Annotated in this window: 45 protein-coding genes and 2 tRNA genes (1 of these 47 cut by a window edge); 22 read left to right on the top strand and 25 right to left on the bottom strand. The window is 68.6% G+C overall.

Translation table 11 applies throughout. The features are described from left to right. Positions 1-60 (top strand) — tRNA-Pro (locus ACJQWM_RS05805) (it extends 17 nt beyond the left edge of the window). A 118-nt stretch (positions 61-178) separates the two neighbouring features. Here the strand turns inward: ACJQWM_RS05805 and dxs are convergent. From dxs to ACJQWM_RS05755, 10 genes are all read right to left on the bottom strand, one after another. Then, a complete protein-coding gene (dxs, locus tag ACJQWM_RS05800) occupies positions 179-2,098 on the bottom strand; it encodes a 1-deoxy-D-xylulose-5-phosphate synthase (protein WP_332703091.1) in 1,920 nt (639 codons plus the stop codon). A 230-nt stretch (positions 2,099-2,328) separates the two neighbouring features. Continuing rightward, a complete protein-coding gene (locus ACJQWM_RS05795; RefSeq protein ID WP_332703089.1) occupies positions 2,329-3,471 on the bottom strand; it encodes a hypothetical protein in 1,143 nt (380 codons plus the stop codon). Between the two features lie 201 nt (positions 3,472-3,672). Then, the gene (locus tag ACJQWM_RS05790; RefSeq protein WP_332703087.1) at positions 3,673-4,374 is read right to left on the bottom strand and encodes an HNH endonuclease; all 702 of its coding nucleotides are present in this window, start codon (positions 4,372-4,374) and stop codon (positions 3,673-3,675) included. A gap of 267 nt (positions 4,375-4,641) precedes the next feature. Beyond that, positions 4,642-6,432: an acyl-CoA dehydrogenase C-terminal domain-containing protein gene (locus tag ACJQWM_RS05785; RefSeq protein ID WP_332703085.1), complete on the bottom strand. Its 1,791-nt coding sequence runs from the start codon at positions 6,430-6,432 to the stop codon at positions 4,642-4,644. A gap of 68 nt (positions 6,433-6,500) precedes the next feature. After that, the gene (locus ACJQWM_RS05780; RefSeq protein ID WP_332703083.1) at positions 6,501-6,998 is read right to left on the bottom strand and encodes an LEA type 2 family protein; all 498 of its coding nucleotides are present in this window, start codon (positions 6,996-6,998) and stop codon (positions 6,501-6,503) included. A 153-nt stretch (positions 6,999-7,151) separates the two neighbouring features. Beyond that, positions 7,152-7,799 carry a response regulator gene (locus tag ACJQWM_RS05775; protein ID WP_332703081.1) on the bottom strand — a complete coding sequence of 216 codons (648 nt, stop codon included), beginning with the start codon at positions 7,797-7,799 and terminating at the stop codon, positions 7,152-7,154. Positions 7,800-7,820: 21 nt separating this feature from the next. Continuing rightward, entirely contained in the window at positions 7,821-8,528 is a 708-nt protein-coding gene (locus tag ACJQWM_RS05770; protein WP_332703079.1) for a sensor histidine kinase, read from the bottom strand. A 32-nt stretch (positions 8,529-8,560) separates the two neighbouring features. After that, entirely contained in the window at positions 8,561-11,992 is a 3,432-nt protein-coding gene (locus ACJQWM_RS05765; protein WP_332703077.1) for a protein kinase domain-containing protein, read from the bottom strand. Further along, entirely contained in the window at positions 11,989-12,957 is a 969-nt protein-coding gene (locus ACJQWM_RS05760) for a GAF domain-containing protein (protein ID WP_411306717.1), read from the bottom strand. Before ACJQWM_RS05760 ends, ACJQWM_RS05765 begins: the two co-directional genes overlap by 4 nt. Positions 12,958-13,081: 124 nt before the next feature. Next, complete coding sequence (locus tag ACJQWM_RS05755) at positions 13,082-13,915, bottom strand: DUF6689 family protein (RefSeq protein WP_332703073.1); 834 nt, start codon at positions 13,913-13,915, stop codon at positions 13,082-13,084. A gap of 293 nt (positions 13,916-14,208) precedes the next feature. Here ACJQWM_RS05755 and ACJQWM_RS05750 point away from each other — a divergent pair, with 293 nt between their 5' ends. Both ACJQWM_RS05750 and ACJQWM_RS05745 read left to right on the top strand, forming a co-directional pair. Continuing rightward, positions 14,209-16,758: a S8 family serine peptidase gene (locus ACJQWM_RS05750; protein ID WP_332703071.1), complete on the top strand. Its 2,550-nt coding sequence runs from the start codon at positions 14,209-14,211 to the stop codon at positions 16,756-16,758. A 233-nt stretch (positions 16,759-16,991) separates the two neighbouring features. Continuing rightward, positions 16,992-17,648: a UdgX family uracil-DNA binding protein gene (locus ACJQWM_RS05745; protein WP_332703069.1), complete on the top strand. Its 657-nt coding sequence runs from the start codon at positions 16,992-16,994 to the stop codon at positions 17,646-17,648. 62 nt (positions 17,649-17,710) lie between these two features. Here the strand turns inward: ACJQWM_RS05745 and ACJQWM_RS05740 are convergent, their stop codons facing one another. From ACJQWM_RS05740 to ACJQWM_RS05725, 4 genes are all read right to left on the bottom strand, one after another. Continuing rightward, entirely contained in the window at positions 17,711-20,902 is a 3,192-nt protein-coding gene (locus ACJQWM_RS05740; RefSeq protein ID WP_332703067.1) for an error-prone DNA polymerase, read from the bottom strand. A gap of 106 nt (positions 20,903-21,008) precedes the next feature. Further along, entirely contained in the window at positions 21,009-22,433 is a 1,425-nt protein-coding gene (locus ACJQWM_RS05735) for a Y-family DNA polymerase (protein ID WP_332703065.1), read from the bottom strand. An 11-nt stretch (positions 22,434-22,444) separates the two neighbouring features. After that, positions 22,445-23,071: a translesion DNA synthesis-associated protein ImuA gene (gene imuA / locus ACJQWM_RS05730; protein ID WP_332703063.1), complete on the bottom strand. Its 627-nt coding sequence runs from the start codon at positions 23,069-23,071 to the stop codon at positions 22,445-22,447. Between the two features lie 443 nt (positions 23,072-23,514). Then, positions 23,515-23,590 (bottom strand) — tRNA-Phe (locus tag ACJQWM_RS05725). 167 nt (positions 23,591-23,757) lie between these two features. On the opposite strand from ACJQWM_RS05725, the gene ACJQWM_RS05720 reads away from it, so the two are divergent. Beyond that, the gene (locus ACJQWM_RS05720) at positions 23,758-24,228 is read left to right on the top strand and encodes a DUF6491 family protein (RefSeq protein ID WP_332703061.1); all 471 of its coding nucleotides are present in this window, start codon (positions 23,758-23,760) and stop codon (positions 24,226-24,228) included. Here ACJQWM_RS05720 and ACJQWM_RS05715 read toward each other — a convergent pair. From ACJQWM_RS05715 to ftsY, 4 genes are all read right to left on the bottom strand, one after another. Further along, on the bottom strand, positions 24,204-24,479 hold the full coding sequence (locus tag ACJQWM_RS05715) for an oxidative damage protection protein (RefSeq protein ID WP_332703059.1): 276 nt from the start codon (positions 24,477-24,479) through the stop codon (positions 24,204-24,206). The two genes, ACJQWM_RS05720 and ACJQWM_RS05715, sit on opposite strands and share 25 nt — an antisense overlap. A gap of 34 nt (positions 24,480-24,513) precedes the next feature. Further along, positions 24,514-25,599: an A/G-specific adenine glycosylase gene (gene mutY, locus ACJQWM_RS05710; protein WP_332703057.1), complete on the bottom strand. Its 1,086-nt coding sequence runs from the start codon at positions 25,597-25,599 to the stop codon at positions 24,514-24,516. Positions 25,600-25,852: 253 nt separating this feature from the next. After that, positions 25,853-27,136 (bottom strand): AsmA family protein, encoded by a 1,284-nt coding sequence (locus ACJQWM_RS05705; protein WP_332703055.1) that lies wholly within the window; start codon positions 27,134-27,136, stop codon positions 25,853-25,855. A gap of 79 nt (positions 27,137-27,215) precedes the next feature. Beyond that, positions 27,216-28,589 (bottom strand): signal recognition particle-docking protein FtsY, encoded by a 1,374-nt coding sequence (ftsY, locus tag ACJQWM_RS05700; RefSeq protein ID WP_411306716.1) that lies wholly within the window; start codon positions 28,587-28,589, stop codon positions 27,216-27,218. 77 nt (positions 28,590-28,666) lie between these two features. Between ftsY and rsmD the strand changes: the two genes are divergently transcribed. The 7 genes from rsmD to ACJQWM_RS05665 all read left to right on the top strand — a co-directional run bounded on the left by rsmD (position 28,667) and on the right by ACJQWM_RS05665 (position 34,667). Then, a complete protein-coding gene (gene rsmD, locus ACJQWM_RS05695; RefSeq protein WP_332707179.1) occupies positions 28,667-29,308 on the top strand; it encodes a 16S rRNA (guanine(966)-N(2))-methyltransferase RsmD in 642 nt (213 codons plus the stop codon). 107 nt (positions 29,309-29,415) lie between these two features. Next, positions 29,416-29,919, top strand: a complete 504-nt coding sequence (gene coaD / locus ACJQWM_RS05690) for a pantetheine-phosphate adenylyltransferase (RefSeq protein ID WP_332707176.1) — start codon at positions 29,416-29,418, stop codon at positions 29,917-29,919. An 18-nt stretch (positions 29,920-29,937) separates the two neighbouring features. Then, positions 29,938-30,459, top strand: coding sequence for a hypothetical protein (locus tag ACJQWM_RS05685; RefSeq protein WP_332707173.1), 522 nt, complete (start codon positions 29,938-29,940; stop codon positions 30,457-30,459). Positions 30,460-30,662: 203 nt separating this feature from the next. Then, positions 30,663-30,917, top strand: a complete 255-nt coding sequence (locus ACJQWM_RS05680) for a YfhL family 4Fe-4S dicluster ferredoxin (protein ID WP_332707170.1) — start codon at positions 30,663-30,665, stop codon at positions 30,915-30,917. Between the two features lie 65 nt (positions 30,918-30,982). Then, complete coding sequence (gene ggt / locus ACJQWM_RS05675) at positions 30,983-32,731, top strand: gamma-glutamyltransferase (RefSeq protein WP_411306731.1); 1,749 nt, start codon at positions 30,983-30,985, stop codon at positions 32,729-32,731. 308 nt (positions 32,732-33,039) lie between these two features. Then, positions 33,040-33,930: an MBL fold metallo-hydrolase gene (locus tag ACJQWM_RS05670; protein WP_332707164.1), complete on the top strand. Its 891-nt coding sequence runs from the start codon at positions 33,040-33,042 to the stop codon at positions 33,928-33,930. Further along, positions 33,927-34,667 carry a TMEM43 family protein gene (locus tag ACJQWM_RS05665; protein WP_332707162.1) on the top strand — a complete coding sequence of 247 codons (741 nt, stop codon included), beginning with the start codon at positions 33,927-33,929 and terminating at the stop codon, positions 34,665-34,667. Before ACJQWM_RS05670 ends, ACJQWM_RS05665 begins: the two co-directional genes overlap by 4 nt. 253 nt (positions 34,668-34,920) lie before the next feature. Here ACJQWM_RS05665 and upp read toward each other — a convergent pair whose 3' ends face one another. Further along, positions 34,921-35,553, bottom strand: a complete 633-nt coding sequence (upp, locus tag ACJQWM_RS05660) for a uracil phosphoribosyltransferase (protein ID WP_332707159.1) — start codon at positions 35,551-35,553, stop codon at positions 34,921-34,923. 359 nt (positions 35,554-35,912) lie between these two features. Continuing rightward, positions 35,913-37,421 (bottom strand): aminotransferase class III-fold pyridoxal phosphate-dependent enzyme, encoded by a 1,509-nt coding sequence (locus ACJQWM_RS05655; protein ID WP_332707156.1) that lies wholly within the window; start codon positions 37,419-37,421, stop codon positions 35,913-35,915. A gap of 292 nt (positions 37,422-37,713) precedes the next feature. Between ACJQWM_RS05655 and queA the strand changes: the two genes are divergently transcribed. The 5 genes from queA (at position 37,714) to secF (ending at position 43,527) form a co-directional block, all read left to right on the top strand. Then, a complete protein-coding gene (gene queA, locus ACJQWM_RS05650; protein WP_332707153.1) occupies positions 37,714-38,778 on the top strand; it encodes a tRNA preQ1(34) S-adenosylmethionine ribosyltransferase-isomerase QueA in 1,065 nt (354 codons plus the stop codon). A 133-nt stretch (positions 38,779-38,911) separates the two neighbouring features. After that, a complete protein-coding gene (tgt, locus tag ACJQWM_RS05645; RefSeq protein ID WP_332707150.1) occupies positions 38,912-40,018 on the top strand; it encodes a tRNA guanosine(34) transglycosylase Tgt in 1,107 nt (368 codons plus the stop codon). Between the two features lie 207 nt (positions 40,019-40,225). Further along, the gene (gene yajC / locus ACJQWM_RS05640; protein ID WP_330970112.1) at positions 40,226-40,570 is read left to right on the top strand and encodes a preprotein translocase subunit YajC; all 345 of its coding nucleotides are present in this window, start codon (positions 40,226-40,228) and stop codon (positions 40,568-40,570) included. Between the two features lie 73 nt (positions 40,571-40,643). Continuing rightward, positions 40,644-42,509, top strand: coding sequence for a protein translocase subunit SecD (secD, locus tag ACJQWM_RS05635; protein ID WP_332707145.1), 1,866 nt, complete (start codon positions 40,644-40,646; stop codon positions 42,507-42,509). Between the two features lie 10 nt (positions 42,510-42,519). After that, entirely contained in the window at positions 42,520-43,527 is a 1,008-nt protein-coding gene (secF, locus tag ACJQWM_RS05630) for a protein translocase subunit SecF (RefSeq protein WP_332707182.1), read from the top strand. Positions 43,528-43,814: 287 nt separating this feature from the next. On the opposite strand, the gene ACJQWM_RS05625 is transcribed toward secF, so the two are convergent. Then, positions 43,815-44,642: an inositol monophosphatase family protein gene (locus ACJQWM_RS05625; RefSeq protein WP_332707142.1), complete on the bottom strand. Its 828-nt coding sequence runs from the start codon at positions 44,640-44,642 to the stop codon at positions 43,815-43,817. 140 nt (positions 44,643-44,782) lie between these two features. Here ACJQWM_RS05625 and ACJQWM_RS05620 point away from each other — a divergent pair, with 140 nt between their 5' ends. The 3 genes from ACJQWM_RS05620 (at position 44,783) to ACJQWM_RS05610 (ending at position 48,751) form a co-directional block, all read left to right on the top strand. Then, complete coding sequence (locus ACJQWM_RS05620) at positions 44,783-45,535, top strand: RNA methyltransferase (RefSeq protein WP_411306730.1); 753 nt, start codon at positions 44,783-44,785, stop codon at positions 45,533-45,535. Positions 45,536-45,662: 127 nt separating this feature from the next. After that, positions 45,663-46,607 (top strand): phosphate/phosphite/phosphonate ABC transporter substrate-binding protein, encoded by a 945-nt coding sequence (locus tag ACJQWM_RS05615; protein ID WP_411306729.1) that lies wholly within the window; start codon positions 45,663-45,665, stop codon positions 46,605-46,607. Then, positions 46,604-48,751 carry a putative bifunctional diguanylate cyclase/phosphodiesterase gene (locus ACJQWM_RS05610; RefSeq protein ID WP_332707583.1) on the top strand — a complete coding sequence of 716 codons (2,148 nt, stop codon included), beginning with the start codon at positions 46,604-46,606 and terminating at the stop codon, positions 48,749-48,751. Before ACJQWM_RS05615 ends, ACJQWM_RS05610 begins: the two co-directional genes overlap by 4 nt. Before the next feature lie 284 nt (positions 48,752-49,035). Here the strand turns inward: ACJQWM_RS05610 and ACJQWM_RS05605 are convergent, their stop codons facing one another. The 3 genes from ACJQWM_RS05605 to ACJQWM_RS05595 form a co-directional block, all read right to left on the bottom strand. After that, positions 49,036-49,668, bottom strand: coding sequence for an exopolysaccharide biosynthesis protein (locus ACJQWM_RS05605; protein WP_332707580.1), 633 nt, complete (start codon positions 49,666-49,668; stop codon positions 49,036-49,038). Continuing rightward, positions 49,652-50,983 (bottom strand): hemolysin family protein, encoded by a 1,332-nt coding sequence (locus tag ACJQWM_RS05600; protein ID WP_332707577.1) that lies wholly within the window; start codon positions 50,981-50,983, stop codon positions 49,652-49,654. Before ACJQWM_RS05600 ends, ACJQWM_RS05605 begins: the two co-directional genes overlap by 17 nt. 318 nt (positions 50,984-51,301) lie before the next feature. Then, positions 51,302-51,712 carry a hypothetical protein gene (locus ACJQWM_RS05595; protein WP_332707574.1) on the bottom strand — a complete coding sequence of 137 codons (411 nt, stop codon included), beginning with the start codon at positions 51,710-51,712 and terminating at the stop codon, positions 51,302-51,304. A 39-nt stretch (positions 51,713-51,751) separates the two neighbouring features. Here ACJQWM_RS05595 and ACJQWM_RS05590 point away from each other — a divergent pair, with 39 nt between their 5' ends. Then, positions 51,752-52,111, top strand: a complete 360-nt coding sequence (locus ACJQWM_RS05590) for an MGMT family protein (RefSeq protein ID WP_332707571.1) — start codon at positions 51,752-51,754, stop codon at positions 52,109-52,111. A 77-nt stretch (positions 52,112-52,188) separates the two neighbouring features. Beyond that, on the top strand, positions 52,189-52,845 hold the full coding sequence (locus ACJQWM_RS05585; protein ID WP_332707568.1) for a rhomboid family intramembrane serine protease: 657 nt from the start codon (positions 52,189-52,191) through the stop codon (positions 52,843-52,845). 368 nt (positions 52,846-53,213) lie between these two features. On the opposite strand, the gene ACJQWM_RS05580 is transcribed toward ACJQWM_RS05585, so the two are convergent. Beyond that, positions 53,214-55,256: a M13 family metallopeptidase gene (locus ACJQWM_RS05580; protein ID WP_332707588.1), complete on the bottom strand. Its 2,043-nt coding sequence runs from the start codon at positions 55,254-55,256 to the stop codon at positions 53,214-53,216. A gap of 707 nt (positions 55,257-55,963) precedes the next feature. On the opposite strand from ACJQWM_RS05580, the gene ACJQWM_RS05575 reads away from it, so the two are divergent. Continuing rightward, positions 55,964-57,223, top strand: a 1,260-nt coding sequence (locus ACJQWM_RS05575; protein WP_411306715.1) for a DEAD/DEAH box helicase, incomplete at its 3' end; no start/stop codon positions are given.

Raw genomic sequence — 57,223 nt, 5'->3', positions numbered from 1 at the left:
TGGTAGCGCATCTGCCTGGGGGGCAGAGGGTCGTCGGTTCAAATCCGGCCGTCCCGACCATTTGCGATTGTGCAGACAAGCGCCCGGCATTGCCGGGCGTTTTGCGTTGGTGACGAGGTGAGAGTCGCGACTGCTGGGCTTGTCAGCACAGCTTACGAGCCAGGCGCCCGGAGACCGATCACCTGGCGGCAGTGCGCGGCTGCGGCGCGGCGAGGTCTGGCCAGCGACGCAACAACGATGCGCGGATGCCGGCGGCGTCCAGGCCGGCTTCGCTGAGCAGGTCCTCACGGCTGGCGTGGTGCTGGAATGCATCGGGCAGCCCGAGATGCAGGATCGGCAGCGTGATGCCTTCGGCGGCGAGCAGTTCGGCCACGCCCGAGCCGGCGCCGCCGGCGACGACGTTGTCCTCCAGCGTGACCAGGCCGTCGTGGGCTGCGGCCAGTTCCAGGACGAGCGCGCGGTCGAGCGGCTTGACGAAGCGCATGTTGACCACCGTTAGGTCCAGCGCCGCACCGACCTGCTCGGCCGCCGGTACGGTCGCGCCGAACGCGAGCAGCGCGATCCGGGTACCACGGCGGCGCACCTGTGCCTTGCCGATCGGCAGCGATTCCAGCGACGGCTGAACCGCGACGCCGGGACCGCTGCCACGTGGATAGCGCACCGCGGCCGGGCCTTCCAAGCGGTATCCGGTCGAGAGCATCTGCCTGCATTCGTTCTCGTCGGCCGGTGCCATCACCACCATGTTCGGCACGCAGCGCAGGTAGGACAGGTCCAGGTTGCCGGCGTGGGTGGCGCCGTCCGGCCCGACCACGCCGCCGCGGTCGATCGCGAACAGCACGTCCAGCCGCTGGATCGCGACATCGTGCACGAGCTGGTCGTAGCCGCGCTGCAGGAACGTGGAGTAGATCGCGACCACCGGCTTGGCGCCTTGGCAGGCCATGCCCGCAGCCAGCGTCACCGCATGCTGCTCGGCAATCGCCACGTCGAAATAGCGTTGCGGGTATTGCCTGCTGAACCCCACCAGCCCCGAGCCCTCGCGCATCGCCGGGGTGATGCCGAGCAGCCTGGGCTCCACCGCGGCCATGTCGCAGATCCACTCGCCGAACACGTCGGTGTAGGTCGGCTTCCTGGCCCCGGGCTTGCTGATCAGGCCCGTGCTCGGATCAAACGGGCCGACCGCGTGATAGCCGATCTGGTCGCCCTCGGCCAGCTCGTAGCCCTTGCCCTTGGTCGTGATCACGTGCAGCAGTTGAGGGCCCTTGAGAGTCTTGAGCGTTTTCATCGCGGCCAGCAAGGCCGGCAGGTCGTGGCCGTCGATCGGGCCGGTGTAGTGGAAGCCCATTTCCTCGAACAGCGTGGACGGCACGAACATGCCTTTCCAGTGCTCCTCCCAGCGACGCACGAATTTCGCCGCCGGCTTGTTCTTGTCGCCAAGCAGCTTCTTGCCGCCCTCGCGTAGCGCGTTCAGCGTGCGGCTGCCGGTCAGCCGCCCGAGCATCTGGGTCAGCCCGCCGACGTTCTCCGAGATCGACATCTGGTTGTCGTTGAGCACCACCAGCAGGTCCGGCTCGGGGTCCATGCCGCCGGCATGGTTGAGGGCCTCGAACGCCATGCCGGCGGTCATCGCGCCGTCGCCGATCACCGCAACTACTTTCGGCACCTCGGTGTCGCCGGTGTTGCCGGCCCGCTGCAGCGCGATCGCCATGCCGAGCGCGGCCGAGATCGAGGTCGAGCTGTGGCCGACGCCGAAGGTGTCGTACGGCGACTCCTCGCGTTTGGGAAACGGCGCCAGGCCATCCTTCTGCTTGACCGTGTGGATCTGGTCGCGGCGGCCGGTGAGGATCTTGTGCGGGTAGCACTGGTGGCCGACGTCCCAGACCAGGCGATCGACCGGGGTCTGGTACAGCCAGTGCAGCGCCACCGTCAGTTCGATCACGCCCAGGCCCGCGCCGAAATGGCCGCCGGACTGGGCGACCTGCTCGATCAGGTAGGCGCGCAACTCGTCGGCGATCGCCGGCAACTCGTCTTCCGCAAACTGGCGCAGGTCAGCGGGGACGGCAATGCGGGACAAGCGTGGATAGCGTTGCGGATCGATCATCAATACGGCGTCGGACGGCAGTTCGCTATTGTCCCGCCGGCATCGGGACGGAGCAAGGCCGCGAGCACGGCGAACGGTGAACGGTGAACCGGTTAGCAGTAAGCAGGCTAACGGCGAATGGAACAGGCCTCGCTCTTGCTGTTTCCGTTTACAGGTCGCGTAGCGGCCGACTTACAGTGAGCGCAGCGAACGACTCACAGGCGGCGCAGCCGCCGACTGCGCTGCCTGCCTCACCGCCCGCGCAAGCGGCCGAACAGGCCGCTGGGCTTGCTCGGTTCGACCTCGGGCTCCGGCTCGTGGAAGGCGTCGGCGAAGCCGGTCGCCAGGTTGGCGTTGACGAAGTCGGCGACGTCCGGTGCCGGCACGCCACTGGCCTGCGCGATCTCGTCGATGGTCGCCGGGCCTTTCATCATCGCCGTGGCAACCCGGAAGTGCTTCGGGTATTCGCGCTCGGTCTGCGGCCACTTGAGCATGTGATAGCGGCCCTCCGGGTCGAACCCGGCGACCAGCTGGCCGCCGCCGGCGAGCAGCGCACCGAACCAGATCAGGCGCTGCAGCGGCTGGGGCGCGCCGATCTCGGCGGTCTCGCGGCTCCAGTCGGCCTCCTCGACCGGTTCGAAGTCCGACTCGGCCACGCTGCCCTGGAACAGCGGCGCCAGCGGCTTGAGCGTGGTGGCGCCGGCGAAGTACTGGCGCGCTTTGGTGTCCAGCAGCACCGCGGCGCCGTCGCGCCGGTAGCGCAGACGGCCGCCGAGCTTGCCCGAGGATATCCACTCGGCCAGCGTACTGGGCTGCGCGTCGGCGCTGACCGTCCCGGTGGCGACCGCTTCGGCCGATTCCCCCGACGCGCTGGCGGGTGCGCTGATGTTGGCTGCCGGCGGCATGGCCGACGGATTCTCCGGCATCGCCAGATCCGGCAACAGCGACCCGGCTGCGGCCGAGCCGGGCTCCACCGGCGCGTCGTCTTCTTCGACCAAGGCATGGGGCAGCTCTTCGGGCAGTTCGTCCTGCGGCTGCGGCGCCGGCGTCATCCCGGCCGGCGGAGCTGCGTGGCCGAGCTCTTCGCCCGCATGGCTGGCCATCGCCTGCAGCAGCTCACCCATGCTGTCGCTGTCGAACGGCTGCGCCAGCCGGAAATCGGCCTGGGTGCGCGGCGCATCGGTCAGGCCGATCACCTGTTTGCCGGCGGCATGCAGGCGCAACCAACTCATCGGCCCGTACATGCTGTCCATGTCGACGATGACGTAGTCGGCCTGGCTGTCGGGTAACAATTGCCAGCGGCTGCCCAGGCGCGCGTTGGCGTCGGTGAAAGCGCTCTGGAGTTCGGACTCGGTGGCCGGGTCCATGCCCGTCAGGCCAAGGGATAGGGGCATTGTGGGATCCGTGTATCGCAGTGGTGCCGAGTGTTGCGGAGGCCGGGGCGTGCGTCAACGCATGCGCGACATCGGATCGCAGATTTGCGGCCGCGCCGTCGCGAAACCGCCGGCGGGCGGACGCCAGGCGCCGGGAAGTGACGTGGCTGGGTGGATATCGACCGTACCCCCGGGCAGCGCGGCAGCCCGGGCGGGCGGAACTCAGGCGTGCGAACGCGCGTTCCTGGGCAGCTGCGTGCGCAGGAATGCCATCTGGTCGGCCAGGATGTTGCGGTTGGACAGGATCAGGTGCTCGATCCAGCTCGGCCGGTACGGCACTGCCAGCAGCGGCATCCCGGCCTGCTGCGGGGTGCGGTTGCCCTTGTGCGAGTTGCAGCCGAAGCACGAGGCGACCACGTTCTCCCAGATGTCGCGGCCACCCTTGGAGACCGGCTTGACATGGTCGCGGGTGAGCTGCGGGCGATGGAACGAATGGCCGCAGTACAGGCACAGGTAACTGTCGCGCGCGAACAATGCGGCGTTGGTCAGCGATGGAGTCGGGTCGAGCGCGCGTGCCCGCGCATGGCCGCGTGCGGCGACGATCGGGTGCAGCTCGATGATGCTCTGCTCGCCGGTGACGCGGTTGCTGCCGCCGTGGACCTGCAGGCACGGATCACCGAGGGTCCAGGACACCGCGCCGCGGGCGTACAGGCAGGCCGCGTCCTGCCAGTTGATCCAGTCGAGCACGCGGCCGTGGGCGTCCAGCGACAGCAGGCGCACCGAATTCAGGCGTTCGAGAGGATGGCTGGGAACCGGCTGCGCGGGACAATCCGCAGCCAACCGGAGAGCAGCCGACCCGCGCCGCAGGGTGTCGGCGAGGCTGACGCCCTGGACCAGGCGCCGCGTGGCTCGGTCGGTCTCCATTGGAAGCCGAGCTTATACGCTTTTCGTTGACGTTTGGGTAGCGCGGAGCGGGTGCGGTCATCGGGCCCGCTCTTTGTGCCCACTGCGGCGATCCCGCGATCTCACCTCGTCCTGGCAGGATCAATTTTCTGACGCGGATTTACGCGGATCAAACACGGATAGAGCAAAGCCATGCCGATTGTGCTTCTGCCTTATCCGTTTTGATCCGAGTTGATCCGTGTCAAAAAGCTCTTCACCCAGCGCCCGAAACATCCCGGGCGCGACCGGTCACGGCGAGAAGGCGTCGGCATCGAGGGCGAGCAGGGTGGAGGCACCGCCCGCGACAGCGGCGGCGTGGCCCAGCGTGCGTGGCAGCAGGCGGGCGAAATAGAAGCGCGCGGTCTCGCGCTTGCCGGCCTTGAGCCGTGCCGACTGTTCGGAGGCTTCGCTGGCGGCGACGCTGCGCGCCCACCAGTAGGCCAGCGCGACATAACCCGAATACATCAGGTAGTCGTAGGCGGCGGCGCCGATCTCGTCGGGATCGGCCGCCGCGCGCCGGCCGACCTGCTCGGTCAACTGCTGCCATTCGACGGCCTTGGCCCGCAGCGGACCAATAAACTCCGCGACCGCGGCATTGCCCTGGTGCTCGTTGCAGAACGTCTCGATCATGCCGAGCAATACCCGCAGGCCCGTGCCCTGCTGCTGCACGACCTTGCGGCCGAGCAGGTCCAGCGCCTGGATGCCAGTGGTGCCTTCGTACAGGGTGGTGATGCGGGCGTCGCGCGCGAGTTGCTCCATTCCGTGCTCGGCGATGTAGCCGTGGCCGCCGAAGCACTGCAGCGCGTGGTAGGTGCATTCCACGCTCCATTCGGTCAGGCAGGCCTTGACGATCGGCGTCATGAAACCCAGCAGCGCATCGGCCTGCTCGCGCTCGAGGGCATCCGGCGCATGGCGGGCGATGTCGACCAGCAGCGCGCCGTGGTAGCCCATCACCCGGCCGCCCTCGACCAGCGCCTTGCAGGTCAGCAGCATGCGGCGCACGTCGGGGTGGACGATGATCGGATCGGCCGGTTTGTCGGGGCACTTCGCACCCGACAGCGCTCGCATCTGCAGACGCTCGCGCGAGTACGTCAGCGCGTTCTGGTAGGCGCGGTCCGACAGCCCGAGCCCCTGCAGCCCGACTGCCAGCCGCGCTGTGTTCATCATGGTGAACATGCCCATCAGGCCCTTGTGCGGCTGGCCGACGAGGTAGCCCTGCGCACCGTCGAAATTCATCACGCAGGTGGCCGAGCCGTGGATGCCCATCTTGTGTTCGATGCTGCCGCAGCGGACCGCGTTGGCCGCGCCCAGCGAACCGTCCTGGCCGACCCGCACCTTCGGCACGATGAACAGCGAGATCCCCTTGCTGCCGGTCGGGGCGTCGGGCAGGCGCGCCAGCACCAGGTGCAGGATGTTGTCGGTGAAATCGTGCTCGCCCGCGGTGATGAAGATCTTGGTGCCGGTGACAGCATAGCTGCCGTCGGCCTGCGGTTCGGCGCGGGTCCTCAGCAGGCCCAGGTCGGTGCCGCAATGCGGTTCGGTCAGGCACATGGTGCCGGTCCAGCGGCCCTCGACCAGTGGCTTCAGGAACATCTCGCGCTGCCACGCATCGCCGTGTTGCTGCAGCGCCTCGGTCGCGCCGTGCGAGAGCAGCGGGAAGTTGCCCCAGGCCAGGTTGGCCGCATCGATCATTTCCTTGAGCGGCACCCCCGCAGCCAACGGCAGGCCTTGCCCGCCGAACTCGACCGGCGATGTCAGCCCGGCCCAGCCGCCTTCCACGTACTGCGCATACGCTTGCTTGAAGCCCGGTGGCGTGGTGACAGCGCCGGTGGCCTGGGCGTGGCTGCAACCGACCTGGTCGCCGATCGCATTGAGCGGCGCCAGCACCGTCTCGTTGAAGCGCGCGCCCTCCTGGAGCACCGCATCGAGCACGTCCCGCGTGGCCTCGGCGAACCCCAGGCGCTGGAACGTGGCCTCCGCCTGGAGCACGTCGAACAGGGCGAAGCGCATGTCGGTCAGCGGGGCTTTGTAGTGGCTCATGGGGCGCGTCAGCGAAGGGAACCGGAACAGGGGAGACGGAAAGCGAAACCGAAAACTGAAAACCTGCTCTACCGCAGCACGCCGGGTAACCCGGGGGTGGGGCTCAATGCACTGCGGCGTTCGATGTCGAAGTTACGCAAGCGGCTCTCTTCGGGCCTCGCGCCGATGCTGCCTTCCAGCGAGTAGGTCACGCTGCGGCCGGCAGCCAGCGCATCGGCAATGGCGAGCTTGCCCGCGAGATCCGGGGTGACCGTGAGATCGACCACGTCGGCCGACTCCGGCCCGATCGTCAGGGCGGGTTGCAGCTGCAGCGTGGCGACCGGGCCGCCGTCGAACTCGAGCGCAAGGTCCACCGACTCGAAACGCATCGGGATGCTGCTGAAATTCTCGATCCGCAGATCCACCGACCAGCTACCGTCGGCCTGCACGGTGAGCTGCTGGATGCGCGCGGACGGTTCGGAGACGCGGCGCACCGGACCGCTGGCGCAGGCGGCGAGCAATGCCAGACAGACGAGCGCGGCAGTTGCGTATGACGACCCACGTATCCAATGCGCCCGAACCCTCATGCTGCCGCTCCGCTGTCATGGAACGGCGAGGATACTACGGCGCATGGAACCCGCCCCACGAGAGCGCAGCGGATTTTCTAGGAGCGCCCCATGGGCGCGAGCATGCGGCGTCGTGACTTCCGGTCGCGGGCATGGCCCGCTCCTACAAGGGGGCTAGTCCAGCAGCCCGCGGCGCAGGGCGTAGCGCACCAGCTCGGCGGTGTTGCGCACGTCGAGCTTGGCGAGCACTCGGGTGCGGTGGTTCTCGGCGGTCTTGACGCTGATGTCGAGCCGGCGCGCGATCTCCTTGGTGGTCAGGCCCTCGACGATCAGGTGGAACACCTCGCGCTCGCGCGGGGTCAGCCGACCGTAGGGGTCCTCGACCACGCGTTCGGGGTGCTGCATCTGCTCGGCCAGTGCCTTCGACGCCTGCGGGCCGAAATAGCCGCGCCCGGCCTGCAGGCTGCGCACCGCGGCGAGCAGCTCGGATGCCGCGCTGTCCTTGACCAGGTAACCCGAGGCGCCGGCGCGCACCGCCTGCAGTACGTATTCGTCTTCCTGGTGCATGGTCAGCACCAGTACGCGCGTGCCGGGCAGCGATTCGCACAGGCGGCGCACGACCTCGATGCCGTTGAGGCCTGGCATGGAGATGTCGGTGACCACCACGTCGGGCCGGCTGGCGGCAGCCTTCTCCAGCGTCTCCAGACCATCGGCGGCTTGCGCCACCACCTGCACGTCGCCGTCGTGCTGCAGCAGGCCGACCAGGCTTTCACGGACCAGCGTGTGGTCGTCGGCGATCAGTACCCGGATCTGGTTCCCCATGCGCCTAACGTGAGCGTGGACTCAGCAGCCGTCAAGCGGCACCACCGCGCGGATGCGTGCGCCGTTGCCGGGCGAGGAGTGCAGTTCGAGCCGGCCGTCGTGCAGGCGCAGCCGCTCACGCATGCCGCCCAGTCCGCTGCCGCCGCTGCGCAGCGCCTGTGCCGGATCGCAGCCGCGGCCATCGTCGGCCACCTGCAACTGCAGCGATCCACCGCGCGCGACCAGGCGCAGCAGCACGTTGCTCGCGCCGGCGTGCTTGGCGACGTTGTTGAGCGCTTCCTGGGCGATGCGGAACAGCAGCGTGCGCAGGTCGCCGTCGAGCGGCGGCAGCGGTTCGATCTCCACCGCAATCGATAGCCCACTGGCGTCGCCCTGGCTGCGCGCCAGCCATTGCAGCGCCGGCTCCAGGCCAAGATCGTCGAGGATTGGAGGTCGCAGCAGCCGCGACATCTCGCGGGTGTCGTCGAGGGTGTCGCCGCACAGCGCGATGGCGGCGTCGAGCTGGTCGCGCAACGCGGCCTGCGCCGGTGTCAGGCCGGTCCCGATCTGGGTCAGGCGATGCTTCAGGGCGGTCAGGTTCTGGCCGATGCCGTCGTGCAGGTCGCGCGCCAGCCGCCGACGCTCGTCCTCCTGCACGCGCCAGACCGAGCGCGCCAGCCGCCGGAACTCGCGCTCGTTGGCTTCCAGCCGCCCGAGCAGCCGCTGGTACTGCTCGCGGATCGCGGGCAATGATGTATCGGCGGGCGCTGGCGCCTTGTCGGTCATTGCGGCGCGCTTGCACCTGCGGCCGCGGCGGCGGGGATGTCCTGGGCGCGGTCGAACTGCGGCCGCAGGGACTCTGGCAAGGCCTCGCGGAAGCGCGCCTGCGCCTCGCGCGCCAGCGAGTCGGCGCGTTGCGCGGCGGCCGCGTCACCTTGCGCGCGGCGGGCGCGCGCGCCGAGCCGATGCAGTTCCGCGGCGCGCTGGAAGTCGCCGTTGCGCAGTAGCGAGGAGGCCTCGCGATAGGCGCTCAGCGCGGCTGCGGCGTCATCGCGTGCCAGTGCGCGCTGCATCGCCAGTTCCAGCCAGCCCAGGCGCAGTGCGGCGTGGCCGAGCGAAGCGGTCGCGGTGTCGAGGGCGGCGAGGTCGCCGGCGCTGCCTGCCTGCGCCTGGCGCAGGGCGATCTGCAATTGCAGGTGGCGCACGCCGGAGGCGGCCGCCCATTGGCGCGCCTGCCGCAGCGCATCTGCCGCCTGCGTGGAGCGCCCGGCCCGCGCGGCCAGTTCGGCCTGCAGCAGCTGCGCGATCGCGCGCTGCTCGATCGCCGCCTGCGGCAGGATCGGCTGCAGGGCTTCGAGCACTTCGCGGGCTTCGGCATCCGCATGCGCCGCCAGGAACGCCCGCGCGCGCAGCAGCGAGGTGTCGACGATGCCACGCTGGTCCTCGCGCTGGCGGAATAGCGCCTCGGCGCGCTCGGCCTGCGCCAGCGTCGCGGCGACATCGCCCCGCAGCAGTTCCATCTCGGCCAGGTTGCGCCGGCTGACCGCCGCCTCCTCGGGCATCTGCTGCTGCTCGGCGCGCGCCAGTGACTGCTCCAGGCGGCGCCGGGCCTCGTCCCACTGCCCACGCGCGCTGGCCAGCAGGCCGAGGTTCTGCTCGGTGCGGATCTGCCCGGTCTGCGATCCGAGTTCCTGGTAGGCGTCGGCGGCCTGCTGCCAGTACACCTGCGCATCGTTGTAGGCACCCAGTTGGTAATGCGCGAAGCCGATGTTGTTGAGCGCCTGCGCGGCGTCGTGCGCATCGCCGGCCTGCCGCCAGATCTGCAGTGCGCGGCGGAATGCCTCCAGCGCGCCGGGGTAGTCGCCGCGCTCCTCGGCGAGCAGGCCGATCTCGTTCTCGATCGCGGCCAGTCCCTCGCGGTCGCCAAGTTCGGTGTACAGCACGCGCGCCTGCTCGAGATTCTCGGCGGCCTGGTCGAAACGCCCGGTCAGCGATTGCACGCTGGCCAGGTTGCGCAGGCTGGTCGCGACCCCGCGCCGGTTGCCGACCGCGCGCCGCAGCTCGACCGCTTTGCGGTACTGCTCGGCCGCGTCGGAGGTCTGGCCCAGGCGGCCGTAGCCGATGCCGAGCGCGTTGACTGTCTCGGCCTCGCCGAAGGTGCTGCGGCTGCGCTTGTACAGCACCAGCGCGCGCACGAGGTAGTCGTCCACAGCGCGCTGCGCGTCGCCGCTGAGCAGGGTGAACTTGCCGAGTTCGAACCACGCGCGTGGGTCGTTGGCATCTCGCTGGGTCAGGGTCTCCAGTCCCTGGACTGCGGCGGTGAAGTCGCCAGCGGCGCCCTGTGCCCGGGCCAGCTGCAGCTCGGCCAGGGTGTCGTCGGGCGTGGTCGCCAGCAACGCACGCCACTGCGCGGCCGCGGCGGACGGATCGCCATCGAGCAGGGCACGCTGGGCCGCAAAGCGGCGGCGCAGGCGAGCCGGCGCGTCGGCAGCGGCGCGTTGGCCGCGGTCGATGGCATCGAACGCGGTGTCCAGCTCGCCGATCGCCAGTGCAGTGTCGGCCTGGGTCAGCCATGCGTCGGCGTAGGCCGGGGCTGCGTCGGTGGCGGCGCGGAAACGCGCGAGCGCGGCGGCCAGCTCGCCGCGTTGCAGCAACAGCAGGCCGGCGCCGTAGGAGCCCAGCGCTTCGCTCGAAGCCGGAAGGCCGAGCTCGAGTGCGGCGTCCTCCAGACCAAGCGCACGTGCCGTCCCGGGCTGCCGGATCCACCCGGCCAGTGCCGCTGCCGGATCCGGCGCGGGCGGCCCATCGATGATCTGCGCCGGCGCGTCGGCAGCGTGCAGGCGGGCGTGGATGCGCCAGTCGCCGTTCTCCGACTGCAGCTGCGGCTGCAGCACGCGCTGCGCCGCGGCCACGCTGCGCAGGTTGGCGACATCGGGCCGGCCGGCGCCGGTCGGATCCAGTTGGCGCAGCGCTTGCTGGGTACGTTCGCGGTCGACCACGGCAAAGCCGGGCACCGCCGCCAGCGCACTGCGCAGGTGCTGGCCCAGCCCGGCCAGCTGCGGGGCCAATTCGGCGGAAGCGGGCGGGTCAGCATGTTCGATCGGCAGCACCAGCAGCCGTTGCAGCGGCGGCGATGCGGCGACGAGCGGCGCTGGGCCGCGTTGCAGCCACCAGCTGCCGATACCCACGGCCAGCACCAGCGTGGCGGCCAGGCCCCACCAGGCCCGGCGTGAGGGACGCAGGTCGCGCGGCACCTCGCGCTTGTCGATCGCGCTGACGACATCGCGCGCGTGCTGAAAGCGATGCGCCGGCTGCGGCCGCAGCAGCCGGTCGAGCAGCCGCGCGACCCATACCGGCACGTCCGGGCGGTGCCGGGTCACCGGTGGCGGTGTCTGCAGCATGCGCTGCGCCAGTACCTCGGTCATCGTGCCACCGGCGAACGGCGGCTTGCCGACCAGCATCTCGTAGAGGATCAGGCCGAGCGCGTACAGATCGCTGCGTGCGTCCACGCTGTCGCCGCGCGCCTGCTCCGGCGACAGGTAGTCGGGCGTACCGATCACGACGCCGGACTGGGTCAAGCCGCTGCTGGCGAGTGAACGGGCCACGCCGAAATCGCTGATGTAACCGTTGCCTTCCCCGTCCAGCAGCACATTGGCCGGCTTGAGGTCGCGGTGCACCACGCCCTTCGCGTGGGCGGCGGCCAGGCCCTCGGCGAGCTGGCGGGTCAGCTTCAGCGCGTCCTCGATCGCGAAGGCGCCCTCGCGATCGAGCCGATGATCCAGCGAGGTGCCGTCCACGAAGTCCATGCTGATCAGCCAGCGTGGCGGCGCAGGATCCATGGCGTGCTGCTGGTGGTCCGCGCGGCTCTGGCCGGCTTGGCTCTGGCCGGGCACGCTGTCGCTGTGCTGGATCAGGTCGTGGATGCGGACCACGTGCGGGCTGGACACCTGCCGCGCCAGCAGCAATTCGTCGCGAAAACGCTCGAAGGCGCCGGCGCGCTGCGCCAGCTCCGGTCGCAGCAGCTTCAGCGCGACCGGGATGCCAAGGGTGAGGTCGGTGGCGCGGTAGACCACGCCCATGCCGCCGATACCGAGCATCGACTCGATCCGGAAACGTCCGGCGAGCACGGCGCCGGGGGGGAGGTCGATCTGCGCGTAGAGGCCGGTTGCGGTGGCATCGCCGCGCGGCGGAGCCGGCCCAGCTGCGCCGGTCATTCGATCTCCCCGGTATGGGCGGCGACGATGCGTCGCCAGTCGCGCTCGTCCGCCAATTGCTGCTCGTCCGGTGGGGCATCGGCACGCTGCGCATCCAGCAGTTCGCTGGCGCGGCGCGCGGCGATCCAGACCGCGGCGTTCTCGGCGAATGCTTCCAGCAGCTCCAAGTCGAGCGTGCTGATCGCCGGGCCATCGCCCACGCGGTCGGCGTAGATAGCACCGAGTACGCGCTCGCCATCCAGCAGCGGCAGGCACACCAGCGAACTCAGGCCGGCCGAGACTACCGAATCGCGTGCCGCCAGCCAGGCCTCGCTGCGAACCTCGTTGGCGACCACCGGCGCACGCTGCCGCAACGCACGCCGCACTGCACCGACGCTGCCGGAAAAGGCGCGGGTGACCAGCGCGAGCGGCTCCAGCGACAGGCTGGCGCGCACGACCAGGCCTTCGCCCTGGTCGATCAATACGAAACCGCGTTCGCACTGGGTCAGCTCCAGCACCGCGCGCAGGCTGGCGTCGAGCAGATCGCCCAGCTTGGTCATCTGCTCGATGCGCATGGTGTGCGCGGTGGCCATGGCGCGACGGTCATCCCGATCGCGCGAGCTGGCTTCGGCCTCGGCTTCGCTGAGCGGGGTGAACTCGCAGTAGACATCGCCGAAGCGCAACCAGCACGCCTGCTGCAGCCTGGCGTCGCTGACCGCGATGCCGTCGACGTAGCTGCCGTTCTTGCTGCCGCAGTCGAGCAGCCGCCAGCCGCTGCCTTCGGCGTGCAACTCGGCGTGCCTGCGCGATACCGAAGGATGGTCCAGGACGAGCTGATCGACCCCGCGCAGAGCCGGTGTGGCGGCAGCGCCCAGCTCAATGAGAGAACCGCGGGAAGGCTCTTCGGAAAGGCCCCCAGGCTCGCCGTGATCGGCATCGCCACCACGCGCACGGCCGATGTGCAGCGTGCCATCGGGTTGGATCAACCGGATGGCCGCTGCACTATCGGGTGGATAGGCGATTAGTCGCGCCTGCATCCCCGCATCTTAGCGCGGCTGCGTTCGGGTGCGGTCACGTAGGCTGGTGGGGACACCCGCCGATGGCGTCGGCTTAGCGCCCGTAGTCGCGCAGGTAGGCGATGCTGAACTTGAGCGTGGCCGCGCCGGCCATGATTCCGCCGGCATGGTTGTGGGTCTCGCCAGAGGCGCTCCATTGCTGGCTCAGGCTCTCGCCGGCCTGTGCCGAAGCCTCTGCGCCGATGGTGTCGAGCGCGGCGATGGCGTTGGCGTAGTTGCCGCTGGCCACGGCGGCCTCGGCCGCATCGATCGAGTCGGAAAAAGCGGCTGCCTGCTCCGCCGGCAACTTAGCGACATGCGCACGCAGCCAGTCGAACTTCTGCGCGATCACCGTATCGGAAGCACGCACGTCGGCCAGCACCAGGAACTCGGAGAACCCGTCGGTGGTGCCGCGGGAGCGCACGCTGCCAGGTGCGATCTCGTCGGTGATGTCGCGGAATGGTCCGCCGAGCTGCGCCTTGAACAGGCGGTACGAGCTGCCGGCGGTGTAGGTCAGCGCGTGGGTGTGCACCTCGACCCGCACGGTGCGGTTGAAGCTCAGGCCGTCCGTCGCCGGCGGCTCGACCGTGATCAACAGCGGCAGGGCCGAGTCGAGCTGGGCCAGCTCGGGCAGGCGCGAGAGCAGGACGGGATCGCTGAGATCGACCAGTTGCGCGCTGGCGCCCAGGCTCGCCGGGCTCAGGCCGCTCGCATCGTCGAAGGTCAGGGTCACGTCGGCCAAAGAGAGGTTCGGCGCGCCGACGCGTAGCGTGGCCGTGTTGCCGCTGGCCTCGACCTGCACTGGCAGCGATTGGGCAGCGACACTGCCCGCGGCGAACAGCAGAACAGCGGCGACCAGCAGTTTCGACGTCAAAAGGAGCTTTTTCATCTTTCCTCCGGTGGCGACGCCGCGGCGCTCGACACGAGGCCGACGGAACGATCGCAAGGTTGCACAGCGCAGCCTAGCCAACCAGGCCTGCCGCGTCTGTAGGGGTTTCACTCATGGGTCACGTGCCAGTAAGGCGGACCCGATGTGACGCCCGCGTCACGATCGCGAGGCTGTGTGGGCTTCTGGGGGGTTTCCCCCATCCGGGGTGAAGGCATTCCCCGATGTGGAAGCGTGCCGCTTGCTGCGACAACAGTGAACACGCCCCAGTCCTGCGGCGCATTCACGGAGCCCCCATGCCCACGTCCCCATCATTCAGATCTTCCCGCACGCCTGCCTGCAGGTCCGCCGTCCACCGCAGGACGTTCCGCGTCTGCGCGCTCGCCGCCGGCCTGCTCGCCAGCGGAGTGGCCCTGGCCGACGCGCAGCTCGATCCGCAGCTGCTGTCGCGCATGAGCGCCGCATCGCCGACCGACGAGCTGCACGTGGTGGTCAGCTACGCCCAGTCCGAGCCAGTCAGCGCCGGCCAGGTGGCCGAGCTGAATGCGCTGGGCATCGACAAGGGCGTGGTGATGCGCACGCTGCCGATCGCCGGCGCCATCGCCACGCCGGACGAAATCCGGGCGTTGGCGGCGCGGGACGGCGTGGCGTCGATCTACTACAACGCGCCGCTGCGCTACTTCAACAAGGAGCAGCGCGAGATCTCCGGCGCCGCGCGCACCGTGGCCAACCCGGGCGACTTCAACCGCGCGATCCCGTTCAGCGGTGCCGGCGTGTCGGTGATGGTCAACGACTCGGGCATCGACGCCAGCCACGAAGACCTGAAGTTCGGCGAACACGTGGTGCAGAACGTGCTGGCGCCGCAGAACATCCTGGCCGAGATCGCCAACGACATCGCCGGCGCTAATATCGTGCCGATCACCTATCTGGAGGACCAGATCAACACCGACCTGGGCTCCGGCCACGGCACCCATTGCGCCGGCACCGTCGGCGGCACCGGCGAGCGATCCAACGGCCTGTACCGCGGCGTCGCGCCGGGCGCGGACCTGGTCGGGTATGGCTCCGGTGCGGTGCTGTTCATCCTCGATGCGGTGGGCGGGCTGGACTACGCCGCGACCAACCAGTTCAGTTTCGACAGTCCGATCCGCGTGACCAGCAATTCGTGGGGCACCTCGGGGTCATTCGACCCACTCAATCCGGTCAACATCGCCAGCTACGAGCTGTACAAGCGCGGCATCGTCAGCGTGTTCGCCGCCGGCAATTCCGGCCCGGGCGAGGACACCCACAACCCATACGCGCAGGCCCCTTGGGTGATTTCGGTCGGCGCCGGCGAGAAGGATGGCGTGCTGACCGGCTTCTCATCGCGCGGAAATCGCGGCGAAACCGGCAGCTTCACCATGCCGGACGGGCGCGAGTGGACCTACATCAACGAGCCGACCGTGGTCGCCACCGGTGTCGACATCGTCTCCACCCGCACCGTGACGGGCGCGCTGCCGCCGCTGTCGGCCGAGCAGGACGAAGCCAACCTGGATCCGGCGCACCTGCCGTTCTACACCCACTCCAGCGGCACCTCGATGGCGACGCCGCACGTGGCAGGCGTGGTCGCGCTGATGCTGGAGGCCAACCCCAACCTCAATGCCGCCCAGGTCAAGGACATCATCGAGCGCACCGCGACCAACATGACCGGCCGCCTGCCGTGGGAGGCCGGCGTCGGCCATCTCAACGCCTACGCGGCGGTGGCCGAAGCGGCCGACCTGCGCAGCGATTTCGGCGCGACGGTCAACGCATTGCGCGAGTTCAACGCCAACGCGGTGCTGGCACCGGGCGGGGACCCGGTACCGTTCTCGATCGACTTCGCACCGGTCGGCACGGTCGAGGAGCAGGCGTTCGAGGTCGGTCCGGAAGTTGCCTTCGTCAGCGCGCGCGCGCGCATCGGCGACAACACGCTGGCGCTGGTGCTGACCGACCCGGACGGGGTGCGCTACGGCTCGGCGATCTCGCTGCCGCTGCTCGGCAGCACCGTCACCACCGGCGCGCCGGGCAAGGCCGGCACCTGGCGGATCACCGTGCGCGGCATCGGCTCGGTATCGGGCACCGCGGTGGACCCGTTGGATGTCACCAACGGTTACGGACTGCCGGGCACGGTCGAGGGCGAGGTCGGCTTCATCAACAGCGGCGGCTACACCGGCATGAACGATGTCGCCGATCATCCGGCGCGCCAGGCGATCGAATACGCCGTGGCCAACCGTCTGGTCGATGGCCACTCCGACCGTCAGTTCCGTCCCGACGCCAAGCTCAAGCGCAGTGAACTCGCGCAGTATCTGGTGATGGGCGCCAGCGTCCGCCAGCACCTGCCGCTGGACCGGCAGCCGAGCTTCACCGACCTGGACACCGGCGATGCAGCGTATCCGTTTGCCGAATCGGCGGTCGCCACCGGCGGCGCGCTGCGCGACCTGAGCCAGTCGCAGGCTGGCGTGATGGGGCTGTCCAATGGTGCGTTCCGTCCCAACGACAGCGTCAGCCGGCTCAGCCTGGCCTATTCGCTGGTGCAGAGCCTGGCGCTGCAGGACGAGGCGCTGGCGTTCGACGGCGAACTCACCGCGTTCTACATGGGCCAGCGCATCCCGGTCGAGGATGCATCGTCGATCCCTGCCAGCCTGCGCGGCTACGTGCAGCTGGCGCTCGACCTGGGCCTGATCAACGCCCGTTTCGCGCTGACCCAGGGGCCGTTCGACCTGGAGCCGACGCTGCAGGCCTACTTCGACCCGGCCAAGAGCGTGACCCGCGCGGCATATGCGGTCGCCGCCGGCCGCTACATGACGCACTACCAGAGCGCGGAAGACTGACGGCAAGCAAGTCCCTGCTGTTTCATCCCTGTGGCCCGGGTTATCCCGGGCCTTTTTTGGTCCTGTTGGTTGTAGGAGCGGCTTCAGCCGCGATCCCGAGTTGTCGGGCGACCCAATTGGCGATCGCGGCTGAAGCCGCTCCTACAAAATCGAATGGCGATCCGCCGCCGCCTTTGCCGGCACATTCACCGCTTCTAGCTTCGGCTCCAGGTTCGTTGCCGTCGTGATGCCTGATGCCGTCCGCCAATGCCGAAAACCCGCAGATCCCGCTAGCCAAGCCGGTCGATCAGATCCCCGCCGGCACGGTGCGCACGCTGCGGCGCAAGGCGCGCGAGTGTCGCGCCTGTCCGCTGTGGCGCCATGGCTCTCAGACCGTGTTCGGGGTCGGTCCGGAGGATGCGCCGGTGATGCTGGTGGGTGAGCAGCCCGGGTTGCAGGAGGACCTCCAGGGCCTGCCGTTCGTCGGCCCTTCCGGCGGGCTGCTGGACCGCGCGCTGGAGGAAGCCGGCCTGCCGCGGTCGGCGCTGTATGTCACCAACACCGTCAAGCATTTCAAGTACGAGCTGCGTGGCGAGGCCAAACTGCACAAGCGCGCCAACGCCGCCGAGCAGGCCGCGTGCCGGATGTGGTTGGCCGCCGAGCTGCTGCGCGTGCATCCGCGCGTGGTGGTCGGCCTGGGTGCGATGGCCGCCCAGACGATGTTCGGCAACGCCTTCCGCATCACCCGCGAGCGCGGGCAGTGGCGCGAACTTGGGCAGGCCACCCGCGGCATCGCAAGCTGGCACCCCTCGGCGGTGCTGCGGATGCCGGAGAAGCGGCGCCGCGAGCAGGCGTATGGGGAACTCGTCAGAGACCTGCGTGCGGTGGCGGGGTTTGTAGAAGCGACGTAATTCGCGATTCGTACCTCCATGGAGCGCCAGATCGCGACTCACGTCGCTCCTGCACGAGCTGCTCAATGAAAATCCCGCGACCGCGTCTCCAGCGTCCCGAGCAGCGGCGTGAGGTTGTCCAGGCGCTTCGCAATCAGATGCATTACTCCGTGCTGGCACTCCAGCCGGCCCTCGACCGCCAGCAGGCGCGACTCCAGCAGCACCCGGCGCTGACGCTCGGCCAGATCGCGCCAGATCACCACGTTGGTCATGCCGTCCTCGTCCTCCAGGGTCAGGAAGATCACCCCGCTCGCGGTCTGCGGCTTCTGCCGCAGCGTCACGAGACCGGCCACGCGCACATGGCGGCCGTGCGGCAGCGCGGCCAGTTCGGCCGAGCGCCGGTAGCGGCGCGCGCTGAGCGCCTTGCGCAGGAACGACAACGGATGCCGGCCCAGCGTGGTGCCGGTCATCGCGTAGTCCGCGCGCATGTCCTCGTCCGCACTCGGCAGCGGCAGCACGATGTTTTCGGTCTCCTTCGCCGCCGGTGCAGTAGCAAATAGCGGCAGTTGCGGCTCGACGCCGGTGATCGCCCAGCGCGCGCGATGCCGGTGCCCGACCAGACCGCGCAAGGCGCCGGCATCGGCCAGCACCGACTGCGCGCGGCGATCCAGATCGGCGCGTGCGCACAGGCCGGCGACATCCTCGAACGGCCGCTGCGCGCGCGCGCGCTCGATACGCCGCGCGGCATCCTCGGGCAGGCCACGGATCAAACGCAGGCCGAGGCGGATGGCCGGTTGTGGACGCAGGGAATTCTCCCGTGCCGTTTCCTGTAGGAGCGGCTTCAGCCGCGATGGAGAGTCGGTTCGCATGCGCCGATTTCCGATTGTGGCTGAAGCCGCTCCTAAAGGATGTTGATCTTCTTCAAGACTGCAATCCCACCCGCTGTAACGCACATCCAGCGGCAAGGTACGAACGCCATGCCGGCGCGCATCCTGCAGCAACTGGTCGGGCGAATAGAACCCCATCGGCCACGAGTTGATAAGCGCACACGCGAACGCTGCCGGCTCGTGGCATTTCAACCACGAACTCGTATATGCGATCAACGCGAAGCTGGCCGCGTGCGACTCGGGAAATCCGTAGCTGCCGAAGCCCTTGATCTGCTCGAAGATGCGCTCGGCGTACTCGCGGCTGTAGCCGTTGCGTAGCATGCCGTCCAACAGCCTCTGGCGATGCGGCTCCAGCCCGCCGTGGCGCTTCCAGGCCGCCATCGAACGCCGCAACTGGTCGGCTTCGCCCGCGGTGAAGTCGGCCGCGACCATCGCGATCTGCATCACCTGTTCCTGGAACAGCGGGATGCCGAGGGTGCGCTGCAATACCGATTTGAGTTTGTCCGATGGATAGTGGACCGGCTCCAGCCCGTTCCGGCGCTGCAGGTAGGGATGCACCATGTCGCCCTGGATCGGTCCGGGCCGCACGATCGCGACCTGGATCACCAGGTCGTAGAAGGTTTTCGGCCGCATCCGCGGCAGCATCGCCATCTGCGCCCGCGACTCGATCTGGAATACGCCGACGGTGTCGGCGCGGCTGATCATCCCGTAGGTCTGCCGATCCTCGGCGGGGATATCGCCGAGCGACATGTCGCGACGGCCTGAATCGCGCAGCAGGTCCAGCGTCTTGCGTACCGCGGTCAGCATGCCCAGCGCGAGGCAGTCGACCTTGAGCAGGCCGAGCACGTCGAGGTCGTCCTTGTCCCACTGGATCACGGTACGGTCGTCCATCGCCGCGTTTTCCACCGGCACCAAGGTGTGCAGCGGATGCTCGGAGATCACGAATCCGCCGGGATGCTGCGAGAGATGACGCGGGAAACCGATCAGCTGCGCTGCCAGCGTGATCACCTGGCGCAGCAGTGGCGAGCCCGGATCGTAGCCGCGCTCGCGCAGGTGTTCGCCGATCAACGTATCGCCGCTCCAGCGGTCCAGCGTGCTGGACAACTCGCCGATCATGTCCTGCGGCAGACCCAGCGCGCGGCCGACATCGCGCACGGCGCCGCGCCCGCGATACACGGGCGCGACCGCGGTCAGTGCCGCGCGTTCGCGACCGTAGCGATTGAACACGTACTGCAGTACTTCCTCGCGGCGCTCGTGCTCGAAGTCGATGTCGATGTCAGGCGGCTCGTCGCGTTCCTTCGAGATGAACCGCTCAAACAGCATGTTCATGCGCACCGGGTCGATCTCGGTGACGCCAAGTACGTAGCAGATGACCGAATTGGCAGCCGAGCCGCGGCCTTGGCAGAGGATGTTCTGGGAGCGTGCAAAACGCACGATGTCATGCACGGTCAGGAAGTAGGACTCGTACCTCTTGTGGGCGACCAGGGCCAGCTCGTGCTCGATCAGCTCATGGGCTCTCTGCCCGATGCCCGCAGGCCAGCGCCAGCGTGCGCCTTGCTCGACCAACTGCCGCAGCCAACTGGCTGGATCGTGGCCGGCCGGCACCAGTTCGTGCGGGTACTCGTATTGCAGCTGGTCGAGCTTGAACGTGCAGCGCTCGGCGATGCGCACCGTTTCGGCGAGCAGGTCGGCGGGATAGATCGCGGCGAGCGCGCGGCGTGCGCGCAGGTGGCGCTCGCCGTTCGGGAACAGGCGATGGCCGGCCCGCGCGACCGTGGTCTTGTGGCGGATCGCTGTCATGGTGTCCTGCAAGGCGCGGCGCCCGCGCACGTGCATGTGCACGTCGCCGGCGGCGACCAGCGGCAGTTGCAGGCGCGCACCGATCCCGCGCAGTTGCGCGATGCGGGCTTCGTCGTCCGGCCCGCGGTGCAGCTCGACCGCCAGCCACGTGCGTTGCGGAAAAGCCGTCCTGGTCCACGTTGCTTCGGCTTCGTCGGGCATCAAGCCGGGAACCCACAGCGCGAGCAGCCCGTCCGTGCCGGCGAAGTCCTCGCGCAGCAGGCGGTACTGGCCTTTCGGCGCGCGCCGGCGCGCGCGCGTCAGCAGCTGGCACAGCGTGGTGTAACCGGGCCGGGTTTCGGCCAGCAGCACCAGCTTCGGCCCGTCGAAGATCTGCACCTCGCTGCCGACGATCAGCTTCAGGTCGAACTTTCGCGACGCTTCCAGCGCACGCACGATGCCGGCCAGTGACCCTTCATCGGTGATCGCGAGCGCGCTGTAGCCGAGTTGTTTTGCGCGCTCGAACAACTCCGGCGCGATCGAAGCCCCGCGTTGGAAACTGAAGGCCGACAGGCAGTGCAGCTCGGCGTAGACGGGCAGGTCACTCATGGCGATCCCGCGACCGCACGTAGGGTGGGCACGTTTTGTGTGCCCACCGGCACCGGCACCGGCGGTGGTGGGCACCAAAAGCGTGCCCACCCTACGGAAGCAGCGCTCATGCGAACCACCCATGCAGCATGAAACCGCCAGCCGCATCGGCACGATCGCCGGCCGGCCGGAACGCCCACGCGCGCTGACCGAGGCTGGTTTCGACCAGGTAATAATCGCGACGCACCTCAAGGTCCCACCAGCCGGTCTCGATGCGCTCCGGCCCGGTTAGCACGCGCAGGCGGTGGTCGCGCAGCGGCACCGGTTTTGGCAGCAGCCAGCCGGGGCGGGGCAGGGGCGGCGGTTGGACCGGATGACGCGATTCACTGGCGGTCTGCCAGGCACGTTCGGGCCGATGGTCGGCACGCACCGCCAGGCCGTGCACCGCGTCGTCGCCGAGCCGCGCGCGCAGGCGCTCACGTAATTGCTCCCATGGCACCGCTTGCTGCGGGCGCGCGTCGAACAGGTCGCGACCGGCCGGCACGAACGCCGGCAACTCGTGCGCGATCAGTTGCACCCCGCGCACCGGCGCCGGCACGCGCGCCTGTTCGAGTCGGCCGCGGGCGAGTTCGAACAACATCGAAGGATCGCGCTCGGGCGCGAGCAGGCCGATCGTGACTTCGGTATCGGCGCAGCGCTCGTGCTCCAGCACCAGCGTGAAGCGCTGCACGCCGCCATCGCGGCCGGCCAGGAACGCGGCCAGATCGCCGGTCAGGCGCCGCAGCGGGAACAGCAGCGCCTGGCTGGATTCGACATCGAAATTGAGCTCGATGCGCGACTGGAACGAATCGGGCGGCTGGTAATACTGCAGCGGCGTCGACAGCTCGCCACGCAGCCGGTCTAGATGTTTGAGCGCCTCCACGCCCACGCGCCTGGTCAGCGCCGCGCGCGGCAATGCGAATACCTGGCGCAACTTGCGCAGCCCCATGCGGCGCAGGCTTGTCGCGACCTCCGGCGCCAGCCCGCTGCGTTCGACCGGCAGATGGCCGAGCGCATGCTGCATCGGGGCCGGGTCGGTGACCGCCAGCCCATCGTGCGCATTGGCCAGCACCCGCGCCGCGTAGGGATTGGGCGCCAACACGATGCGATGGCGGAAGCCGAGCTCGGCAAGTTCGGCGCGCAGTTGCGCTTCCAGCCGCGGCCATGGCCCGAACAGCTTGAAACTCGCGCCGACCTCCAGCACCAGCGTCGACGGCATCGTGCGGCTGACCAGCGAGCTGTAGCGATACGCCCAGGCGGCGAGGAAGTCGTGCCAGCGTTCGACCTCGGCCGGGTCGTATTCGACCGCCGCAAACCGGCTGCACAGCGCCTGCGCCGCACCCAGCGACTGGCCCGCACGCAAGCCGGCGGCCTTGGCCGCGGCGGTGACCGCGCGCAGCACGCGCCGCTGCGCCGGTCCGGTCACCAGCGCCAATGGCGCGTCGGGATCGGGGTGGCGACGCAACGCGCCATCGAGCGCGAGTTGTGGCAACAGGATGCAGGCCCAGAGCATCGCGGTCGGCCTCAGGGCCCAAGCAGGGAGGGGGCGAACGCAATGGGCCGCGATGGCGGATTGCCGCCGCGACACTTGAGCACGCGCAACTGCGCCGGCTCGGCATCGATCGCGATGCGCAGCGCCGCCGGCGACGGATTGGCCGCGGCCTTCAACGGCCGCAGCGCGAAGCCCAGGCATTGCCCGGTTTCCGCGGCGACCTGCAGCCGCCGCAGGCTGCGGTCGTTGGCCTGTTGCGGCCAGCACAGCACCGCCCCGCACACCGCCGAACGCAGGCATTGCTCGGCCGCCCACAAGGCATCACGCGCGTCGGCTCGCACGACCTGCAGGCGATCCATGCGCAGCCCCGCCTGCGCCCAGGCCGCGGCATACGGCAGGTACGGCGGCGCGATCAGCGCGACCACGCCGTCGGCTTGCGACAACCGCGCCAGCGTCGGCCACAGCAACCGCAACTCGCCCACGCCATCGGCCGGCAACAACAACTCGGTCAACGCCGCCTCCGGCCAGCCGCCGCTGGGCAGCGCCGCATCCAGTGCCGCAAGCCCGGTCGACTGCTTCGAAGGCGCACGCGCAGCCGGCTGCCCACGCCAGATCCGGCGTGCATCGAGCAGGCTGTCGAGGGCGACGACATTTCCCATCAGCCGGGCCTTCCCGTCGTGCCGATCCACGCCATGGCAGGGCCGAGGCGGCGGGCTGGAGCAGGTCCGTCCCCCCGGAACGGGAGGCAGGCACGACGGGCACGTTGCGGGAACATGTTGGTAATTTTACTAACGAATTCGCCGCATAAAATTGAGCCATCACTATCAACGGCTTGGCGGAGGAAGTTCATGCAGGTCGGGAGCCGGAGGCGGTCACCGCACTTTGGCGGGCCCGCGTCTCATGCATAGCGACCAGGCCGCCAGTGCAACGTAGGTTTGGACTGCCAAGCCCAGCGCTATGGCACTATCGACGCGACCGACAGAAGCTGGACTTTTGTCAGCCCAGCCTACGGTTCTAAGGGGTTGCTGGGCAGCATTGAGTTCAATGGCGCATACGAAAAACCCCGCAAAGACTGGAGCTTTGCGGGGCTTGCGTTTGATCATGGTGGCCGGGGAGGGAATCGAACCCCCGACACGGGGATTTTCAATCCCCTGCTCTACCAACTGAGCTACCCGGCCACGACACGGCGAGGCCGTGCGAGGAGCGGGATGATACGGGCGGGGCCCGGAACTGGCAAGCCGCATGCGCGCTGAATGAGGCAGGATTGCGGTCACCTGGCGCAGGCGTGCGTGAGTGCAAGATGCAGGCGATCCATCGTGCCCCTGGCCGGGGCAAGGAGTTCCCAATGAGAATCCCGGTACCTACGCTGCTTCTGACCATCGCGATGTCGCTTGGGCTGGCGGCCTGCGCCAACGGGCCGGATTTGCGCGATGCGCAGCGGCTTGCGCTTTACGAGGCCAACGCCGGCGCGCCGGTGGAGAGCTTCCACTATTTCGGCGGGATCAACGGCTGGACGCCTCTGGGCGATAGTGCGCTGGCGGTGTGGACGCGGCCCAACCAAGGCTACCTGCTGGACCTGCTCGGCAGTTGCCCGGACCTGGAGTACGCGCGCGCGATTTCGGTGAGCAACCAATTCGGCCGCGTACACGCGCGTTTCGACAGCGTCGATGTGCTTGATCGCGATTCGTTCGGCATCCCGTGCCGGATCGAGCAGATCCGCCCGATCGATGCGGCGGCGCTGAAGCAGGCCGAGCGTGAGATGCGCGAGTCGGTGGAGATGGCCGAGCGGACTCAGGACGCCGGCGGCGGCACGTAACCGGCGGGCTTTTCGGCGTCGCCGCCGAACAGGAACTTTTGCATCTCGGCTTCCAGGAACTTGCGGTGTTCGGGGTTCATCGGCGACAGCCGATTCTCGTTGATCAGCATGGTCTGGTGGGCGAGCCACGCGGCCCAGGCCTGCTTGCCGATGCCGGCGAACACGCGCTTGCCGAGCTCGCCCGGCCAGGGCACGAAATCGAGGCCTTCGGTCTGGCGGTTCTCGTATTGGCAATGGACGGTGCGCGGCATCGGTGTGGCCTTTGGTCAGGGGCGGCGGTGGCGATCAGCTTGGGGTCAACTGTTCGATCAATTTGCGGATGGGCGCCGGGATGCCCAGGCTCGCGAGCTGGTCGCGGGCCACCCAGCGCAGATCGTCATTGTCGCGCACGTGCTCGCGCAGGGCGATGCCGCGCCAATGCAGCGGCTGCAGCTGGAGCTTGTAGTGGCTGAAGGCGTGGGCGATCGGCGGTAGCGACCGGCCGGCATCGAAATCGGCGGCGGACTGCGCTTCGAACCAGCTTCTTGCGCCCTCCAGGTCGTCGGCTTGCGGCAGCGTCCACAACGAAGCCCAGATACCGGCTGGGGGGCGGCGCTGCAGCAGCACGCGGCCGCCGGCATCCTCCAGCCACAGCACTTGCGCATGGCGTTGCGGGATCGTCTTGCCGGGCTTGGGTGTGGGCAGTCCGGCGATGCGACCTTCGATGCGCGCGATGCATTCGTCCTGCAGCGGGCACAGCACGCAGGCCGGGTCGGCGCGTGTGCACAGCGTCGCGCCCAGGTCCATCTGCGCCTGGGTGTAATCGGCCATGCGCGTGGGCGGCAGGTGCGGACTCTGCACGTGGGCCTCGGCGAGTGCCCAGAGCTGTTTTTCCACCGCCGGCAGTCCCGGCCAGCCTTCGATGCCGTGGTAGCGCGCGAGCACCCGCTTGACGTTGCCGTCGAGGATCGCGAAGCGCTCGCCCCAGGCCTGCGACAGGATCGCCGCGGCGGTGCTGCGGCCGATGCCGGGCAGGGCGACCAGCGCATCGGGATCGCGCGGCAGCTCACTGCCGTGCAGCTCCAGGCAGCGCTTGGCCGCGGCGTGCAGGTTTCGGGCGCGGGCGTAGTAGCCCAGGCCGGACCACAGCGCGAGCACGTCATCGAGCGGCGCGGCGGCGAGGGCCTGCAGCGTCGGCAGCGCCGCAACGAAGCGCTCGAAGTAGGGAGCGGCGGTCCTGACCTGGGTCTGCTGCAGCATGATTTCCGACAGCCATACGCGGTAGGGCGTCCGCGGGTGCTGCCAGGGCAGGTCGTGGCGGCCGCTGGTGTCGAACCAGCTGAGCAGGTGCGGGGCGAAGCTGTTGGTGGGGCTGGCGGTGTCCGGCATCATTGGGCCACCGGCCGCAAGCAAGAGCAAATCCTCCCCGGCCCTCCTTTTTCAAAGGAGGGAGTTTCAGCGCCGGTCGACCACTGTAGGAGCGGCTTCAGCCGCGAGCTTTTGGTTCGGTCGCGAAAGAGCCTTTTCCATTGTAGGAGCGACGTGAGTCGCGACCGGCCGATCGCGGCGAAGTACAGGTCGCGACTCACGTCGCTCCTGCGAAAAGCGGAAGCTTGGGTGCGGATGCATGAAGCGGCGCGGGAGGTCATGGCGCGGCAGGGCCGTCGTCGAACTCGACCTCCACGCCTTCCAGCACCGCGCCGGCGATCTCCAGCCGCGGCGTGCTCAACGTGCCGTCCAGCGGTGGCAGCGGCGTGCCCATGGTCGCGTCCATCCATTCGAGCACCTCGGGCAGGTGGAAGCGGCCGTCGAAGCGGGTGGCCTCGCGTTGCAGGTGCAGGGAGGTGGTGCCCGACAGATCGCTGTCGCCCCGGTAGCCCAGCTCGAACGGCAAGGGTGCGGCGGACTGTCCGAGTGGTGGCGGCAGGGTCGGCCACGCCTCGGGCCAGCGGGCGAGGGTGCCGCCCAGCTGCAGGGTCATCGCATCGGCGAGCGCGAAGCGGCCGCGGGCGTCCAGCCGTGGCACCAGCCCTTGCCCGCGCAGGTCCAGCGCCAGCGGCTCCAGCGCCAGTCGGCCGCCGCGGTAGCCGAGGTCGCCGGCCAGGCCGAAGGCGAACGGCAGCTCGACTTCGCCGCCGACATACCGCGCCCGCGCGCCGAACTCGAAGCGCTCCAGCCTGAAACCCGCTTCGCTGCGGTACACGCGCCCGGACAATCGGGCCTGCATCGGCAAGCGCCAGCCCGGCGTCTCCACCGTCAGCGCGCCGACCGCGCCGACCGCGCCGAGACCCGCGGCGTTCGCGGGTGCCGTTAGCGCGGCATGCAGGTCGAACGGCACGCGGATGTGGCCCTCGTCCCCGCGCACGTACCGCCCGGCGAGATGCGCAGCGACCGGGCGTTGCGGATGCAGCGAAGGCAGCTGCAGGTCCAGGGCCTCGATCGACCAGCCCGGGCCAATGACCCGGCCGCGCAGCACCTGCAGGCCGTCGGTCAGGGTCGGCACGCGCGCCTCCGAGGGTGGGCGCGTGGCCTGCCATGCCTGTAGCGCGGGCAGGTCGAGCTGCGGCGCGTCGAGTTCGATCCGGGTGATAGTCAGGTCGGCGCCGCGTGCGCGGATGGTCGACCACGGCAGCGACAGGTAGGCGCGTTGAGCGGTGAGCAGCGGCTTTGTAGCACCGGGCTGGCGCACGACCAGGTCGCGCACCACCAGCATCGGGGCGCCGCGCAGCCGGTATTGACTGGTGCCGCTGGCGGTGATTTCCAGGCCGAGCGCCTGGCCGAGCTGATCGAGCGTGAGGCGGGCGACCTGGTCCGGCCGCGATACCCAGCGCAGCGACAGCAGCACGGCAAGCGCCAGCACCAGCAATGCGATCAATACGTTGCGCCTGCGATTCGATCGCGGTCGCTGGGCCTGTTGCGGTTCGGTCATCCGGGCAGGCTACCGCTTGGAATCGTCACGCGTGCGCGCCGCATCGCGACTCACGCGGGCAAGCATTTCAAAGCGGCGCTCATGCGCTCAGGGTCTCCGGCAGCAGCGCATCGACGAAGGCTTCGGCGTCGAACACGCGCAGGTCTTCCGGGCGCTCGCCGATGCCGGCATAGCGAATCGGGATGCCGAACTCGCGCGCCAGCGCGAACACCACGCCGCCCTTGGCGGTGCCGTCCAGCTTGGTCACCACCAGCCCGGTCACGCCGACCGCGGCATGGAACTGGCGCAACTGCGACAGCGCGTTCTGCCCGGTGGTGCCGTCGATCACCATCAGCACCTCGTGCGGGGCGGCGGGGTCGAGCTTGGCCAGCACGCGCTTGATCTTGCCCAGTTCGGCCATCAGCCCGACCTGGGTGTGCAGGCGCCCGGCGGTGTCGGCGATCAATACCTGGGTGCCACGCGCCTTGGCCGCCTGCAGCGCATCGAACGCGACCGAGGCCGCATCGCCGCCCTTGCCTTGCGTGTTCTGCCCCTGCGCCACCACCGGCACGTCGTTGCGATCGCCCCAGGCCTGCAGCTGCGCGACCGCGGCGGCCCGGAAGGTGTCGCCGGCGGCGAGCATCAGCGTGCGGTTCTCGTCCTTGAAGCGCCGCGCGAGCTTGCCGATGGTGGTGGTCTTGCCGACCCCGTTGACGCCGATGGTCAACAGCACGAAGGGTTTTGCGGTGGCGTCGATCTGCAGCGGCACCGCGACCGGCCTGAGCAGCGCCAGCAGCTGGTCGCGCAAAGCCCGCAGCAGCGCGTTGGCATCGGCGAATTCGCGCGATTTCATGCGTTTGCGCAGGCTCTCGACCAGTTCGGTGGTCGCCGCGACGCCGACATCGGCGGTGATCAGCGCAATTTCGACCTGGTCGAGCAGGTCGTCGTCGAGCTTGGGATTGCCATAGAACAGGCCGCCGAAGCTGCGGGCGAAGGCACTGGTCCGCATGCGTTCGCGCCAGCCGGGCTTGCCGGGCGTGGCGGCGGGCGGGGCGGCAGGTTCGGTGGTCGTGGGTTCGGGTGCCGGGGGCGGCGGCTCCGCGGGTGCGGCGGGTTCGGCCGGGGCTGCCTCCGGTTCGGCGGGCGGTGGCGGCGCCGGGGCGACGGGGGGCGGTGGCATCGCCACGGGCGGTGCGGGCGGCTGTGGAGGTGCGGCAACCGGTTGGGTCTCCAGCGCGGCGGCGATCACCTCGGCCGGGACCGGCTCCCGCGCGGTGGACTCGTCGGCCGCGCGGTGCGCCTGCTCCTCGCGCGGCGGCGCCATGGGTTCGGTTTGTTCCGGCTTCCGCTCTGGCTCCGGCGTCGGCGCCGGCGGCTCGTCGCGGCGCGCGGTCGGGAACGCCGCGGCCAGCTCCTCGATGTTGTAGCGCGAGGTGGGTTTTTCGGGCTTCTTTTTGCGGAAAAAACTGGCCATCGAGGGGGTGTCTGTGATCGCGGGAGGGGGATGCGCGAGAATGCACACATGCTAGCACCGGCCCTCCCGAGCCTCCGATGAAAAAGCCCGCGTCAAGCCGCTCGCCAGGGCGCGTCGTCGCACCCGCTGGCAGCGGCCGCATACGCCTGATCGGTGGCCGCTGGCGCGGTACCCGGCTGGACGTGCCGGCTGCGCCCGGCCTGCGGCCCACCGCCGACCGCGTGCGCGAGACCTTGTTCAACTGGCTGATGCCGATGCTGCCGGGCGCGCGCGTGCTGGACCTGTTCGCCGGCAGTGGAGCGCTGGGGCTGGAGGCGCTTTCTCGCGGGGCCGCGAGCGCGGTGCTGCTCGAACGCGATCGCACCCTGGCGACGGCCTTGCGCGCGCTGGCTGCGCGGCTTCCCGGCGGCGAGGCGGCCCACATCGTCCAGGCCGATGCGCTGGCGTGGCTGCCCTCGCAGCCCGATGCCGGGTTCGACCTCGCGTTCCTCGACCCGCCGTTCGCCGATGGCCTGTGGAATGCGGCGCTGGCGGGGGTGCTGCCTAAACTCGCACGCGAGGCCTGGTTGTACATCGAGGCGCCGCCCGAGCTGGTGCCGGTACTGCCGGCCGATTGGACGCTGCACCGGGAGGGGCGCACCCGCCAGGTGCGCTATGCCCTCTATCGGCGATGCCGCGGCCCCGCTGATACACTGGCGCCGCATGCTTCTGGCGGGTGATGCCACCGCCGCGGGCAGCCGTCCCGGCCTGGGCTTCGTCCAGAAACCGCATCCTGAAGCTTCCGCGTCGGAATCCATCCATCCGCCAGCGAGCGAATGACTCCCGAATGACCGTGGCCCGTTCCCGCATCGCCGTTTATCCCGGCACCTTCGACCCGATCACCAACGGCCATATCGACCTGGTCGATCGCGCCGCACCGCTGTTCGAGCGGCTGATCATCGGGGTGGCGGAAAGCCCCGGTAAAAGCCCGGCGCTGCCGCTGGACGTGCGGGTCGAACTGGCCCGCAGCGCCGTCGCGCACCACCCGCACGTGGAGGTGCGCGGGTTCGATCGGCTGCTCGCGCATTTTGTCGCCGAGCTCGGTGCCGGGGTGCTGTTGCGCGGCCTGCGCGCGGTGTCGGATTTCGAGTACGAATTCCAGCTGGCCAGCATGAACCGTCACCTGATTCCGGAGGTCGAGACCCTGTTCCTGACCCCGGCCGAGCAATACGGCTTCATCTCTTCCTCGCTGGTGCGCGAGATCGCCCGCCTGGGCGGCGATATTTCCGGTTTCGTGCCGCCGGCGGTGACCGAGGCATTGCAGGCACAATGGCAACGCACCCGCGCATGACACCCACCGCACCCGCACATGAATGACACCACCAAGGGGAAACCGATGAAGACCACCACCCGCATGCTGCTGATCGCCTGCCTCTCGCTGCCCGTGCTGGCCGCGTGCCAGAACGGTGCCGACGAGGACAACGTCGAAGTCGTGCAGGCGCCGATGGCCGCACCGACCGGCACCGACCAGGACCAATGGAACGCCTACCTGACCGATGTGGTCACCCGCAACATCGGCGAGTCCAGCAGCACCTACGTCTACACGCTGCCGCCGGTGGACTCGGAAGGGTTCGAGGGCGCGTACGGCCGCCAGCTCGACAAGGCCCGTACCGATGTCAGCCGCGGCGTGAACGCCGGCACGCTGCTGGCGTTCGGCTCGTCCTCCTCGCAGCACAGTGCCGACCTCACCGTGTCCGCGTTCGAGCAGGCCACCCCGGGCACCCTCGAAGGCGTCCGCGTGCTGTTTATCGGTGCGGCGAACGACAGCGAGCGCGTGCAGACGGCGGTCGAGCCCTCGGGCGCGGAGTACGTGTTCATCGAAGCCAAATGACGCACCGGCCCCCGCCCGCGCTCGCGCGCGGGCGGCTTTGCCGATGCGTCATCCCGTGCATGCGGGAATCCGGCGAGTTTTGCCGATGCGTCATCCGGCGCAGAATGCCCGTTTTCCGCTTTTTTGCATGAGAAGCCCACAGGCTCGGCGCCCATCGCGCGCAACGACAGGAAAGAAACCGGCGGCTTCCACCGCCCAGTCGAATGTCCCTCAAGATCAACGAACTCTGCGTCAACTGTGACGTCTGCGAGCCGGCCTGTCCCAACCAGGCGATCACGCAGGGCGAGACGATCTACGTGATCGACCCGGCCCGATGCACCGAATGCGTCGGCCATTTCGACGAGCCGCAATGCGTGGTGGTGTGCCCGGTCGAGTGCATCGACCCCGATGCAGCCCATCCCGAGTCCCACGAAGCACTGCTGGCCAAACTGGCGCGGCTGCAACAGGAGTCCACGTGAAAACATCCTGCGTAGAGCGGAGCCTGCTCCGCTGCAGCCGACTGGCAAGCCGGGCAGGCTCGGTTCTGCGGAATGGCTCCGGCCTGCTGCTGCTCGTCCTGCTGTTGTGCGCCAATAGCGCAAGCGCAAGCGCAGCCGAAGCCACCCCGACATTGGTGGCGGCGAAGCAACCACCCGGTACCGCGATCGCCAGCGCCCATGCACTGGCGACGGAGGCTGGCTTCGAAACCATCCGCGCCGGCGGCAATGCCTTCGACGCGGCGGTCGCGGTGTCGGCGGCGTTGTCGGTGGTCGAGCCGATCAGCTCCGGGCTCGGTGGCGGCGGGTTTTTCCTGCTGCATGACGCGCGCAACCAGCGCGACGTATTCGTCGACGCACGCGAGACCGCACCGATCGCGGCAACCCCCGAGGCGTATCTGGACGAGGACGGCGAACTCGACCGTGACCTGGCTACCAACGGCCCGTGGGCGGCCGGCATCCCCGGATTGCCCGCGGGCCTGGACCACATTGCGTCGCGCTATGGCCGGTTGCCGCTCGAGACTTCGCTGGCACCGGCCATCCGGCTCGCGCGTGAGGGTTTCCCGGTCTACGCGCGCCTGGAGCGGGGCTACGCCCGGCGCCGCGAGGTGATGGAGCGCTACCCGGGCACCCGCGCGGTGTTCCTGGCCGACGGCGATCCACCCACCGAAGGCGAGATCCTGCGCCAGCCCGACCTGGCTCGCACCCTGGAGCGGCTGGCCGAGCACGGTGCCGATGGCTTCTACCGCGGCGAAGTCGCGGAAAAGCTGCGCGCCGGCGTGGCCGCCGAGGGCGGACGCTGGACCGCCGAGGAGCTGGCTGCCTATCGCGTGCGCGAACGCGAGCCGCTGCGGTTCGGCTACCACGACTGGGAAATCGTGACCGCGCCGCCGCCGTCCTCCGGCGGGGTGGCGCTGGCGCAGATGCTGCAGATCCTGGAAGCGTGGGACCTGTCGACGCTGGATGCCGCCTCGCGCATCCACCTGACCGTCGAGGCGATGCGCCGCGCGTTCCGCGACCGGACGTTCTACCTGGGTGATCCGGACTTTGTCGAGGTACCGGTCGAGCTGCTGACCCACCCGGCCTACGCGGCCGGGCTGCGCGCCACGATTCATCCCGAGCGGGCAACGCCAAGCCAATTGTTATCCGGCGAGCCGACCCCGCTGGAGGACGAGCACACCACCCATTTCTCGATCATCGACAGCGAAGGCAACCGCGCCTCGGTCACCCAGACGGTCAACCTGACCTTCGGCTCGGGCCTGGTCCCGCCCGGTACCGGCGTGCTGCTCAACAACGAGATGGACGACTTTGCGCTCAAGCCCGGCACGCCCAACGCGTTCGGTGTCATGGGTTATGCGGCCAACGCGCCGGAGCCTGGCAAGCGCATGCTCAGCTCGATGACGCCGACCTTCATGGTGTCCGATGACCGCGTCGCGGTGCTCGGCACGCCGGGTGGCAGCCGCATCATCACGATGGTGCTGCTTGGGATCCTCGGCTTTGATGAGGACCTCGATCCGCAACAGGTCGCCGCGTTGCCGCGCTTTCACCACCAGTGGATGCCCGATGCGATCTCGGCCGAGTCCAATGCGATCGACGCCGATGTCGCGGCCAAGCTGGAAACAATGGGACACACCGTCAAGCGGCCACCGGACACGGTCAGCGGCAGCGGCTCCAGCCACACCTGGGGCAACCTGCAGACGGTGCAGTGGGACCGGGTCGGGAACACGCTGAGCGGGGCATCCGACCCGCGCAGCCCGGTGGGTGAGGCCGATGTGGAGCTGTCGGCGGATCGATAACGCTGACGGTAGGGCAACAGCAAATCCTCCCCAGCCCGCCCGGCCCCCAGGCACAGCCTGCGGGCGTTCATCGGCGCGCGAACCTGTGGTTCGCAAACGCGCCGCTTCACCCTTTTCCAAAGGAGGGAGCCAAGCAACAACAAATCCCTCTGAACGGCTTGAACCTCCCCCTTTGAAAAAGGGGGTTGAGGGGGATTTGCTGTTGTCCCTGCCTCTGCTTCGCCCTGCTTTGTCCGCAGCTTTCATTGCCCCCGGCGATGCCCGATCATGGCAGCGACGGCGCCTGCCGCCGACAGATGGAGTCGACGATGAAACTCTGGTCGCTGATCGGTAACAGCCAGAAGCTCGACGGCGGCGCCATGTTCGGCAACGCCCCGCGCGCGATGTGGAGCAAGTGGTCGCCGCCCGACGAGCACAACCGTATCGAGCTGGCCTGCCGTGCGCTGCTCGCCAGTCCGCTCAACGGCAAGACCGTGCTGTTCGAGACCGGCATCGGCGCGTTCTTCGAGCCCAGGTTGCGCGAACGCTACGGCGTGGTCGAGGACCGCCACGTGCTGCTCGACTCGCTGGCCGCAGCGGGCTTCGCCCCCGGGGACATCGACGTGGTCGTGCTCTCGCACCTGCATTTCGACCATGCCGGCGGATTGCTCGCGCCTTGGGCCGAGGGTGAGCCGCCGCGGTTGCTGTTTTCCAACGCGAGCTTTGTGGTCGGCCGGGAGCACTGGCAGCGCGCGACCGGCCCCCACCCGCGCGACCGCGCCAGCTTCATCCCGGAACTGCCGGGGCTGCTCGAATCCAGCGGGCGGCTCGAACTGGTCGATGGCGCGCATTCGCAGGCGCTCGGTGACAGCGTGCGTTTCCATTACAGCCACGGCCATACGCCGGGCCTGATGCTGGCCGAGATTGCCGGTCCGGAGCGGGTCGGCAATCAGTCGCACGGCGGGGTGGTGTTCTGCGCCGACCTGATCCCGGGCCGGCCCTGGGTGCACGTGCCGATCACGATGGGGTACGACCGCAATGCCGAGCTGCTGATCGACGAGAAGAAGGCATTCCTGGCCGACAAGCTCGCACGCAAGGTGCACCTGTTCTTCACCCACGATCCCGGCTGCGCACTGGCGCAGGTGACGCAGGACGAGAAAGGCCGCTTCGGCACCACCCATGAGGTTGCCGAGCTGCACGCAAGAGCCTTGCTTGCGTGAGCAGAACCGGTGCCGCGCTGGCGCTGTGGTGGTTGCTGGCGGTCCCGGCGTGGGCGCAGGAGCCGGCCGCGGTCGCATCGCCCCGATTGCAGGCGCTGCCGCAGGGCGAGCCGGACCCCGGGCCGCCGCTGCGCGATCCCGATTTTGGCGTGCGCACGCGCGCGTTCGGCCTGGACCGCCAGGTCGAGATGTACCAGTGGCGCGTCACCGGGGAGGGTTACCGGCGGGTGTGGAACGGGGCCAGGATCGATTCGAGCGGCTTCGCCCCCGGCCACGACAACCCGGCATTGCCCATCGGCGGCCAACGCTGGTGGTCGCAGGACGCGACGCTCGACGGCCGGCCGATCGACCAGCGGGTGCTGCGGGCGACCGGCGAGTGGCATCCGTTCCGGCCGAGCTTTTCAAGGCTGCCGCTCAACATGGCCGCGACTTTCCAGCCCGAAGGCGACGGGCTTGGCAGCGCCGAGAACCCGCTGGATCCGCAGGTGGGTGACCTGCGGATCACCTGGCGCGAGCTGAGGCTGCCGCCGTTGCCCGGCCGAGTCGAACTGCGCGACGGCGCCTGGCACCTGTCGCCCCGGACCGCGGCCGCGGCACTGAACGCGGCGCCGCTGCCGCCGGTGGCCGATCGGCCCGAGGACGAATGGGCGTGGGTGCACTGGTGGCCCTGGCTGCTGGGAGGCACGGCGGCGCTGGTGGTTGTGATTGCGATACGACGGCGGCGGGGTGGTTCATAAGCCGACACGGCCACTGCTCGCTGCCTCGCGCAGCCTCGTAGGGTGGGCACGCTCCTGTGCCCGCCCTACGGCCGCCGCGGCGAGCCGGCGGCGGGCGCATAATGCGTGCCCACTCTACGGTTGGGGCAAGCTCTCACCAGGATGCTGAGATTCGATCGCTCGTGAGCCCGGATGCGGCGGTCGGGACTCGCGTCGTTCCTGCGTTGACGTTCGCGGCTGAAGCCGCTCCTACGGGACCCGTGGAGCTCGCGTTTTACTCGTGCTTCGTCCCGAATATCTTGTCGCCGGCATCGCCCAGGCCCGGCAGGATGTAGCCGATTTCGTTGAGCCGCTCATCGATCGAGGCGACATACACCTCCACGTCCGGATGCCTGGCCTCCAGCGCGCGCAGCCCCTCGGGTGCGGCCACCAGAAACAGCCCCTTGATGCGGCGGCAACCGGCCGCCTTGAGCAGGTCGATGGTGGCGATCAGGCTGCCGCCGGTTGCGAGCATCGGGTCGAGGATGATCGCGGTGCGTTCGTCCATGCGGCCGCTGAGCTTTTCGTAGTAGCCGACCGGCCGCAGGGTGGCCTCGTCGCGCTGCAGGCCGACCACGCCGACCTTGGCCGCCGGGATCAGCTCCAGCACCCCCGGCAGCATGCCAAGCCCCGCCCGCAGGATCGGCACAAGGGTGACCTTGGCGCCCTTGATCCTGCGCGTGGCGACCGGTCCGGCCCAGCCGTCGACTGTCGCGTCCTCGGTTTCCAGGTCCGAGGTGGCCTCGTAGGTCAGCAGCATCGCGACCTCCGATGCCAGTTCGCGAAAACTCTTGGTGCTGTTGTCGGCGCGCCGCATCAGCCCGAGCTTGTGCTGCACCAGTGGATGGCGGACTTCAACGATCTTCATGGGCGCCAGCGTAGTCGATGGCTGGCCGGGAAAGTAGGTTGGATGCGATGTGACAGTGAGACGGGTGGTACACCATCTACCGTCGCCGGTAGGAGCGGCTTCAGCCGCGATCGGGTTGAAGATCAGAAAATTCTTTTGACACGGATCAGAGCGAAAAAGGGCGGATAAAAGCAAAGGCTTTTCTGAGCAAGAAGCTCTATTCGCCTTGATCCGCTTCTTTTTGCTCTGATCCGTGTCCAATGCCTTTGCCGTTGATTGAAAGCTCGCGGCTGAAGCCGCTCCTACAGGGGAGCGATATCGAATGGGCATGAAAAAGGCCGGGTTGCCCCGGCCTTGTTCAATTTGCGATGGCGCGGTAGTTACGCCGCGGCGGCTTGCTCCTTGCGCGGGCCTTCCTTCAGCGCACGGCCGACCATCGAGACCAGCAGGTCCACTTCCTCGCTGGTGATGGTGAAGGTGGGGGTGAAGCGCAGCGAGTTCACCCCGCCGTGGATCACGCCGATGCCGCGCTCGCGCAGCCATTCCTCGGTGGAGTTGGCGCCGAAGCACTTGAACTGCGCGTCGAGTTCGCACGAGAACAGCAGGCCGGTGCCCTGGACCTTGGTGATCAGCCCGCCAAGCTCGCCCTTGAGCTTCTCCAGCTTCTCCAATGCCTCCGCGCCGCGCGCGCGGATGTTCTCGCGCAGTGCCGGGCTGACCTGCGACAGCACGGCGCAGCCGACGTCGAGTGCACGCGGGTTGGCCGTCATGGTGTTGCCGTACAGGCCCTTCTTGTAAAGCTCGGCGGCGTGCGGGTTCACGGCCAGCACCGACAGCGGGTACTGCCCGGCATTGAGCGCCTTGGAGTAGGTCTCCATGTCCGGCGCGTCGAGCTCCTCGAAACCGGGATAGTCCACGATCGACAGCACGCCGTGCGCGCGCAGGCCGGCCTGAATCGAGTCGACCAGCAGCAGCGAACCATGCTCGCGGGTGAGCTGGCGCGCGGCGGCGTAGAACTCCGGCGGCACGCCGCGGCCGGGATCGCCTTCGCCCATCACCGGCTCCAGGAACATCGCCTCGATGAACCAGCCGTTGCTGTCTGCCTCGGCGAAGACCTGCTTCAGCGCGTCCAGATCGTAAGGCTCGATCGCGATCACCGAGTTCTCGCCGCGGTAGCTGGCCAGGTGCTGCGCGTAGGTCTTGCGGGTGGAGTCGGAATACAGCGCCGGCCGATCGGTGCGGCCATGGAAGCCGCCCTTGACCACCACACGCTTGACCGTGCGGCCGGCATGGCGGGCGCCCTCGTCGGTCATGAGCTTGGCGTTGGCATCGGCGATACGCGCGGCCAGGCCGACCGCCTCGGAGCCGGAGTTGAGGCACATGAACTTGCTGTAGGGACAATCGCGGCCCAGCCCGATCGCCTCGCGCAGCAGTTGGTCGAAGCGCAGCTGCGACAGGTTCGGGGTCATGATGTTGGCCAGGGCCTGCGGCTTGGCCATCGCGTCTATGACGGTCTGCGGCGCATGGCCGAAACCGAGCATGCCGTAGCCGCCCGAGTCGTGCAGCACTGCACCCTTGAGGGTGACGATCCACGGCCCGCGCGCGGTCAGCGCGACATAGGGGTTGACCCCGTCCTCGGGATAGAAATTGATGAAGCCCGCCTGCACCGACGCGACCTGCGCGTCCTCGTCCTGGTCGAGCAGCTTGGCGAAGTCGCCCTTGGCGTCGCCGTCCAAAAGCCGCGCGTATTCAGCGGCAGCGGCATCCACCGCCTCGCCCAGTTCCGGATGGGTCGCGGCGAAGCGCTCCAGGGTGGCGTCGTCCAGGCCGGGCGTGCGGCGCGTGCCCGCGTGCGCGCGCAGCGGCTTGAGGGTATCGAGCAGGTTCATGGCGTCCTCCCGGAACCGGTGTTGCGGTCGTGAAACAAAAAACGCGAGGTGGCCCCCGCGCTTCGGCTGTAGTGCTAATGGAAACAATAACTTGGCGGCAATTTTAGCACCGCGCCCAGATCCGCGTAACCCCCGCCTGCCGGGATCCGGCGCACGCGGCGGTTGACTGTCCGGGTGCCGAAGCAAGAACGGAACGAAGCGACGGAGCCTTCATTTGGCGTCTTCGAGCGCGCCGCCCGATAATGCCCACCCGCGCGGATGCGCCGTCTGGCGCTGCGTCGCCGCCAAGTCCTTGAAAAAATCCGATTTCCACTACGAGCTCCCACCCGGGCTGATCGCCCAGGCGCCGCTGCCCGAGCGTTCGGCCAGCCGGCTGCTGCTGGTGCCGCCGGGCGAGGCGGCGTTCGAGGATCGCGTGTTCGCCGAGTTGCCCGAGCTGCTCGCGCCCGGCGACCTGCTGGTGTTCAACGACACCCGGGTGATCCCGGCGCGGCTGTTCGGGCACAAGAGCACCGGCGGCCGCGTGGAAATCCTGATCGAGCGCCTGCTCGGCGGCGATGAGGCGCGCGTGCAGCTCGGCGTCAGCAAGTCGCCCCAGCCCGGCGCGCGGATCGCGCTGGACGCCGGCGGCGAGGCCGAAGTGCTCGGCCGCGAGGGCGAGTTCTACCGGCTGCGTTTCCATGTCTCCGATGCGCTGGAAAACTGGCTGCTGCATGCCGGCCAATTGCCGCTGCCGCCCTACATCCAGCGCGAGCCTGGCGCGGACGATACCGAGCGCTACCAGACCGTGTTCGCGCGCGAGGTCGGCGCGGTCGCCGCGCCCACCGCCGGGCTGCATTTCGACCAGCCGTTGCTGGACGCATTGCAGCAGCGCGGCGTGCAGTTCGGCCATGTCACGCTGCACGTAGGCGCCGGCACCTTCCAGCCGGTGCGCGCGGAAAGCCTCGATCAGCACGTGATGCACAGTGAGTGGCTCAACGTCGGCGCCGCGCTGGTCGAGAAGATCCACCGCACCCGCGAAGCCGGCGGCCGGGTGGTCGCGGTCGGCACCACGGTGGTGCGTGCGCTGGAATCGGCAACACGCATGGATCAGGCCGGTGACCGCCGGCTGCAGCCGTTTGCCGGCGAGACGCGGTTGTTCATCCTGCCGGGCTACCGCATCGCTTCGGTCGATGCGCTGATCACCAACTTCCACCTGCCCGAGAGCACCTTGCTGATGATGATCTCCGCTTTCGCCGGCAAGTCGCGGGTATTTGCCGCGTATGCGCACGCGATACGCGAGCGCTACCGGTTTTTCTCCTATGGGGATGCGATGTTGTTGTGGCCGGAGCAGGTGCGGCTGGAGCAGGCGCGATGATCGTTCTTGCTCGTCATTCCCGCGAACGCGGGAACCCAGCGGCTTCCGCGAAAAGCGCCCGTGTTGCGAAGAGGTTGGCGCCTCGTTCAACGACACTGGGTTCCCGCGTTCGCGGGAATGACGGGAGCGCGCCATGAGCCGCATGTCCTTCGAACTGCTCGCCACCGATGGCGCCGCCCGTCGCGGACGCCTGAGGTTCCCGCGCGGCATAGTCGACACGCCGGCGTTCATGCCGGTCGGTACCTACGGCTCGGTCAAGGCGGTGATGCCGGAGCAGGTCGGTGCGCTCGGCGCCCAGATCATCCTGGGCAACACCTTCCATCTGTATCTGCGCCCGGGGCTGGAGGTGATCGCCGATCACGGCGGTCTGCACGGCTTCGCGCGCTGGAGCGGGCCGATCCTGACCGACTCGGGCGGGTTCCAGGTGTTCTCGCTCGCGCACAAGCGCAAGATCACCGAGGCCGGCGTGACCTTCGCCGCACCCACCGATGGCAGCAAGGTGTTCCTCGGGCCCGAGGAGAGCATGCGCATCCAGAAGGTGCTCGACTCGGACATCGTGATGATCTTCGATGAGTGCACACCCTATCCGGCGACCGAGGAGGTCGCATGCGCGTCGATGGAGCTGAGCCTGCGCTGGGCCGAGCGCAGCAGGCGGGCGCACGAGGGCAATGACGCGGCATTGTTCGGCATCGTCCAGGGCGGCGTGCACCACGATCTGCGCACGCGCTCGGCGGCCGGCCTGAAGGACATCGGCTTTGACGGCTATGCGATCGGTGGCCTGGCGGTCGGCGAGCCCGAGGACGAGCGCAACGCGATGCTCGAGCACACCGCGCCGCAACTGCCCGCGGATCGTCCGCGCTACCTGATGGGGGTGGGCCGGCCGGAGGACCTGGTGGAGTCGGTCGCGCGCGGGGTCGACATGTTCGACTGCGTGATGCCGACCCGCAATGCGCGCAATGGCCATTTTTTCACCTCCTCCGGCACGGTGCGCATCCGCAACTCGAAATACGAGCGCGACCTGCGTCCGATCGAGGAGGGCTGCGATTGTTACGCCTGCGCGAGCGGCTTCAGCCGGTCCTACCTGCGCCACCTGGACCGCTGCAACGAGATGCTCGGCCCGATGCTCGGCACGCTGCACAACCTGCGCTACTACCAGCGGTTGATGGCGCAGATGCGCGAGGCGATCGGACAGGGAACCTTTCAGGCGTTCCGGGAGTCTTTCCACTCGGCCCGTCGCTGATTGCTGCGACCCCGCCCTTTGTAGGAGCGGCTTCAGCCGCGATCGGCTGTCTGCTCGCCCGCGGCCGGCTCCAGATCGCGGCTGAAGCCGCTCCTACAAGGGCGCCAGCAAGTCAAATCCCCAACCCTCTCCGGGGGCGAGAGGCTCGAAACCGCGGCCATGCCATAATCCCCGGCTATTTTTCGTGAAACCAACCGGATGTCCGACATGAACCTTCTCGACCTAGTGATCGCCCCCGCCTACGCCCAGGCCGCCGCGCAGCCGGCCGCGCAGGGTTTCAGCGGTATGTCGCTGCTGTTCCCGATCCTGCTGATCGGCATCATGTATTTCCTGATGATCCGTCCGCAGATGAAGCGCGCCAAGGAGCACAAGGCGATGCTGGAGAAGCTGTCCAAGGGTGACGAAGTGCTGACCAACGGTGGCATCGCCGGCACCGTGACCGAGCTGGGCGACAACTTCGTCACCGTGGAAATCGCCGACAACGTGCGCATCCGCGTGCAGAAGGGCGCGATCGGCAACGTGCTGCCCAAGGGCACCTTGAAGTCGGCCTGAGCCGCGGCCATTCCCGGCTGATGCCATCACCTGTCCAATCGGGCGGCCCCGCGGCCGCCGCGGGATCCAATCGATGCTGACCTACGCACGCTGGCAATACTTCGTCATCCTGATCGTCCTGCTGTTCAGCGCGCTTTATGCGCTGCCCAACGCCTTTCCGCAGGATCCGGCGGTGCAGGTCACCGCCAATCGCGGCGGCACCGTCGACGAGGCGCTGCTGGCGCGCGTCGAGTCGCTCCTGCAGGAGGCGGATATCGACACCAAGGCGGTGGAGCTGGACGAGGGCAACCTGCTGGTGCGCCTGTCCGATCCTGCCAGCCAGGTGGTGGCGGCCGACGCACTGCGTCCGGCCCTGGGCAACGACTACGTGGTCGCGTTGAACCTGGCCTCGACCGTGCCGGACTGGCTGAGTGCGCTCGGGGCGACCTCGATGCCGCTCGGCCTGGACCTGCGCGGTGGCGTGCACTTCACCATGCAGGTCGATCAGGACGCCACGCTCGACAAGCGCCTGGACGTCACCGCCGAGGACCTGCGCGTGCTGCTGCGCGAGAATCGCGTGCGTTACCAGTCGGTCGAGCGCCGTCCGGACAACACGGTCATCGCCACCCTCGCCGATGCCGGCCAGGTCGACCAGGCGCGCGATCTGATCGCGACCAGCGAGCCGACCCTGCAGCTGTCGACCCAGGGCAACACCGTGACCGCGCGCGTGTCCGACGCCGAGCTGCAGCAGATGGCCGCCGATGCGCTCGAGCAGAACGTGGGCACGCTGCGCAACCGCATCAACGCGCTGGGCGTGGCCGAGCCGGTGATCACGCGCCAGGGCGACGATCGCATCGTCGTGCAGTTGCCCGGCGTGCAGGACACCGCACAGGCCAAACGCATCATCGGCGCCACCGCGACGCTGGAGTACCGCGCGGTGGTCGAGGGCAATCCCTACGACGCGGTGACCAGCGGCGTGGTGCCGCCGCAGGCGGAGATCTATTACCGCACCGAAGTCGGTCCCGATGGAAATCCGATCCCGGTGCTGCTCAACAAGCGCGTGATCGCCACCGGCGACCAACTGGTCGGGGCGACCTCAGGGATCGATCCACAGACCAGTTCGCCGGCGGTGTCGGTGCGGCTGAACAATGCCGGCGGGCAACGCATGTTCGACTTCACCAGCCAGAACGTCGGCAAGCCGATGGCGGTGGTGTTCATCGAGCGCGTGCCCGAGGTGCGCATGGTCGGTGGCGAGGAGGTCCGTACGGTACGGGTCGACCGGGAGGTCATCTCGGTGGCCAACATCAATGGCGTGTTCGGCAAGGATTTCCAGACAACCGGGCTGGAGAGCATGCAGTTCGCGGCCGACCTCGCCTTGCAGCTGCGCTCGGGCTCGCTGGCCGCGCCGATGGACTTTGTCGAGGAGCGCGTGGTCGGCCCCAGCCTGGGCGCGGAAAATGTCGAGCGCGGCATGAAGGCGGTGTTCTATTCGTTCGTGTTCACCCTGCTGTTCTTCCTGGTCTACTACCGCGTGTTCGGCCTGATCACCTGCATCGCGTTGCTGCTCAACCTGCTGGCGGTGGTAGCGGTGATGTCGATGTTCGGCGCCACCCTGACCCTGCCGGGGTTGGCCGGTATCGCCTTGACGGTCGCGCTGTCGGTCGATGCCAACGTGCTGATCAACGAGCGTATCCGCGAGGAGTTGCGCGCCGGCCTGCCGCCGCGCGCGGCGATCGCGGCCGGCTACGAGAAGGCGGTCGGCACCATCGTCGATGCCAACCTCACCGCGATCCTGGCGGGCCTGGCGCTGTTCGCCTTCGGTACCGGCCCGGTCAAGGGTTTCGCGGTCGCGCTGATCGTGGGCATCACCACCTCGATGTACACCGCGGTGTCGGCTTCGCGGGGCATCGCGACGCTGATCTACGGCGGCCGTCGCAAACTCAAGTCGCTTGCGATCTGACCGGGAGCTCATCCAGATGAAACCATTGAACGTGTTCCCGTACGACGCCAACTTCAACTTCATGCGCCTGCGCTGGGTGTCGCTGTCGATCGCGCTGGTGATGATGCTGGTCGCGATCGGCGCGATCGCCGGCAAGGGCTTCAATTTCGCCCTCGACTTCACCGGCGGCACGGTGACCGAACTGCGCTTCGAGCGCCCGGTGGTGGTCGATGACGTCCGCGACCGGCTCGAACAGGCCGGTTACGGCGGCGCCCAGGTGCAGACCTTCGGCTCCGGCACCGACCTGCTGGTGCGCCTGCGGCCGGCGACGGTCGAGGACGGCGCTGCGTCCGCCGCCATCGACGCTGCGCAAGCGGGCGAGACCGGTGGTATCGGAGATGACACCGCCGCGGATATCCAGCGCGCGCTGGTGATCGATGGCAATCCGGTCACGGTGCTGCGCAGCGAGTACGTCGGGCCGCAGATCGGCGAGGAGCTCGCGATCAACGGGATCTGGGCACTGATCTTTGTGGTGGTCGGATTCCTGATCTACATCTCGCTGCGCTTCGAGAAGAAGTTCGCCATTGCCGCGGTCCTGACCACATTGTTCGACGTCATGGTGGTCAGCGGCTGGTTTGCGCTCAGTGGGCATGAGTTCGACCTGACGGTGCTGGCCGGCGTGCTGTCGGTGATGGGCTTCTCGATCAACGACACCATCGTGGTGTTCGATCGCATACGCGAGAACTTCCGCGCGCTGCGCACCGATCCGTTGACGGTGCTGAACCGGTCGATCAACCAGACCCTGTCGCGCACGGTGATCACCTCCTTCGTCGCGCTGCTGACGATGCTGGCGCTGTATTTCTACGGCGGCGGGTCGCTCACCGGCATGGCCGAGGCGATGCTGATCGGCGTGATGATCGGTACCCTGTCCTCGATCTTCGTGGCCGCGCCGCTGCTGACCATTGGACCGCTGAGCGTCACCAAGCAGGACCTGATGCCCAAGGCGCGCGACGAGGCCGAGCTGGCGCGCCGGCCGTAACGGTCGCGTCAGCCGGCAACAAGAGGCCGCGGAATTCCGCGGCCTTTTTTTCGCGGATTTTGTAGGAGCGGGCCATGCCCGCGATCACACCATGCGTAGTAGGGCGATCGCGCCCATGGGGCGCTCCTACAACGCGTAGAGCGTGCCCCGATCGCTGCGGAGGCGCAGCAGAGCAAGCTCGGCTCTAAGGATCATGCTGCGGCGTGATCTTTTGTAGGAGCGGGCCATGCCCGCGATCGCACCATGCGCAGTAGAGCGATCGCGCCCATGGGGCGCTCCTACAAGGGCTATTCAAAGGCGGCGGCGTAGCCGGTGTTGACGATCTTCTGCTGCAGCAGTTCGGCGACCTTGATGTTGCCGGCAACCACCGGGCGGCCCGCCACTCCGCGGGCGTCCATCGGGCCGGTGCTGCGTCCGTGGAAATCGCTGATCTTGCCGCCGGCCTCGCGCACCATCAGTGCGCCGGCGGCGATGTCCCAGGGCTTCACTCCGGCCTCGAAGTAGGCGTCGGCACGGCCGCAGGCGATGTAGGCCAGGTCGAGCGCGGCCGAGCCGGTCCGGCGGATGTCCTCGGCCTCGGTCAGCAGCGTGTCGATGCACTTCAGGTGCGCACTGGCGCGCGAGCGCTCGCGCGGCGCGAATCCGGTGATCAGCATCGCGCCCTTGAGGTCCTTGCGGTCGGCCACGCGCACGCGCTTCTCGTTGAGCACCGTGCCGCTGCCGCGGCTGGAGGTGAACAGCTCGTTGCGCAGCGGGTCGAAGATCACGCCGTGGACCGGCTCGCCGTTCTCCACCAGCGCGATCGACACGCAGAAGTGCGGGATGCCGCGCAGGTAGTTGCTGGTGCCGTCCAGCGGGTCGATCACCCAGGTGAAGCGGCTGTTGCCGCGGGTGTTGGTCGAGCCGCTTTCCTCGCCGAGGATCGCGTAGTCCGGGGTGGAGCGGCGGAACTCCTTCGTGATCTCCTTCTCGGCCAGCTCGTCGACTTCGCTGGCGAAATCCATCCGGTCCTTCTCGACCACGTTCAGCGCGTCCAGCTTGTACATGTGCCGCAGCAGCACGTTGCCGGCGGCGCGGGCGGCCTTGACCATGAGGGTGACGGCGGGTTTCTGCATGGCGAACGGCCTCGGCGAACTGGGCGAACAGGTGGGGGACGGCTGGCGGGGAAAAAGAGCGATCCGGCCCGTGGCCGGCCGCGGAGTTTACCATTGCGCCCCATGAGTACCTTGCCTCCCATGAGTATCATCGCCCCGTGATCACACCACCCGACCGGATACGCATCGTGCTGGTCGGCACCCAGCACCCCGGCAACATCGGCTCGGCCGCGCGCGCGATCAAGACGATGGGGTTGTCGCGGCTGGTGCTGGTGGCGCCGGAGAAACCGCTGGACATCGAGGCCCACGCGCTCGCCGCGGGCGCCGACGACGTGCTGTCGGCCGCCGTCCACCACGCCAGCCTGGCCGATGCCCTCGCCGACTGCCGCCTGGTGCTGGGCTGCACCGCACGCAGCCGCCGCGTGGCACTGGACGAGCTGCTGCCGCGCGACGGCGCCGCGCGCGCGGTGGCCGCGGCCGGCGACGGCGCCGAGGTCGCGCTGGTGTTCGGCCGCGAGCGCACCGGGCTGAGCAACGACGAGCTGCAGCTGTGCCACGCCGCGGTGCACATCCCGGCCAATCCCGAGTACAGCTCGCTGAACCTTGCCGCCGCGGTACAGGTGCTCAGCTACGAGCTGCGCCTGGCCCTTCTGGCTGCGCAGCCGGACGACTCCGGCGGCGCCGGGCGGGCCGACCCGCCGGCCTCGCACGCCGAACTGGAGGGGTTTTTCGGCCAACTGGCCGGCACCCTGGATGCCATCGATTTCCACAAGGGCCGCGCGCCCGACTCGGCGATGCGCAAGCTGCGGCGCCTGTTCCTGCGCGCCGAACTCGACGTCCGCGAGGTGCGCCTGCTGCGCGGGATCCTGGCCGACGCCGACCGCATGGCGATGCTGGCCGGGCAGCGCCGCTGAATCCCTTGGACGGGCGCCTGCCGCAGGTCCGGTCCGGTTCTTGCAACCTAACCGGTACCCAGCGGTATCGGCCCGCGCAGCTTTCGATTAGGCTCCCGGTCTGCTACCGGACCGGGTTCCGCTCTTGATCCAACGCCTGCGCCAGATAATCGCCGTACTGTTCGCCGTGGGGTGCAGCGCGGGCGCGCCACTGTCGGCCTGGGCGCAGCAACCGGCCGCCGCGCCGTCGGGCGACAGCGTGCTGGTGCTCGGGCGCATCAGCGACGACCCCAAGGCCCACTACGACCAATTGCGACCGCTGCTCGACTACGTGGTGCCGCGCATGGCCGATGTCGGGATCCGCGAGGGCCGGGTGCTGATGGCGCGTGACCCGCAGCAGATGGCCAGCTACTTGCGCCGCGGCCGCGTCGACTGGGTCACCGAAACCGCCGGCACCGCGATGCTGCTGCGCCAGCGCGCCGGTGCCGAGCCGCTGCTGCTGACCGAGCGCGGCGGCCACAGCCATTACCGCAGCGTGTTCTTCGTCCGGCGCGACAGCGACATCCGCGCGCTGTCGCAGATGCGCGGGCACAGCGTCGCATTCCAGCGCCCGTCCTCCACCAGTGCCTACTTCGTGCCGGCCGCGGCATTGCTGGCCCACGACATCCAACTGGAAATACTGCTCTCGCCGCACGACCGCACCGACGCGGCCGAGGTCGGATACCTGTTCGCGCGTTCCGAACTCAACATCGCGACGTGGGTGCACAAGGGGCTGGTCGACGTCGGGGTGATGAGCGATCTGGACTGGAACAATCCCGCGCGCATGCCACTGGCTTTCCGCGATGACCTGGTGGTATTCGAGCGGACCTGGGAATTCCCGCGCGCGGTCGAGGTGGTGCGCGGCGGCCTGGATCCGCGGGTCCGGGCGCGGCTGTACCAGGTGCTGGCGGAGGCGGCGAGCGACCCTGCCGCCGCCGGCGCGCTGCGGCAGTTCTTCGGCACCACGCAGTTCCTGCCGGTCGACGCAGCTTCGGCGCGATCGCTGGAGCGCATTGCCGCCGGCGTGGCGCGCGTGCGCGGCGAGGTCGAATGAAGCTCCGCTACGGCTTGCAGGCGCGGTTCCTCGCGATGATCGGCCTGGCGCTGCTGGTGGTGCTGGTGCTGATCATGCTGATGCTGCAACGCCAGGAGCGGATGCAGAGCGAGGTCGAGGTGCTCAGCCGCGAGGCCATGCAGGCGATCGTCGGCGACAGCCTGCGCCGGCGCGGCGAGGGCACGGTCGGCCAGCTGACCGATTCGCTGGCCAATCCGCTGTACTACTTCGACCTCGACACCATCGGCGTGCTAAGCCGCGCCGCGCTGCGCCAGCCGGGCACGCGCTACGTGATCGTGTTCGACGCTGATGGAAACATCGTCCACGACGGCAGCGAGGAGATCGCCCGCTACGGTCAACCGATGGAGGACGCGCTGGCGCCCGGCGCGGTCGCGGCGCGGACCACGCACACGCAGTTCAATGACACGGCGGTCGACGGCCCGGTGATGGATGTGGCGTCGCCGATCATGATCGGCAGCCAGCGCATCGGCGGGGTGCGCCTGGGGCTGGACCTGCAGAGCGCGCGCGGCTTCCAGGACCAGGCCGTGGCCAACCTGCGCGAGCGGCTGGACGAGCTCGGTCGGCGGCATCTGTGGGGGGTCGGGCTGCTCAGTGGTGGGCTGCTGGCGTTCGGCGCGGTGATGCTGTGGCTGACCCAGCGCTGGCTGGTGCGGCCGATCCGCGACCTGGTCGAATCGGCGCGGGCGATCGAGGCCGGGCAGTTCGACACCCGGGCGCCGTCCAACGACCGCGACGACGAGGTCGGCGACCTCACCCGCGCGTTCGACCGCATGAGCCAGAGCGTCGCCCGGCACGATCGCGACATCCGCCGGATGGCCTACACCGACGCGCTCACCGGGCTGGCCAACCGGCTCGCGTTCCGCGAGGCGCTCGACCGCCGGCTGCTGCAGTTGCATGGCGCGGGGCGGCAGCTGGGGTTGCTGTTCGCCGACATCGACGATTTCAAGCGGGTCAATGACACCCTCGGCCACGACGTTGGCGACGAGGTGCTGTTGCTGTTCGCCAGCCGCATCCGCGAGGCGGTGGAGCGCTACGGCGGCGCAGACGCGATTCTGGCCCGTTTCGGCGGCGACGAGTTCGTGATCCTGGTCCAGGGCAGCGCGACCGACAGCGGCGACGTGCGCGCGGTGGCCACCCGGCTGGCCGAGATATTGGTGGCCGAACTCGGCCAGCCGATCACCCTGCGCGACCGGCAGGTGTTCCTCGGCACCTCGATCGGAATCACCCTGTTCCCCGAGGACGCGGTCGGCGCCACGCCGCTGATGAAGAACGGCGACATCGCGATGTACCAGGCCAAGGTCGCCGGCAAGAACTGCTTCCGTTTCTACAGCCGCGCGATGGATCAGGCGGTCGAGCGCCGGGTGAATCTGGAGCACGAGCTGCGCGGCGCCTGGGACCGCGGCGAACTCAGCCTGGCATACCAGCCGGTCTACCGGTTGGCCGATGGCCTGATGATCGGCGCCGAGGCGCTGCTGCGCTGGAGACACCCGGAGCAGGGCATGATCTCGCCGTCGGTGTTCATCGATGTGGCCGAGCAGAGCGGCCTGATCGAAACGCTGGGCCCCCAGGTGCTGCGCAGCGCCTGCAACGATGCGGTGCTGTGGCAACAGGCGCGCGAAGGCGCCGAGCCGCTGTTCCTCGCGGTCAATGTTTCGCCGCGGCAGTTGCGCAGCGGCACGCTGCCCGAGGTGGTGGCCGGATGCCTGCACGACAGCGGGCTAGACCCGCAGCGGTTGCACCTGGAGCTCACCGAGACCGCGGTGATCGGTGACGAAGCCCTGGCCAGCAGCCTGCTGTCGCGCCTGCGCAGCACCGGGGTCAAGGTCTGGCTCGACGACTTCGGCACCGGTTTCTCCGGTCTGAGCCACCTGCGCCGGGTGCCGGTGGACGGGGTCAAGATCGACCGCAGCTTCATCGCCGACATCCTGCGCGATCCCGACGACCTGGCCCTGACCACCGCGATCATCGCGATGGCGCACTCACTCGGCATCACGGTGGTCGCCGAGGGCGTGGAGAAGGAGGGCCAGTTCACCATCCTGCGCGAGCGCGGCTGCGACCTGGCGCAGGGTTATTGGCTCGGCCACCCGGTGCCGCTGGACGAATTCATGGCGCTGTTGCGCTGAGTGGAGCGGGGGTTTGTCCGGAAAGGACGCGAAAGACGCAAAAAAAGGAAAGAAAGTAAGAAGTAAGGAAGTAAGAAAAAAGGAGGGCGGTTGCCGGGTTGGCTGGCCATGTGCGCCAGGTTGTCGCTGCGTCTTGGCAACGGCGAAAATCGCGGGACTCGTAGGCTGGGCTGACAAGCCCAGCACTCGTTCCATGCGCCTGCCGGGCTTGCCAGCCCACCCTACGAGCTCTTCGTCTTGATTTTACTTTTTGCGTCCTTGGCGGACCAATGCCGTTGCGCGCATCAAATCAGCAGGTCGATCCAGCGGGCCGCAGCGGCGACCAGGGTGCCCGACAGCACGCCGAATATCACGATCGATACCACCCCGGCGCCCCATGCCACCGCCATCAGGCGGCCGTCGCGTTCGAGCAGCGCGAAGGCGAACAGCAGCATATGCCCGGCGAACAGGTAGTTGGTCAGCGGAATCGGCAGCGCCAGCAACAGGCCCAGCAGGATCACCAACACGCCGCTCAATGCGTTGGCCAGGCGATGGTCGAGCAGGATGGCGGCGCGCGGACGCACCACGCGCTCCAGCCGCCTCAACCACGGCGACAGCAGGTCGCGGAAGCGCGCCATCGCACTGCGGTGCGGACCGCGGTTGGCGACGAATCTCGGCAGCCACGGTGTGCGCAGGCCGATCAACAGTTGCGCGCCGATCAGGATCGTCAGGGGGCCGCTGATCGCGCCGCCGACCCCGGGGATCGGAAAGAATGCAGGCAGCGTCGAGACGAACAGGAGCATGCCGAACGAGCGCCGGCCCAGCCCGGCGAACACGTCGCCGAGCCTGAGCGTCTGGTCCGGATCACCGGCGGCGAAGGCATCGAGCAGTGCCCGGGTGCCGGCCTCAGGAGCGTTGGGTTCAACCGACGGTTTCATCGGATCCGGCGTCGGATTCCCGCCGCTGCAGCAACAGCTTGTCGATACGCGGACCGTCCAGGTCGACCACCTCGATCCGCCAGCTATCCCAGGCGAAGAACTCCCCGACGTGCGGGATACGACCGAAGTGCGAGATCACCATGCCGGCGACGGTGTGGAAATCGTGGTCGTCCTCGTCGGGCAGTTTGTCGCCGTCGATCAGTTCACGCAGATCCTCCACGTGCAGCGAGCCATCGATCAGGAATGAGCCGTCCTCGCGCTGGATCACCGGCGCGTGGTCGGGCACCGACTCGTGCGACGGATTCAGGCCGAGCTGCAGCCGGCCGATCACCGCGCCCATCAGGTCGTTGATGGTGACCAGGCCGGTGACATCGCCGTACTCGTCGACCACCAGCGCCAGCGACTGCTGCTCCTCGCGGAAGATTTCCAGCAGCTTCAGCGCGTGGGTCGACTCGGACACGAAGACCGCCTCGCGCAGGCGGCCGAACAGGTCCGGTGCGCCCTTGCCGATGTCCTCCAGCAGGGACTTGGCCTCGAGCACGCCGACCACTTCGCGGTCGTTTTCGCGGTAGACCGGGAAGCGCGAGAAGGGGCTCTCGCGCATCGCCTGCAGGTTTTCCTCCAGGCTGCCGTCCGCGTCCAGCCAGTTGATGCGCGTGCGCGGCGTCATCAGGCTCTCGGCGGTGCGGTCGCCCAGGCCGAGCACGCGATACATCATCTTGCGCTCGTCGGCGTCGATCACGCCCTGCTCGTGGCTCTCGCTGACCAGCATCCGGATCTCCTCTTCAGTCACCTGCGAGGCCTGGGTATTGTTCAGCCGCAGCAACCTGAGCACCCCGCGGGTGCTGACGGTGAGCAGCCATACCGCCGGTGTGGCGATGCGCGAGACCCAGTTCATCGGCAGCGCCACCGCGCTGGCCACTTTTTCCGGTGCCAGCAAGGCCAGCCGCTTGGGCAGCAGCTCGCCGAACACAATGCTGAGGTAGGTGATCAGCGCGACCGCGAGCCCCTTGCCGATCGGAACCGCGTATTCGCCGGTCGCCGGGACCGTTGTGGACAGCCAGGCGCCGATCGAGGCGCCGATGGCGTCGCCGCCGAACATGCCGGTCAGGATCACGATCAGGGTAATGCCGACCTGCACGGTCGAGAGGAAGCGTTCGGGGTGTTCGGCCAGCTCCAGCGCCTTGCGCGCCTTCCGGCTGGTGCCGCCGAGCTGCCTGAGCCGGGGCTTGCGCGCGGTCACCACCGACATTTCCGACAGCGCGAAGAAGCCGTTGAAGGCGATCAGCACCAGTACGACGGTCAGTTCGAACATCCGCTCCGGGCCTCCTGTCGTCGCGAACAAGGGCAGGCCGGGTATTGCGCAGGCTGCGAGGCCGGGGCAGGCGGAGGTTTAGGGTCGTCGTCCATTTAGAGGGGGCGAGAGGGGCAGCGAAAACAGCGCCGATCTTAGCAGGCGCGTGAAGCCGGGCCTCGTGAAGGCCCCTGCAGCATGCACGCGCTGCGCGGCTGCATCAGAGGGTGATGATTGTGGCCAGAGCGCGCGGCACCGGGCCGATCGAGGGGCTGTGCATATGCGCCGCATGGCGGACGACTTTCCCGTCTATGCCGCCGCAGGCCTGACGTCCCGCGTTCAGAGCAGATCGCCACCGGCCGACATCATTCGCTCCATGCGGTCGCCCAGGCCGCCGATCTCCAGCACCAGGCGGTCGATCTCGGCGCCATCGAGCCCGTCGTAGGGGCGGTTCTCGCACAGCTGCAGGTAGGGGACGCCGTCGAGGTCGCCGATGGCGAGATAGCCGACCCGGCTCTGCCAGTTGAACACCAGCGCGCGCCGCGCATCCATGCCGGTGGTCGGCGCCACCGCGGTGCTGACCCGCAGGTAGGGCCGGCCGTCGTCGTCGTCGAGTTCCGACAGGAAGATCGCCTGGTGCCGCGTGCCCTGTTCGAGCGAGAGTTCGGTGCACAGGACATCCTCGTCCTGCATGGTCACTCGGAAACCGGCGGCCTTGATGTGGCGGCGGATCGATTCGAAATTGCGCACGGCGGCTCCATTCGCGGGGGAGGTGGCTATGCTACCCCGATGCACGTGCGCGGCGACGCCCCTGACGGAGTTGACACCGCGGCACGCATCCTGGCCGTGGTGCGGGCGATCCCGCGCGGCCAGGTCGCCGGCTATGGCGAAGTCGCCCGCCGCGCCGGCCTGCCGGGCCGGGCGCGGCTGGTGGCGCGGCTGCTCAGCCACAATGACGACCGGGCACTGCCCTGGCACCGGGTGCTGCGCTCGGACGGCCGCATCGCGCTGCCGGAAGGCTCGCCCGGATACCGCGAGCAATGCGCGCGGTTGCGCTCGGAGGGGCTGCGGGTCGAGGCCGGACGCGTGCGCGGCGCGCGCGCGGTGGCGACCGTCGATGCGCAGGTATGGGGGCCGCCGCCGGACTGAGACGCGCTGTTGCGCACGCGTGAAGCCCGGTCCGGCCCGCCAGCGGCTACCATGACGCGACCGCCCAAGGAGCCGAGATGTTCGCCAACCTGCCGCCCGTGACCCGGGCACTGCTGATCGCCAATGGAGTGGTGTTCCTGCTGCAACTGGCACTGGGCGACGCAGCGCTGGCGTCGTTCATGCTGTGGCCGCTGGACAGCGGCGGCAGCCCATACGGCGTCGGCGGATTCCTGCCGTGGCAGTTGCTGACCTACGGCTTCATGCACGGGGGTTTTGCCCACCTGCTGTTCAACATGCTGGCCTTGCTCATGTTCGGCGCGCCAATCGAGCACATCTGGGGCCAACGCCGCTTCCTGACCTTCTTCCTGGTCTGCGTCGGCGGCGCAGCGGTATGCCAGCTCGCGGTGGGCGCGTGGACGATGGCGCAGGGCGCGCCACCGTACCCGACCGTCGGCGCCTCGGGCGGGGTGTTTGGGCTGCTGCTGGCCTACGGCATGTTGTTCCCGCACCAGCGGGTGATGCTGTTGATCCCACCGATCCCGATGAAGGCGCGGACGCTGGTGATCGTCTATGGCGCGATCACGCTGCTGCTGGGGTTTACCGGCTGGCAGCCGGGGGTGGCGCACTTCGCGCACCTGGGCGGAATGTTGTTCGGCTGGTTGCTGATCCGCTATTGGCGCGGCCAGCCCCCGTTCAACCGCCGTGGCCCGCCGAGGCCGCGGCGCGTGCACTAGCCGGCGGGCCCGCTTCTGACAAAGAGGGAAGCAAAAGCCTGTGCGGTCGGCGGCGTGCAGTTGCGCAGTTCTTCCCAGGCTCGGCCAAACAACAAGTCATCAGACCTGCGTTCCCGCTTGTCTCCTCTCTTTGACAAAGAGGGAAGCAAAAGCCTGTGCGGTCGGCGACGTGCAGTTGCGCAGTTCTTCCCAGGCTCGACCAAACAACAAGTCATCAGACCTGCATTCCCGCTTGTCTCCCCTCTTTGACAAAGAGGGGCTGGGGGAGATTTGCGGTTGATGTTGCCGTTGCTTCTGCTCGACCTCCGCCCAAACAAAAAGGCCCGGGCAGTGCCCGGGCCTTCTGATGCAGGCAATTGCTCAGCCGATTACCAGATCACGATCCGGTCATCGTCGCGCACCATCGGATCGCCGGGCTCGCAAGAGTAGGCCGCGGCGAACGCCGGCAGGTTGGACGGCGCACCCATCGCGCGGAAGTTGGCCGGGGCGTGCGAGTCGGTCGCCAGGCGCACGGTCAGTTCTTCCGGGGTGAAATTGCGGCGCCACACCGTGGCCCAGTTGGCGAAGAAGCGCTGGTCGCGGGTCATGCCATCGACCATCGGGTCGGGCTCGCCCTCGGTCGCGGCCTTCATCGCATCGAACGACACCGCCAGCCCGCCGAGGTCGGCGATGTTCTCGCCCAGGGTCAGCTTGCCGTTGACGAACTGGTCCGGTGCGGCCTCGTACTCGTTGAACTGGTTGACCAGCTGGTCGGTCAGCGACTTGAAGCCGGTCGCGTCGGCCTCGGTCCACCAGTTCTCGAAGTTGCCGGTCGGCCCGAAGCGGCTGCCCTGGTCGTCGTAGCCGTGGATCATCTCGTGCCCGATCACCGCGCCGATGCCGCCATAGTTGAGCGCCGCGTCGGCATCCGGGTCGAAGAACGGCGGCTGCAGGATCGCGGCCGGGAATACGATCTCGTTGGCGCTGGAGCGGTAGTAGGCGTTGACCGTCTGCGGGCTCATGCCCCATTCGGTCTTGTCGACCGGCTGGCCGATCTTGCCGACGTTCCAGCGGTAGTTGAACTCGTTGGCCGCCAGCACGTTGCCCAGGTAGCTGTCGCGGTCGGTCTCCAACCCACTCCAGTCACGCCACTTGTCGGGATAGCCGATCTTCGGGGTGAAGCTGGCCCACTTCTCGAGCGCCTTTTCCTTGGTTTCCTCGCCCATCCACTCCAGGTTCTGGATGCGCTCCTTCAGCGCCACGCTGAGGTTTTCAACCAGTTCCTCCATGCGCGCCTTGGACTCGGGCGAGAACGCCACGTCGACGTACATCTGCCCGAGCGCCTCGCCGGTCTGGCCGCCGATGGTCGACAGGGTGCGCTTCCAGCGCGGCTGGATCTCCTGCTGCCCGCGCAGGGTCTTGCCGTAGAAGTCGTAGTTCTCCTGCACGAACGCTTCCGACAGGAACGGTGCGGCGCGGTCGATCGTGCGGAAGCGCAGATAGCTGCGCCACTGCTCGACCGGCACGCCGGTCAGCATTTCGCTGACTTCCCGGTGGAACGCTGGGATCGCCAGCGAGAACATCTCCGGCGCGTCCACGCCCTGGGAGTCGAAGAAGCGAGTCCAGGAGAAGTTCGGCGTCAGCTCATCGGCCTCCTCCAGCGACACCGGGTTGTAGCGCAGCTCGGCGTCGCGCGAGAGCTCGACCCGCGATTTGGACGCTTCGGCCAGGCGCGTCTCCAGTGCAACGACGTTCTCGGCCCGCGTCGCCGCCTCGTCGGCCGATACGCCGGACAGCTCCAGCACCTTGGCGACGTGCGCCTGGTAGGCGGCGAGGTCGTCGGCCTTGTCGGGATCGGTGTAGTAGGTCTTGTCGGGCAGGCCCAGGCCGCCCTGCATGGCGTAGGCGATGTTGCTCTCGGAGTCCTTGAAGTCCGGGCCGGCGTAGAAGCCGAACAGCACGTTGGTGCCGGTCGATGCGCTGGTGCGCAGGTACTCGGCCAGCGCCTCGGGGCTGTCGATCGCGGCGATCGCGTCCAGCCGCGGCTGCAGTGGCGCCAAGCCCTGCTCGTTCACCGCGGCTTCGTCCATGCCGGTGGCCCAAAGGTCGCCGACGATCTTCTCGACGCCGCTCGCATCCTCCATCGCCGCGGCCTGTTCGGCGAGCTGGCGCTGGATCGTGTTGGAGCGCTCGTCGAGCATTTCGAACGCGCCCCAGGAGGTGCGGTCGCCGGGAATGTCGTTGGCCGCGAGCCACTTGCCGTTGACGTAGTTGCCAAAGTCCGAGCAGGCGTCGACGCTGGCGTCGATGTCGCTCTGGGCGAACCGGTTGACCGGCGGCAGCGCGCTTTCATCGATGGTGAAGCGGGGCTCGTCGGCAGCGGGAGCACCTGCGTCGGTGGACGCGGCGTCGTCGCGATTGCAGCCGGCCATGACGGTGGCGACGGCGAGGGACAGCAGCAGGATCTTGGGTTTGTTCAAGTCAGGAACTCCGGCATTGAGGCGGGGTTGGAACCCGGAACACGGGCGCACCGGCCACCTTAGACGGCATCCGCGAGGGCAGGGGGTGTCGAAGGTCATGGGCTCGCGGTGGCGGCGCACAGATCGGGTACGCCATTCATGGGGTCTGGCTGCTGCATCGCCGGTTCAAGGGAGGGGGGGCAGGGGCAGAGGCAAAGTGCAAATCCTCCCCAGCCCTCCTTTTCCAAAGAAGGGGGCCAACGACCGCCGTGCAGCTCCCCCCTTTGCGAAAGGGGCAGGGGGGATTTGCTTTTGCATGCGGATCGCCCGACAGCAGCTCCCTTCCTGAACATCCCACCCACGCACTGCTGGCGCAGCCCCAATCGTTCGCGTACGATTCGCCCGTTCAGCGCACGGCTGCCTCCCCGCAAGGGGTACGTTTTCCCAGCTTGCCTGGTCGCATTGCCCGATCTTCCACGATCACGAACCCGCACTTCCGGACCGACATCCCGTTGGCCGCGTACGGAATTCTCAATGCGACCTATTCCGCACGTCTTTCGTAGCGCCGACACGGTCCGGAGCATCCGGCACCGTTAAAAATCGATTACTCGCAGCGCGGTTCAAGGGAACGCTCCGGGTTACTCCGCCTCAACCGCGGATCCACTACTTGGAGTTCCAACATGTCTTTCGAATCGCTCGGGCTTGCGCCCGCGGTGCTGCGCGCGCTCACCGAACAGAACTACAACACCCCGACCCCGATCCAGTCCGAGGCCATCCCGCTGATCCTGGACGGCCACGACCTGCTCGGCGGCGCCCAGACCGGCACCGGCAAGACCGGCGCGTTCGGCCTGCCGCTGCTGAACCTGTTGGCCAAGCAGACCGGCGTCAACGGCCCGCGCAAGCCGCGCGCGCTGATCCTGGTGCCGACCCGCGAGCTGGCGGTGCAGGTCACCGAAAGCCTGCGCGGCTATGCCAAGTACCTGCGCACGAACATCTGCGCGATCTACGGCGGCGCCGGCATGGGCCCGCAGACCGACATGCTGCGTCGTGGCGTCGACGTGCTGGTGGCCACCCCGGGCCGGCTGATCGACCACATGGAGCGCGGCACCGCCAAGCTCGATGCGATCGAGATCCTGGTCATGGACGAGGCCGACCGCATGCTCGACATGGGCTTCCTGCCGGCGATCAAGCGCATCCTCGGCCGGGTGCCGACGCAGCGCCAAACGCTGCTGTTCTCGGCCACCTTCGAGGCCCAGCTCAAGCAGCTCGCGCTGGAGTTCATGCGCCAGCCGCAGCAGGTGCAGATCGCCGCCCGCAACCTGGTCGTCGACACCATCGCGCACAAGGCCCATCCGGTCGACGGCGGCCGCAAGCGCGACCTGCTGATCGAGATCCTGGCCGCGCGGCCGAACGACCGCGTGCTGGTATTCGGCCGCACCAAGCACGGCTGCAACCGCCTGTCCGAGCAGCTCGAGGCCGCCGGCCTGAAGTCGGTCGCGATCCACGGCAACAAGAGCCAGGCGCAGCGGCAGAAGGCGCTCAACGCATTCAAGGCCAACAAGGCCCGGGTGCTGGTCGCCACCGACGTCGCCGCGCGCGGCCTGGACATTCCCAACCTGCCGCTGGTGATCAACTTCGACCTGCCGATGGTCGCGGAGGACTACGTGCACCGCATCGGCCGCACCGGCCGCAACGGCGCCACCGGCGAGGCCCTGTCGCTGGTCTCGCCCGACGAGGGCGGTCTACTGCGCCAGATCCAGCGCATCCTCAAGGACGACATCGTGATGGAAGTGATCGAAGGCTTCGCTCCGACCCGTCCGATCAGGATGGGTTCGGATGCACCGGGCGCCCGCGGCGCCAACCCGCGCGGCCCGGGCGGTCGCCCCGGCGGCAATGGTCCGCGCAAGCCGGCGATCGGCGGCATCGGCAAGGGCCACCTG

It is taken from the genome of Novilysobacter longmucuonensis (assembly GCF_046600735.1).
Classification (GTDB): domain Bacteria; phylum Pseudomonadota; class Gammaproteobacteria; order Xanthomonadales; family Xanthomonadaceae; genus Novilysobacter_A; species Novilysobacter_A longmucuonensis.
Note: the sequence above shows the minus strand (reverse complement) of the source record. Positions and strands in the feature narration are given on the sequence as shown.

What these genes read in the sequence shown, in the direction of transcription:
- ACJQWM_RS05795 (WP_332703089.1), bottom strand. Translation starts at nt 3,471, where the DNA reads ATGCCCCTATCCCTTGGCCTGACGGGCATGGACCCGGCCACCGAGTCC.
- ACJQWM_RS05790 (WP_332703087.1), bottom strand. Translation starts at nt 4,374, where the DNA reads ATGGAGACCGACCGAGCCACGCGGCGCCTGGTCCAGGGCGTCAGCCTC.
- ACJQWM_RS05685 (WP_332707173.1), top strand. Translation starts at nt 29,938, where the DNA reads ATGAATGACACCACCAAGGGGAAACCGATGAAGACCACCACCCGCATG.
- ACJQWM_RS05670 (WP_332707164.1), top strand. Translation starts at nt 33,040, where the DNA reads ATGAAACTCTGGTCGCTGATCGGTAACAGCCAGAAGCTCGACGGCGGC.
- rsmD (WP_332707179.1), top strand. Translation starts at nt 28,667, where the DNA reads ATGAAAAAGCCCGCGTCAAGCCGCTCGCCAGGGCGCGTCGTCGCACCC.
- ACJQWM_RS05580 (WP_332707588.1), bottom strand. Translation starts at nt 55,256, where the DNA reads ATGGCCGGCTGCAATCGCGACGACGCCGCGTCCACCGACGCAGGTGCT.
- ACJQWM_RS05625 (WP_332707142.1), bottom strand. Translation starts at nt 44,642, where the DNA reads ATGCAGAAACCCGCCGTCACCCTCATGGTCAAGGCCGCCCGCGCCGCC.
- ftsY (WP_411306716.1), bottom strand. Translation starts at nt 28,589, where the DNA reads ATGGCCAGTTTTTTCCGCAAAAAGAAGCCCGAAAAACCCACCTCGCGC.
- ACJQWM_RS05745 (WP_332703069.1), top strand. Translation starts at nt 16,992, where the DNA reads ATGCCGTCCGCCAATGCCGAAAACCCGCAGATCCCGCTAGCCAAGCCG.
- dxs (WP_332703091.1), bottom strand. Translation starts at nt 2,098, where the DNA reads ATGATCGATCCGCAACGCTATCCACGCTTGTCCCGCATTGCCGTCCCC.
- imuA (WP_332703063.1), bottom strand. Translation starts at nt 23,071, where the DNA reads ATGGGAAATGTCGTCGCCCTCGACAGCCTGCTCGATGCACGCCGGATC.
- ACJQWM_RS05610 (WP_332707583.1), top strand. Translation starts at nt 46,604, where the DNA reads ATGAAGCTCCGCTACGGCTTGCAGGCGCGGTTCCTCGCGATGATCGGC.
- ACJQWM_RS05705 (WP_332703055.1), bottom strand. Translation starts at nt 27,136, where the DNA reads ATGACCGAACCGCAACAGGCCCAGCGACCGCGATCGAATCGCAGGCGC.
- ACJQWM_RS05720 (WP_332703061.1), top strand. Translation starts at nt 23,758, where the DNA reads ATGAGAATCCCGGTACCTACGCTGCTTCTGACCATCGCGATGTCGCTT.
- ACJQWM_RS05655 (WP_332707156.1), bottom strand. Translation starts at nt 37,421, where the DNA reads ATGAACCTGCTCGATACCCTCAAGCCGCTGCGCGCGCACGCGGGCACG.
- ACJQWM_RS05735 (WP_332703065.1), bottom strand. Translation starts at nt 22,433, where the DNA reads ATGCTCTGGGCCTGCATCCTGTTGCCACAACTCGCGCTCGATGGCGCG.
- ACJQWM_RS05680 (WP_332707170.1), top strand. Translation starts at nt 30,663, where the DNA reads ATGTCCCTCAAGATCAACGAACTCTGCGTCAACTGTGACGTCTGCGAG.
- upp (WP_332707159.1), bottom strand. Translation starts at nt 35,553, where the DNA reads ATGAAGATCGTTGAAGTCCGCCATCCACTGGTGCAGCACAAGCTCGGG.
- ACJQWM_RS05605 (WP_332707580.1), bottom strand. Translation starts at nt 49,668, where the DNA reads ATGAAACCGTCGGTTGAACCCAACGCTCCTGAGGCCGGCACCCGGGCA.
- ACJQWM_RS05590 (WP_332707571.1), top strand. Translation starts at nt 51,752, where the DNA reads ATGCACGTGCGCGGCGACGCCCCTGACGGAGTTGACACCGCGGCACGC.
- ACJQWM_RS05715 (WP_332703059.1), bottom strand. Translation starts at nt 24,479, where the DNA reads ATGCCGCGCACCGTCCATTGCCAATACGAGAACCGCCAGACCGAAGGC.
- tgt (WP_332707150.1), top strand. Translation starts at nt 38,912, where the DNA reads ATGAGCCGCATGTCCTTCGAACTGCTCGCCACCGATGGCGCCGCCCGT.
- ACJQWM_RS05755 (WP_332703073.1), bottom strand. Translation starts at nt 13,915, where the DNA reads ATGAAAAAGCTCCTTTTGACGTCGAAACTGCTGGTCGCCGCTGTTCTG.
- coaD (WP_332707176.1), top strand. Translation starts at nt 29,416, where the DNA reads ATGACCGTGGCCCGTTCCCGCATCGCCGTTTATCCCGGCACCTTCGAC.
- ACJQWM_RS05775 (WP_332703081.1), bottom strand. Translation starts at nt 7,799, where the DNA reads ATGGGGAACCAGATCCGGGTACTGATCGCCGACGACCACACGCTGGTC.
- ACJQWM_RS05585 (WP_332707568.1), top strand. Translation starts at nt 52,189, where the DNA reads ATGTTCGCCAACCTGCCGCCCGTGACCCGGGCACTGCTGATCGCCAAT.
- ACJQWM_RS05740 (WP_332703067.1), bottom strand. Translation starts at nt 20,902, where the DNA reads ATGAGTGACCTGCCCGTCTACGCCGAGCTGCACTGCCTGTCGGCCTTC.
- ACJQWM_RS05750 (WP_332703071.1), top strand. Translation starts at nt 14,209, where the DNA reads ATGCCCACGTCCCCATCATTCAGATCTTCCCGCACGCCTGCCTGCAGG.
- ACJQWM_RS05765 (WP_332703077.1), bottom strand. Translation starts at nt 11,992, where the DNA reads ATGACCGGCGCAGCTGGGCCGGCTCCGCCGCGCGGCGATGCCACCGCA.
- yajC (WP_330970112.1), top strand. Translation starts at nt 40,226, where the DNA reads ATGAACCTTCTCGACCTAGTGATCGCCCCCGCCTACGCCCAGGCCGCC.
- ACJQWM_RS05785 (WP_332703085.1), bottom strand. Translation starts at nt 6,432, where the DNA reads ATGAGCCACTACAAAGCCCCGCTGACCGACATGCGCTTCGCCCTGTTC.
- ACJQWM_RS05780 (WP_332703083.1), bottom strand. Translation starts at nt 6,998, where the DNA reads ATGAGGGTTCGGGCGCATTGGATACGTGGGTCGTCATACGCAACTGCC.
- ACJQWM_RS05600 (WP_332707577.1), bottom strand. Translation starts at nt 50,983, where the DNA reads ATGTTCGAACTGACCGTCGTACTGGTGCTGATCGCCTTCAACGGCTTC.
- secD (WP_332707145.1), top strand. Translation starts at nt 40,644, where the DNA reads ATGCTGACCTACGCACGCTGGCAATACTTCGTCATCCTGATCGTCCTG.
- mutY (WP_332703057.1), bottom strand. Translation starts at nt 25,599, where the DNA reads ATGATGCCGGACACCGCCAGCCCCACCAACAGCTTCGCCCCGCACCTG.